The sequence below is a fragment of the Brevibacillus migulae genome (genome assembly GCF_004521915.1).
Taxonomy (GTDB): Bacteria; Bacillota; Bacilli; order Brevibacillales; family Brevibacillaceae; genus Brevibacillus_F; species Brevibacillus_F migulae.
In genome coordinates, this window is record NZ_SDKD01000004.1 from 171,455 (window position 1) to 228,115 (window position 56,661).

60 protein-coding genes and 1 riboswitch (2 of these 61 only partly in view) are annotated in these 56,661 nt (G+C 51.1%); of the genes, 41 read left to right on the forward strand and 19 right to left on the reverse strand.

Going from position 1 to position 56,661, the window contains the following annotated elements; genetic code table 11:
• Both EIZ37_RS06230 and EIZ37_RS06235 read left to right on the forward strand, forming a co-directional pair.
• Positions 1-147: the 3' portion of an HPr family phosphocarrier protein gene (locus EIZ37_RS06230; protein ID WP_134683713.1), read on the forward strand. It extends 87 nt beyond the left edge of the window; 147 of the gene's 234 nt are visible here — the last part of the coding sequence; the start codon falls outside the window, past its left edge; it ends in the stop codon at positions 145-147.
• Positions 148-436: 289 nt separating this feature from the next.
• Positions 437-1,444, forward strand: a complete 1,008-nt coding sequence (locus EIZ37_RS06235) for an LLM class flavin-dependent oxidoreductase (protein ID WP_134683714.1) — start codon at positions 437-439, stop codon at positions 1,442-1,444.
• A gap of 120 nt (positions 1,445-1,564) precedes the next feature.
• On the opposite strand, the gene EIZ37_RS06240 is transcribed toward EIZ37_RS06235, so the two are convergent.
• Positions 1,565-2,374 carry a C39 family peptidase gene (locus EIZ37_RS06240; protein WP_134683715.1) on the reverse strand — a complete coding sequence of 270 codons (810 nt, stop codon included), beginning with the start codon at positions 2,372-2,374 and terminating at the stop codon, positions 1,565-1,567.
• Between the two features lie 198 nt (positions 2,375-2,572).
• Positions 2,573-2,617, forward strand: a riboswitch (PreQ1 riboswitch).
• 115 nt (positions 2,618-2,732) lie between these two features.
• On the opposite strand from EIZ37_RS06240, the gene queC reads away from it, so the two are divergent.
• The 14 genes from queC (at position 2,733) to EIZ37_RS06310 (ending at position 13,983) form a co-directional block, all read left to right on the forward strand.
• A complete protein-coding gene (gene queC, locus EIZ37_RS06245; RefSeq protein ID WP_134683716.1) occupies positions 2,733-3,398 on the forward strand; it encodes a 7-cyano-7-deazaguanine synthase QueC in 666 nt (221 codons plus the stop codon).
• Positions 3,395-3,841, forward strand: a complete 447-nt coding sequence (queD, locus tag EIZ37_RS06250; protein WP_134683717.1) for a 6-carboxytetrahydropterin synthase QueD — start codon at positions 3,395-3,397, stop codon at positions 3,839-3,841. The genes queC and queD overlap by 4 nt, the downstream gene beginning before the upstream one ends.
• Positions 3,831-4,559, forward strand: coding sequence for a 7-carboxy-7-deazaguanine synthase QueE (gene queE, locus EIZ37_RS06255; RefSeq protein WP_134683718.1), 729 nt, complete (start codon positions 3,831-3,833; stop codon positions 4,557-4,559). The genes queD and queE overlap by 11 nt, the downstream gene beginning before the upstream one ends.
• A gap of 100 nt (positions 4,560-4,659) precedes the next feature.
• Positions 4,660-5,418 (forward strand): IclR family transcriptional regulator, encoded by a 759-nt coding sequence (locus tag EIZ37_RS06260; protein WP_134683719.1) that lies wholly within the window; start codon positions 4,660-4,662, stop codon positions 5,416-5,418.
• Between the two features lie 137 nt (positions 5,419-5,555).
• On the forward strand, positions 5,556-6,317 hold the full coding sequence (locus EIZ37_RS06265) for a LamB/YcsF family protein (protein ID WP_134683720.1): 762 nt from the start codon (positions 5,556-5,558) through the stop codon (positions 6,315-6,317).
• 20 nt (positions 6,318-6,337) lie between these two features.
• Positions 6,338-7,036 (forward strand): DUF969 domain-containing protein, encoded by a 699-nt coding sequence (locus EIZ37_RS06270; protein WP_134683721.1) that lies wholly within the window; start codon positions 6,338-6,340, stop codon positions 7,034-7,036.
• Between the two features lie 18 nt (positions 7,037-7,054).
• Positions 7,055-8,005 (forward strand): DUF979 domain-containing protein, encoded by a 951-nt coding sequence (locus EIZ37_RS06275; protein ID WP_134683722.1) that lies wholly within the window; start codon positions 7,055-7,057, stop codon positions 8,003-8,005.
• 22 nt (positions 8,006-8,027) lie between these two features.
• Positions 8,028-8,675, forward strand: coding sequence for a pyroglutamyl-peptidase I (pcp, locus tag EIZ37_RS06280; RefSeq protein WP_134683723.1), 648 nt, complete (start codon positions 8,028-8,030; stop codon positions 8,673-8,675).
• Between the two features lie 57 nt (positions 8,676-8,732).
• Positions 8,733-9,488, forward strand: coding sequence for a 5-oxoprolinase subunit PxpB (gene pxpB / locus EIZ37_RS06285; RefSeq protein ID WP_134683843.1), 756 nt, complete (start codon positions 8,733-8,735; stop codon positions 9,486-9,488).
• A complete protein-coding gene (locus EIZ37_RS06290; RefSeq protein WP_134683724.1) occupies positions 9,485-10,495 on the forward strand; it encodes a 5-oxoprolinase subunit C family protein in 1,011 nt (336 codons plus the stop codon). The genes pxpB and EIZ37_RS06290 overlap by 4 nt, the downstream gene beginning before the upstream one ends.
• A gap of 210 nt (positions 10,496-10,705) precedes the next feature.
• On the forward strand, positions 10,706-11,392 hold the full coding sequence (locus EIZ37_RS06295; protein ID WP_134683844.1) for a response regulator transcription factor: 687 nt from the start codon (positions 10,706-10,708) through the stop codon (positions 11,390-11,392).
• A 6-nt stretch (positions 11,393-11,398) separates the two neighbouring features.
• Entirely contained in the window at positions 11,399-12,742 is a 1,344-nt protein-coding gene (locus EIZ37_RS06300) for a sensor histidine kinase (protein ID WP_134683725.1), read from the forward strand.
• Positions 12,739-13,335: a PepSY domain-containing protein gene (locus EIZ37_RS06305; protein ID WP_134683726.1), complete on the forward strand. Its 597-nt coding sequence runs from the start codon at positions 12,739-12,741 to the stop codon at positions 13,333-13,335. Before EIZ37_RS06300 ends, EIZ37_RS06305 begins: the two co-directional genes overlap by 4 nt.
• 90 nt (positions 13,336-13,425) lie before the next feature.
• Positions 13,426-13,983 (forward strand): PepSY domain-containing protein, encoded by a 558-nt coding sequence (locus EIZ37_RS06310; RefSeq protein ID WP_134683727.1) that lies wholly within the window; start codon positions 13,426-13,428, stop codon positions 13,981-13,983.
• A 57-nt stretch (positions 13,984-14,040) separates the two neighbouring features.
• Here EIZ37_RS06310 and EIZ37_RS06315 read toward each other — a convergent pair whose 3' ends face one another.
• From EIZ37_RS06315 to EIZ37_RS06335, 5 genes are all read right to left on the reverse strand, one after another.
• Entirely contained in the window at positions 14,041-14,439 is a 399-nt protein-coding gene (locus EIZ37_RS06315; RefSeq protein WP_134683728.1) for a cupredoxin domain-containing protein, read from the reverse strand.
• Between the two features lie 66 nt (positions 14,440-14,505).
• Positions 14,506-14,706 carry a twin-arginine translocase TatA/TatE family subunit gene (gene tatA / locus EIZ37_RS06320; protein ID WP_134683729.1) on the reverse strand — a complete coding sequence of 67 codons (201 nt, stop codon included), beginning with the start codon at positions 14,704-14,706 and terminating at the stop codon, positions 14,506-14,508.
• Between the two features lie 17 nt (positions 14,707-14,723).
• Positions 14,724-15,455, reverse strand: coding sequence for a twin-arginine translocase subunit TatC (tatC, locus tag EIZ37_RS06325; RefSeq protein ID WP_134683730.1), 732 nt, complete (start codon positions 15,453-15,455; stop codon positions 14,724-14,726).
• A 74-nt stretch (positions 15,456-15,529) separates the two neighbouring features.
• Complete coding sequence (locus EIZ37_RS06330; protein WP_134683731.1) at positions 15,530-17,251, reverse strand: GMC family oxidoreductase; 1,722 nt, start codon at positions 17,249-17,251, stop codon at positions 15,530-15,532.
• A 23-nt stretch (positions 17,252-17,274) separates the two neighbouring features.
• Positions 17,275-18,021 carry a gluconate 2-dehydrogenase subunit 3 family protein gene (locus EIZ37_RS06335; protein ID WP_134683732.1) on the reverse strand — a complete coding sequence of 249 codons (747 nt, stop codon included), beginning with the start codon at positions 18,019-18,021 and terminating at the stop codon, positions 17,275-17,277.
• A 264-nt stretch (positions 18,022-18,285) separates the two neighbouring features.
• Here EIZ37_RS06335 and EIZ37_RS06340 point away from each other — a divergent pair, with 264 nt between their 5' ends.
• Together EIZ37_RS06340 and EIZ37_RS06345 are read left to right on the forward strand one after the other, a co-directional pair.
• Positions 18,286-18,732: a MarR family winged helix-turn-helix transcriptional regulator gene (locus tag EIZ37_RS06340; protein ID WP_134683733.1), complete on the forward strand. Its 447-nt coding sequence runs from the start codon at positions 18,286-18,288 to the stop codon at positions 18,730-18,732.
• A 147-nt stretch (positions 18,733-18,879) separates the two neighbouring features.
• The gene (locus tag EIZ37_RS06345; RefSeq protein WP_134683734.1) at positions 18,880-19,623 is read left to right on the forward strand and encodes an MBL fold metallo-hydrolase; all 744 of its coding nucleotides are present in this window, start codon (positions 18,880-18,882) and stop codon (positions 19,621-19,623) included.
• A gap of 98 nt (positions 19,624-19,721) precedes the next feature.
• Here EIZ37_RS06345 and EIZ37_RS06350 read toward each other — a convergent pair whose 3' ends face one another.
• The 4 genes from EIZ37_RS06350 to EIZ37_RS06365 all read right to left on the reverse strand — a co-directional run bounded on the left by EIZ37_RS06350 (position 19,722) and on the right by EIZ37_RS06365 (position 24,019).
• Positions 19,722-21,872, reverse strand: a complete 2,151-nt coding sequence (locus tag EIZ37_RS06350) for a YhgE/Pip domain-containing protein (RefSeq protein ID WP_134683735.1) — start codon at positions 21,870-21,872, stop codon at positions 19,722-19,724.
• 164 nt (positions 21,873-22,036) lie between these two features.
• Entirely contained in the window at positions 22,037-22,294 is a 258-nt protein-coding gene (locus EIZ37_RS06355) for a hypothetical protein (protein ID WP_134683736.1), read from the reverse strand.
• A gap of 42 nt (positions 22,295-22,336) precedes the next feature.
• Positions 22,337-22,630, reverse strand: coding sequence for an SAV0927 family protein (locus EIZ37_RS06360; RefSeq protein ID WP_134683737.1), 294 nt, complete (start codon positions 22,628-22,630; stop codon positions 22,337-22,339).
• Positions 22,631-22,663: 33 nt separating this feature from the next.
• Positions 22,664-24,019 carry an APC family permease gene (locus EIZ37_RS06365; RefSeq protein ID WP_134683738.1) on the reverse strand — a complete coding sequence of 452 codons (1,356 nt, stop codon included), beginning with the start codon at positions 24,017-24,019 and terminating at the stop codon, positions 22,664-22,666.
• A 456-nt stretch (positions 24,020-24,475) separates the two neighbouring features.
• Here EIZ37_RS06365 and EIZ37_RS06370 point away from each other — a divergent pair, with 456 nt between their 5' ends.
• The 8 genes from EIZ37_RS06370 to EIZ37_RS06405 all read left to right on the forward strand — a co-directional run bounded on the left by EIZ37_RS06370 (position 24,476) and on the right by EIZ37_RS06405 (position 35,536).
• Complete coding sequence (locus EIZ37_RS06370) at positions 24,476-25,756, forward strand: Glu/Leu/Phe/Val family dehydrogenase (protein WP_134683739.1); 1,281 nt, start codon at positions 24,476-24,478, stop codon at positions 25,754-25,756.
• A gap of 73 nt (positions 25,757-25,829) precedes the next feature.
• Positions 25,830-27,176, forward strand: coding sequence for a 4-aminobutyrate--2-oxoglutarate transaminase (gabT, locus tag EIZ37_RS06375; protein ID WP_134683740.1), 1,347 nt, complete (start codon positions 25,830-25,832; stop codon positions 27,174-27,176).
• 393 nt (positions 27,177-27,569) lie between these two features.
• Positions 27,570-28,991, forward strand: coding sequence for an aldehyde dehydrogenase family protein (locus EIZ37_RS06380; RefSeq protein WP_134683741.1), 1,422 nt, complete (start codon positions 27,570-27,572; stop codon positions 28,989-28,991).
• 36 nt (positions 28,992-29,027) lie between these two features.
• Positions 29,028-29,969 (forward strand): agmatinase, encoded by a 942-nt coding sequence (speB, locus tag EIZ37_RS06385; RefSeq protein WP_134683742.1) that lies wholly within the window; start codon positions 29,028-29,030, stop codon positions 29,967-29,969.
• A 183-nt stretch (positions 29,970-30,152) separates the two neighbouring features.
• Positions 30,153-31,625 carry an aldehyde dehydrogenase family protein gene (locus tag EIZ37_RS06390; protein WP_134683743.1) on the forward strand — a complete coding sequence of 491 codons (1,473 nt, stop codon included), beginning with the start codon at positions 30,153-30,155 and terminating at the stop codon, positions 31,623-31,625.
• Positions 31,626-31,655: 30 nt separating this feature from the next.
• Complete coding sequence (locus tag EIZ37_RS06395; protein ID WP_134683744.1) at positions 31,656-33,044, forward strand: putrescine aminotransferase; 1,389 nt, start codon at positions 31,656-31,658, stop codon at positions 33,042-33,044.
• 112 nt (positions 33,045-33,156) lie between these two features.
• The gene (locus EIZ37_RS06400) at positions 33,157-35,295 is read left to right on the forward strand and encodes a sigma 54-interacting transcriptional regulator (protein ID WP_134683745.1); all 2,139 of its coding nucleotides are present in this window, start codon (positions 33,157-33,159) and stop codon (positions 35,293-35,295) included.
• Positions 35,270-35,536, forward strand: a complete 267-nt coding sequence (locus EIZ37_RS06405; RefSeq protein ID WP_235827904.1) for a biotin/lipoyl-containing protein — start codon at positions 35,270-35,272, stop codon at positions 35,534-35,536. Before EIZ37_RS06400 ends, EIZ37_RS06405 begins: the two co-directional genes overlap by 26 nt.
• On the opposite strand, the gene EIZ37_RS06410 is transcribed toward EIZ37_RS06405, so the two are convergent.
• Positions 35,533-35,994, reverse strand: coding sequence for a hypothetical protein (locus EIZ37_RS06410; RefSeq protein WP_134683746.1), 462 nt, complete (start codon positions 35,992-35,994; stop codon positions 35,533-35,535). The genes EIZ37_RS06405 and EIZ37_RS06410 overlap by 4 nt on opposite strands.
• Positions 35,995-36,009: 15 nt before the next feature.
• The gene (locus EIZ37_RS06415; RefSeq protein ID WP_134683747.1) at positions 36,010-36,771 is read right to left on the reverse strand and encodes a DUF5683 domain-containing protein; all 762 of its coding nucleotides are present in this window, start codon (positions 36,769-36,771) and stop codon (positions 36,010-36,012) included.
• 191 nt (positions 36,772-36,962) lie between these two features.
• Here EIZ37_RS06415 and EIZ37_RS06420 point away from each other — a divergent pair, with 191 nt between their 5' ends.
• The 6 genes from EIZ37_RS06420 to EIZ37_RS06445 all read left to right on the forward strand — a co-directional run bounded on the left by EIZ37_RS06420 (position 36,963) and on the right by EIZ37_RS06445 (position 44,394).
• On the forward strand, positions 36,963-37,205 hold the full coding sequence (locus EIZ37_RS06420; RefSeq protein ID WP_134683748.1) for a helix-turn-helix domain-containing protein: 243 nt from the start codon (positions 36,963-36,965) through the stop codon (positions 37,203-37,205).
• A 3-nt stretch (positions 37,206-37,208) separates the two neighbouring features.
• Positions 37,209-37,727, forward strand: coding sequence for a peptide deformylase (gene def, locus EIZ37_RS06425; RefSeq protein WP_134683749.1), 519 nt, complete (start codon positions 37,209-37,211; stop codon positions 37,725-37,727).
• A 124-nt stretch (positions 37,728-37,851) separates the two neighbouring features.
• Positions 37,852-38,529, forward strand: a complete 678-nt coding sequence (locus tag EIZ37_RS06430; RefSeq protein ID WP_134683750.1) for an MgtC/SapB family protein — start codon at positions 37,852-37,854, stop codon at positions 38,527-38,529.
• A 321-nt stretch (positions 38,530-38,850) separates the two neighbouring features.
• Complete coding sequence (locus EIZ37_RS06435) at positions 38,851-40,197, forward strand: Nramp family divalent metal transporter (protein WP_134683751.1); 1,347 nt, start codon at positions 38,851-38,853, stop codon at positions 40,195-40,197.
• Between the two features lie 356 nt (positions 40,198-40,553).
• A complete protein-coding gene (locus EIZ37_RS06440) occupies positions 40,554-42,305 on the forward strand; it encodes an ABC transporter ATP-binding protein (protein WP_134683752.1) in 1,752 nt (583 codons plus the stop codon).
• A gap of 7 nt (positions 42,306-42,312) precedes the next feature.
• Positions 42,313-44,394: an ABC transporter ATP-binding protein gene (locus EIZ37_RS06445; protein WP_134683753.1), complete on the forward strand. Its 2,082-nt coding sequence runs from the start codon at positions 42,313-42,315 to the stop codon at positions 44,392-44,394.
• Between the two features lie 86 nt (positions 44,395-44,480).
• Here the strand turns inward: EIZ37_RS06445 and EIZ37_RS06450 are convergent, their stop codons facing one another.
• Positions 44,481-44,795: an ArsR/SmtB family transcription factor gene (locus tag EIZ37_RS06450; protein ID WP_134683754.1), complete on the reverse strand. Its 315-nt coding sequence runs from the start codon at positions 44,793-44,795 to the stop codon at positions 44,481-44,483.
• 160 nt (positions 44,796-44,955) lie between these two features.
• On the opposite strand from EIZ37_RS06450, the gene EIZ37_RS06455 reads away from it, so the two are divergent.
• Entirely contained in the window at positions 44,956-45,636 is a 681-nt protein-coding gene (locus tag EIZ37_RS06455) for a nitroreductase family protein (protein WP_134683755.1), read from the forward strand.
• Positions 45,637-45,852: 216 nt separating this feature from the next.
• Here the strand turns inward: EIZ37_RS06455 and EIZ37_RS06460 are convergent, their stop codons facing one another.
• Positions 45,853-46,287, reverse strand: coding sequence for a DoxX family protein (locus EIZ37_RS06460; RefSeq protein ID WP_134683756.1), 435 nt, complete (start codon positions 46,285-46,287; stop codon positions 45,853-45,855).
• A gap of 354 nt (positions 46,288-46,641) precedes the next feature.
• Here EIZ37_RS06460 and cspD point away from each other — a divergent pair, with 354 nt between their 5' ends.
• From cspD to EIZ37_RS06485, 5 genes are all read left to right on the forward strand, one after another.
• Positions 46,642-46,842: a cold-shock protein CspD gene (gene cspD, locus EIZ37_RS06465; RefSeq protein WP_134683757.1), complete on the forward strand. Its 201-nt coding sequence runs from the start codon at positions 46,642-46,644 to the stop codon at positions 46,840-46,842.
• A gap of 75 nt (positions 46,843-46,917) precedes the next feature.
• Positions 46,918-47,163 carry a cold-shock protein gene (locus EIZ37_RS06470; protein ID WP_134683758.1) on the forward strand — a complete coding sequence of 82 codons (246 nt, stop codon included), beginning with the start codon at positions 46,918-46,920 and terminating at the stop codon, positions 47,161-47,163.
• Positions 47,164-47,272: 109 nt separating this feature from the next.
• The gene (locus tag EIZ37_RS06475) at positions 47,273-47,479 is read left to right on the forward strand and encodes a YwbE family protein (protein ID WP_134683846.1); all 207 of its coding nucleotides are present in this window, start codon (positions 47,273-47,275) and stop codon (positions 47,477-47,479) included.
• 25 nt (positions 47,480-47,504) lie between these two features.
• Positions 47,505-48,116 (forward strand): class I SAM-dependent methyltransferase, encoded by a 612-nt coding sequence (locus EIZ37_RS06480; RefSeq protein WP_134683759.1) that lies wholly within the window; start codon positions 47,505-47,507, stop codon positions 48,114-48,116.
• Between the two features lie 37 nt (positions 48,117-48,153).
• Positions 48,154-49,437, forward strand: a complete 1,284-nt coding sequence (locus tag EIZ37_RS06485) for a DEAD/DEAH box helicase (protein WP_134683760.1) — start codon at positions 48,154-48,156, stop codon at positions 49,435-49,437.
• Positions 49,438-49,522: 85 nt separating this feature from the next.
• Here EIZ37_RS06485 and EIZ37_RS06490 read toward each other — a convergent pair whose 3' ends face one another.
• Positions 49,523-50,371: an MBL fold metallo-hydrolase gene (locus EIZ37_RS06490; RefSeq protein WP_134683761.1), complete on the reverse strand. Its 849-nt coding sequence runs from the start codon at positions 50,369-50,371 to the stop codon at positions 49,523-49,525.
• A gap of 129 nt (positions 50,372-50,500) precedes the next feature.
• Between EIZ37_RS06490 and recQ the strand changes: the two genes are divergently transcribed.
• Together recQ and EIZ37_RS06500 are read left to right on the forward strand one after the other, a co-directional pair.
• Positions 50,501-52,297: a DNA helicase RecQ gene (recQ, locus tag EIZ37_RS06495; RefSeq protein ID WP_134683762.1), complete on the forward strand. Its 1,797-nt coding sequence runs from the start codon at positions 50,501-50,503 to the stop codon at positions 52,295-52,297.
• A 9-nt stretch (positions 52,298-52,306) separates the two neighbouring features.
• A complete protein-coding gene (locus EIZ37_RS06500; protein ID WP_134683763.1) occupies positions 52,307-53,065 on the forward strand; it encodes a TrmB family transcriptional regulator in 759 nt (252 codons plus the stop codon).
• 109 nt (positions 53,066-53,174) lie between these two features.
• Here EIZ37_RS06500 and EIZ37_RS06505 read toward each other — a convergent pair whose 3' ends face one another.
• Together EIZ37_RS06505 and EIZ37_RS06510 are read right to left on the reverse strand one after the other, a co-directional pair.
• Positions 53,175-53,363, reverse strand: coding sequence for a CDGSH iron-sulfur domain-containing protein (locus EIZ37_RS06505; protein WP_205683796.1), 189 nt, complete (start codon positions 53,361-53,363; stop codon positions 53,175-53,177).
• Positions 53,364-53,510: 147 nt separating this feature from the next.
• Positions 53,511-54,332, reverse strand: coding sequence for an alpha/beta fold hydrolase (locus EIZ37_RS06510; RefSeq protein ID WP_134683764.1), 822 nt, complete (start codon positions 54,330-54,332; stop codon positions 53,511-53,513).
• 355 nt (positions 54,333-54,687) lie between these two features.
• Between EIZ37_RS06510 and EIZ37_RS26525 the strand changes: the two genes are divergently transcribed.
• Positions 54,688-55,521 (forward strand): methyl-accepting chemotaxis protein, encoded by an 834-nt coding sequence (locus EIZ37_RS26525; protein ID WP_134683765.1) that lies wholly within the window; start codon positions 54,688-54,690, stop codon positions 55,519-55,521.
• Positions 55,522-55,566: 45 nt separating this feature from the next.
• Here EIZ37_RS26525 and EIZ37_RS06520 read toward each other — a convergent pair whose 3' ends face one another.
• A complete protein-coding gene (locus EIZ37_RS06520; protein ID WP_134683766.1) occupies positions 55,567-55,989 on the reverse strand; it encodes a MarR family winged helix-turn-helix transcriptional regulator in 423 nt (140 codons plus the stop codon).
• 83 nt (positions 55,990-56,072) lie between these two features.
• Positions 56,073-56,661, reverse strand: the 3' portion of a protein-coding gene (deoD, locus tag EIZ37_RS06525; protein ID WP_134683767.1) for a purine-nucleoside phosphorylase. 119 nt of this gene lie beyond the right edge of the window; the window shows 589 of its 708 coding nt (coding positions 120-708); its start codon lies off the right edge, out of view; it ends in the stop codon at positions 56,073-56,075.

A 56,661-nucleotide genomic window follows, 5' to 3' on the forward strand; every position in this document is an offset into this window, starting at 1 on the left:
CACGGCAAAAGCGGCATGGCTGATGCGAAATCCATCCTGGGCATGTATGTGCTGAAGCTTAATGAGCCTTTGACGCTTGTGATTCCGGACAATGTGGAATATAAGCAGCTGTTTAAAGAATTGGAAGAATTTCTTGATTTTGCGTAATGGCAAAAGCCCGTCGAGTGCAAAGTGCTCGGCGGGCTTTTTTGGTAGAAAAGAATCTAGTAAAATTCTTATCTACATAAGTGCAACTAAGGCTCCGCCAAAGGCTTGGCGAAACCAAGTTTTCTAATCGAGCCAAAATACGGTACGATCACTCGTGTAAGCCTTTGTTAACCAGATATAACCGCTTTTGCTTGCGCTGCTCTTTCAATACCTGCACGGCCTGCAAACATTCTTATGAAAGATTGGCGGATGCAGCAAAATAATACAAAGGAATGAGGAGGCAAATACAATGAAAAAACTGAGTGATATCCCGTTTTCGGTGCTTGATCTGGCTCCCATCGTCGCAGGGGGTTCCCCTGCCGATTCTTTTCGAAATACCCTTGATCTCGCGCGGCATGTAGAGAAGCTGGGTTATCTGCGGTTCTGGCTTGCCGAGCACCATAACATGCCTTTTATCGCAAGTTCCGCCACTTCTGTCGTGATCGGGCACGTGGCGGCCGGAACGTCAACGATCCGAGTGGGTTCCGGAGGCATCATGCTTCCCAACCATTCGCCTCTGGTCATTGCAGAGCAGTTCGGGACGCTTGAATCTCTGTTTCCGGGACGGATCGATCTGGGGCTCGGACGCGCGCCCGGTACTGATCAGCGAACCGCACAAGCACTTCGCCGCAACAACATGAACAACGGGGAAGATTTCCCGGAGCTGTTGGACGAGCTTCGCACCTATTTCGAGCCTTCGTTGGCAGCAGAGCCTTTGCGTGTGCGGGCGTTCCCAGGGGAAGGATTATCGATTCCGATCTGGCTGCTCGGATCCAGCGGATTCAGTGCCCAGCTAGCCGGCCAGCTCGGTCTGCCGTTTGCCTTTGCCAGCCACTTCTCGCCCGCGTACACTGTGCCGGCTCTCGATTTGTATCGACGATCATTCAAGCCTTCGAAAGTGCTTGAAGAGCCCTATGCGATGGTAGGTGTCAATGTGATTGCCGCAGAGACGGACGAAGAGGCGAATCGTCTGGCAACGACATTGCAGCGGCAATTCTTGAACCTGATCCGGGGTGTGGAAGAGCCGCTTCAGCCGCCTGTGGAGAGCATGGACGGGCTATGGACAGAGTACGAAAAACAAGCATTGCAGCAGCAGCTGGGAGCATCCATTTTCGGCAGCCCGAACACGGTGAAAGAAAAACTGCAAGCCTTCCTGGACGATACGCAGGCTGATGAAATCATGGTCGTCTCGCAAATGTATGACCACAAAGCTCGCCTGCGTTCATATGAGATCGTTGCGGATATCGCCAAGTCATAACGAATGGCACCAAGCTAAATGGCTCCGTGGAAGATGGGAAGTCCATCAGCGGAGCCATTTCAATTCCTGCTCGTATGTGGGCCATGGCGGGGATGGCAGCTGTTGAGTTACGCTTGCTTGCTAGCGATAGGAAAGAGCTTGATGGCCAAGCGCTTTCCAGGACTGGATAAACGTATGCTTGGCGGTCTTTTGCGCCTTTTTCCCGGTTAAGGGGTCATTCAGATAGACGTGTTCCTTGTCATAGCCGACGAGAACGACCGCGTGCAGATCTAGCGGTGCTGTAATCTGTTGATTTCCATGCTTCCATGACTCCCAGCGATCGGGAAGCTTGTATTCATTGGTTGTCCAGACGATCACCGGTTTTCCGTCCTGGATCTGGGATACCAGACGGTCAAAAGGCTGATCCGTCAAATTGACCGTACGATTGGGCAAGTAACGGCGCATCAATTTCTCAAGCGGCCTGGCATAGATGGCGAATCCGGCACGCTGCCCGGTAATATCACCGACAAAGCCATGGTGCGGATTTCCCCAGCGAGTGATGTCCCCGGATGCGCTTTTTTGCATGGGGTCCGGGTCTGTAGGCATCTCTCGGGCCAGCTTCATCTTGTCCGTCTTGATGCCAGCATGCTGCAGGACCATGGCGAGGCTCGTTACTTCACAGCCGAATCTCAGCTCCGGGTTTTGCTTGATCATGGGAATATCCAACATGACCTTTTCATTTTCAGCCTCATTGGCAGGCAGAGGTTGAGCGGGTTCAGGGCGACGGTACGAAGTCGTTTGCGGCAGCGAATGGGCAGATGGAGGCTGGATTTCTTCCGCATCCGGCTGTTCCTTTTGTTGAACATCGATTTTCGGTACCGCATCTTGATTTGAACAGCCGATTACTGCCAAGCAGACAGCAACCATTACGACAGAAGAATAGGCGTTCATGGTCTTGCTCCTTTACACGGGAATGCTGCCGACAAACCTATTCCTTAATTTGCTTCCGGTGCAGCTGGTTATGCATCGTACAGGACCGCATACAATTGCCATGCAAGAAGCGCCGAGTTGTAGTACAATATCGACAAACCCATAAAAATCTGAAGCCATTCGCAAAGGCAGCAGCAGTTGTTGCCGGATGCGGTGATTTCAGGAGAGGTTCTAGAAAAACCCTCTATAAAAAACTAAGGAACGATATCTCCTTAGGTATCGTTTTTTTCTGTGGTCATCGACAAAGAGTGTTGTTCTATGAATCTCTCTACTACCCATGTGCAGGCAACTGCCGGGAGAACAGAGAGGAGATCATGTAATGAAAAACAAAAAAGCGATTGTCGTTTTCAGCGGCGGACAGGACAGTACCACCTGCCTGTTTTGGGCCATAAAGCGGTTTGACGAGGTGGAGGCCGTGACCTTCAATTATGGACAGCGCCACAGCCTGGAGCTGGAATGCGCCGCTCAGATTGCCCAAGAACAGCAGATCAAGCATCATGTACTGGATATGTCGCTCTTGAGTCAGCTTGCTCCCAATGCATTGACCAGACAAGATATCGCCATCGAGGAGAAGGAAGGGCAGCTGCCGACGACCTTTGTGGATGGACGCAATTTATTGTTTCTTTCTTTTGCGGCCGTGCTGGCCAAACAGGTGGGTGCCCACCATATCGTGACTGGTGTATGTGAAACGGACTTCAGCGGCTATCCGGATTGCCGCGATGTCTTCATCAAGTCGCTCAATGTGACGCTGAATCTGGCCATGGATTATCCCTTTGTCATTGATACGCCGCTGATGTGGCTCAACAAAGCGCAAACGTGGGCGCTGGCCGACGAGCTGGGGGCATTTGATTATGTGCGGGAGAAGACGCTGACCTGTTATAACGGCGTGATTGCGGACGGCTGCGGAGAATGCCCATCCTGCCGACTGCGTGCCAACGGGCTGCAGGAGTATCTGAACGTCAGAAACGGAGGAGCTCGCGCATGATTCAGCAAATCTACCCATCTGTCGCCCATCCGTACCGGTACGAGCTGAATAAAGATTTTCAATTCGCGGCAGCCCACTACATCCCCAGCGAACATGCCGGGAAATGCAGCCGAGTGCATGGCCACACGTATTTTGTGAATGTAACGATAGCGGGAAATGAGCTCGATGAGTCTGGATTTTTGGTCAACTTCTCCATGATCAAAAAGCTGATCCATGACCGATTTGACCATTCCCTCTTGAATGAACATACAGACTCTTTTTCCGATGCGGATGCTGACCGGTTTCCCACGACGGAAATCGTAGCCCGGACGATCCATGAAATCATCCAGGCTTATCTGGACCAGTCGGAAAACAAACCGACCTGTGTGCAAGTCTTTTTGCGGGAGACACCGACGAGCTATGTCGTCTATCGACCGCTGGCAGGAGGAACGTATGGCGGCTAACCGACTACCTGTCATGGAGATATTTGGCCCCACCATCCAAGGAGAAGGCATGGTGATCGGGCAAAAAACAATGTTTGTACGTACCGCTGGCTGTGATTATTCGTGTGCATGGTGTGACTCGGCCTTTACCTGGGACGGCTCGGGAAAGGATGAAGTCCGCATGATGACCGCTGAGGAGATTGTAGCTGAGCTATATCGCACAGGCGGGGAGACGTTTTCCCATGTGACGGTTTCGGGAGGCAATCCGGCTTTGCTTGCCCATCTCGGCGAATTGATCGCATTGCTGCATGAGCGGGGAATGACCGTGGCGCTGGAAACGCAGGGCAGCCGCTGGCAGGAGTGGTTTTTGCAGATTGATGATTTGACCCTGTCCCCCAAGCCGCCTAGCTCCACAATGGTGACCAATTGGGGAGTGCTGGATGATATCGTGGAGAGACTGTCCCGGCATGAGCGGAATTTCAGCCTCAAAGTGGTGATCTTCGATGAACGGGATCTGGATTATGCGAAGCAGGTGCGCCGCCGATATCCACAAGCAGCTTTCTTCCTGCAGGCGGGCAATGATGATCTGACGGAAGCTGATCCGCGTGCGTTATTGGATCGGTTGATGAATCGCTATCTGTGGCTGGTAGATACCGTGATGGCATCTGCTGAGCTGAAGGACGTGAGAGTGCTTCCGCAGCTGCATGCATGGCTGTGGGGCAACAAGCGCGGGGTTTAACCAGTATGAATGGGTCGAACCTTTCCGATCCTTTCAAATCGTGGACGTTTATCTTAAAATGAGAGGAAACGACATGTAAGGGACGAGAGAGGAGACCGCTGTGCAACATAAGAACAAGACAGTAGTGAGATCCATGGACATACTCAATCTGTTCATCACTCGACCGGCACTGTCTATTAATGAAATGGTTGAGCTCTCCAAAATTCCAAAAACCTCCGTGCATCGCATGGTCAAATCGCTGGAGGATATGGGCTTTTTGCAAAAGGATGCGCTAGGGCGCTACTCGCTTGGCCTGTTATTTTTGCAATTCGGCCAATTGGTAGCAGACCGGCTGGATATACGGCATCTGGCCTTGCCTTTCATGAACCAGCTGCGCGATGAGGTTGGGGAAGCGGTCAATCTGATCGTAAAGGACGGACAGGATGCCATCTACATTGAAAAGGTCGATACACAGCACCCGGTCCGGATGTATACGAAGATCGGCCGTCGGGCTCCATTGTACGCAGGAGCGTGTGCCCGTGTCATCCTGGCTTTTCTTCCGGATGAGGAAAGAGAGAAATATCTGGGGGAAATCGAGCTCAGACCGATCGGCAAAGGGACGATTACCGAGCATCATACATTGTGTGAAGTGGTAGAGCTGTCGCGGCAGCTCGGGTATACGATCAGCTATTCGGAATTGGAGAATGAAACGGCCGCGGTGGCTGCGCCAATTTTTGACTACACGGGACGACTGTACGCAGGACTGAGCATCGCAGGGCCGGAGAGCCGGTTTCAGCCGGATCGCTTGCCCCTTTTGATCGAAAAAGTGAAAGAGACGGCAATCCTTATTTCGCGACAACTCGGCTGGAATGGACAATAGTAAGTGAGGTTTCCTGACATGAAAAGGTGTCAGGAATTTTTTTTGCTTGTCAAACCGAATTCTGAAAAGTATCATTATTCTATCGACCATTAAACGGAATCACAATTCCGAAATTCGGAATTTTAAGGAGGGGGCATATGTACAGAACAGACCTCAATTGTGACATGGGGGAAAGCTTTGGAGCCTATCAGCTGGGGCGAGACGCAGAAATTTTGGCGCATGTCAGCTCAGCCAATATCGCATGCGGCTTTCACGCCGGCGATCCAGCGACCATGCGCAAGACCGTGCGGCTCGCTTTGCAGCATGGCACGGCCATCGGGGCACATCCCGGTTTGCCTGATCTCGTTGGCTTTGGCCGCCGAAATATGGACATAACGGCACAGGAAGCGTACGACATGGTGGTCTATCAGATCGGCGCCCTCCAAGCTTTCGTCCAAGCGGAAGGCGGCAAGCTGCAGCATGTGAAGCCGCATGGGGCGCTTTATAACATGGCTGCCAAACAGCCCGAGCTGGCCAGAGGGATAGCGGAAGCGGTCTATCGCGTGAACCCGGAGCTGATCTTATTCGGACTGTCCGGCTCCGAGCTGGTGAAGGCAGGACAGTCCATCGGTTTGCGCACTGCCAGCGAGGTATTTGCCGACCGCACGTATCAGCAGGATGGCTCATTGACCCCGAGACGTGACGAAAATGCCCTGATTACCGATCCCGTACAAGCGGCAGATCAGGTGATCGGCATGGTGAAGGACGGAAAGGTACGTAGCCTGCAGGGAGTAGAGGTCCCGCTTGTTGCTGACACGATTTGCATCCACGGCGACGGGGCCCATGCCGTTGAATTTGCCCGGATCATCAGCGAAAAGCTGAAAGAGGCTGGCGTGGCGATTGTTGCTGTTGGTCAATAAAAGGAAGAGGGGGAAAGAAAATGCTTACCTTGATCGGCGTGTTGATAGTCATTGTAGGTTTCGCATTGCGGTTTAATCCTTTGATTGTGGTGACGGTAGCGGGGATTGCGACCGGTTTGGCCGGACAGCTTTCCATGGAAAAAATCCTGACGACGTTTGGGGAGTCATTTGTCAACAATCGGTATTTATCGCTTTTCATTTTAACTCTTCCCATTATCGGACTCCTGGAGCGTTATGGACTGAAGAAGCAGGCGCAGGCATTGATCAGTAAAGTGGCGGTCGCTACCACCGGACGTTTGCTGATGGTATACCTCTTCATCCGGGAAGCCGCCGCTGCAGTTGGTTTGACAGCAATTGGCGGCCATGCCCAAATGGTACGTCCGCTGGTGTCTCCCATGGCCGAAGCGGCAGCAGAAAACAAATACGGTAATTTGACAGAGAAGGTGCGCAACCGGATTAAATCAATGTCGGCAGCCACTGATAACGTCGGCTTGTTTTTCGGGGAAGACATCTTCATTGCGTTTGGGGCGATTTTGCTGATGAAAGGCGTGTATGAGGAAAACGGAATCGTCGTTGAACCGATCCATATGGCTTTGTGGGGCATCCCAACGGCTATCGCAGCCTTTATCATCCATGGGGTAAGGCTCTATTTACTGGATAAAAAGCTGCAGAAGGAAGCCGCGGCTAACGATAACTCCAATCAGAACAAAAGTGCCTAGGAGAGGGAGTGACACAAGATGATCATCAATTTGGAATATGTCTATTATATCGCTGGGCTTTTCATGGGCTTTATCGCCTTTCTATCTTTTCGTGACACAACCAATCCGAAGCGGTTTTTAACGGGTACCTTCTGGGGACTGTTCGCGATCTCCTTTTTATTCGGAAAACTGATTCCGCCGATGATCATGGGCGTACTTGTAATTGCCATGGCATTGATTGCCGGGATCGGCGGGGTACGCATGGGCAAGCATGAGCAAGCATCTGAGGAGCAGCAAGAGGCAAGTGCGCGCAAGATGGGCAACAAGCTATTCATTCCAGCACTCTTGATTCCGGTGGTAACGATCGTGTGCAGCCTCGGTTTGAAAAATGTGCAGATCGGCGGCCTGTACCTGTTGGATAGTAAAAATGTAACGTTGGTTAGCCTTGGCGTCGCATGCGTAGTCGCACTGATCGTAGCGCTCTCGATCACCAAATCCAAGCCAGTACAGTCGGTGAAAGAATCCCGTCGTCTGATCGACGCAATCGGGTGGGCATCGGTACTTCCGCAAATGCTGGCTACGCTTGGCGGATTGTTTGCCGCAGCGGGAGTTGGAAAGGTCATTTCCGAGCTGGTCAGTTCCGCGATTCCGGTGGACAACAAGTTTTTGGTCGTCGTTGCCTATGTCGTTGGGATGGCGTTGTTCACGATGGTGATGGGGAACGCGTTTGCTGCCTTCCCTGTGATGACAGCGGGGATCGGGATCCCGCTTATCCTTCAAATGCATGGTGGTGATGCGGCGGTCATGGCGGCGATTGCGATGTATTCCGGCTATTGCGGTACACTCCTGACTCCAATGGCGGCCAACTTCAATATCGTGCCGGCGGCGCTGTTGGATTTGCCGAAATATGATGTCATCAAGGCACAGGTGCCGACAGCGCTCATCCTCCTGACTGTTAACGTCTTTTTGATGTATTTCTTGGTGTTCTAGTACGTACGAGGGAGGGATATGAATGGCTAAAGTACTGCTCACGGGTTTTGATCCCTTTGGTGGGAGCGATGTCAATCCTGCCTGGGAAGCGGTGAAAAGCTTCGAAAGCAAAGCGGTTGCCGGTGTGGAACTCGTTATTCAAATGATACCGACCGTCTTTCATAAATCGATTCAAACATTGGAAGCAACCATTGCGCGAGAAAAGCCGGACATCGTGATCTGCGTCGGTCAGGCTGGCGGCCGAACCGATATCACGGTGGAGCGGGTCGCGATTAATGTGGATGATGCTCGCATTCCTGACAATGAAGGAAATCAGCCAATCGATGTGCCGATCTATGCGGACGGCCCAGCCGCCTACTGGTCCACGCTGCCGATCAAGGCGATCGTCAACAACCTGAGAAAAGCGGGCATTCCCGCATCGGTCTCGCAAACGGCAGGAACCTTTGTCTGCAATCATCTGTTTTACGGCTTGGCGCACTTGATCGCCACCAAGTATCCGCGAGTGCGGGGCGGCTTCATCCATATCCCCTATTTGCCGCAGCAGGCTGCCCAACTGCCGAATGCACCAAGCATGGGCGTGGCGCAGGTGATCGAGGCATTGGAGGTAGCTGTGACAACTTCCGTCTCCTGCGAGCGGGACATTGTGATGGCGGATGGCCAAATCAGCTGAGAAGATCCAGGAATGAGAACAGCATCCTTGCAAATCGGAGGAAGGCGGGTGACACGCATGACAAACAATAAGTATAACAGGCAGCCTGATGTGACCTGCCATCCTCTGGGGGATGCTGCCGCTACGATAGAATTTGCACGCCGGATCGATCCGGCAGCCCACGAGCAGGTCAGGGCGCTGGTCCGTCATCTGGAAGAATGCCGATTTCCTGGGATGATCGAATACGTGCCCTCTTTTTCGAGTGTGACCGTATTCTACGATCCGAGGGAAGTAAAGCGACAATGGCAAACGGATGAAAACGGGGAGGCGCGCACAGCTTTTCAACTCGTATCTGAATGGCTGATGAGGGCAGTTGCCGCACCTGCGGAAGCAAAGCGACAAGCCCCCCGCATCGTGGAGGTGCCGGTATGCTATGGCGGAGAGTACGGGCCGGATTTGGGCTACGTTGCCGAATCTCATGGCTTGACGGAAAAGGAAGTCATCCAGATTCATAGCGCTGCAGCATACACGGTTTACATGATCGGCTTTGCCCCAGGCTTTCCGTATTTGGGCGGCATGTCGGAGAGGATCGCGACCCCCCGACGTTCCAATCCGCGTCTGACCATACCGGCAGGATCGGTGGGCATTGGCGGGCAGCAGACCGGGATTTATCCCATCGAGACACCGGGCGGCTGGCAAGTGATCGGCAGGACGCCGGTTCGCCTGTTCCAGCCGGAAAAGCATCCGCCCAGCTTGCTGATGGCGGGAGATGTCATCCGGTTTATCCCGATCACTCCAGAGGAGTATCAGGCTTATGAGGAGGAGGGGCAATGAGCATACAAATCATACGCCCTGGACTCCTCACCAGCTTGCAGGATTTGGGGCGAATCGGCTATCAAAAGTACGGAGTGATCGCCAGCGGCGGGATGGACCCATTTGCGCTGCGCTTGGCCAATCTGTTGGTGGGCAATGAAGAGGGCGAGGCTGTGCTGGAAATCACGTTGATGGGTCCGACGCTGCTGGTCGAACAGGATGTGCTGATCGCACTGACAGGCGGGGACACGGCGGCAAGAATAGGAGATGCCGAGTTACCGATGTGGCGGCCTGTTTTTGTGAAAAAGGGCAGCGTGATCACCTTTGGCGGCTGCCGCAACGGATGCCGTACGTATATGGCGGTAGCAGGAGGCTTTGCCGTTCCTCGCGTGCTGGGCAGCAAAAGTACGTATTTGCGCGCCAAAATTGGCGGGTATCAGGGCAGAGCGTTGGCTGTGGACGATGTGCTGGCCATTGGCGAGCCTTCTGATGTAGGCAAGCTTTTTGCGAAACGGCTCAAGGAGCGAGCAAACGATTCCGCGCACGCGGCGCCCCATTGGGGGATCACAGCAGAGCTGCTGCAGTTTTATGGGGAGCGTTCGGTGAGAGTCATTCAGGGACGTCATTTTTCTCTGTTTACGGAAGAAAGCCGGCGTGACTTGTTTCAGCAATCCTTTGTTATTACCCCCCAGTCGGACCGCATGGGCTATCGGCTGACAGGACCCGTTCTTCAGCTTGCCGAGCAAGAGGAGGTGCTGTCTGAAGCCATATCGCCGGGCACGATCCAGGTTCCCTCCGAGGGGAATCCAATCCTGCTGATGGCGGACCGGCAAACGACCGGAGGCTATCCGCGGATTGCGCAGGTTGTCAGTGTCGACATCCCGGTGGTTGCCCAGTGCAAGCCAGGGGATCGCATTCGCTTTCGGGAGATATCGCTTGCCGAAGCGGAAGAGCTGTACTTGGCGAGGGAACAGGAGATCAAGGACTTGAAAGCGGGCATCGAGTTGAAAATGCGGTCTTCCTTATAGCATCGATATGAATCATATCGTCTTACAACTGAGAAAGCGGCCATTCATGTGGCCGCTTTTTTTCGTGGATTTTTCGCAACAGTGCTGCCAAGGCGCACCGTCAAGCTGCTGCGAAGCCAGGTTTTCAAATGAGAAAACTCTCATTTTGCAGCAATTGCCATTTTCCATACAGCATGAAACAATGATCGTATACGCAGAGGAGAGATCATGATGAACCATGCGAACATTTTAATCATCGAGGATGAAAGAAAAATCGCCCGGTTTCTGAAGCTCGAATTGGAATATGAAGGCTATGAAGTGGCGATCGCAGAGGATGGTGTTGCCGGCCTGGAGGCTTATACAGGGGGCAGCTGGGATATCGTCCTTTTAGACGTGATGCTTCCGAGGCTGAATGGGATGGAAGTGCTTCGCCGCATCCGCCTATCCGGCAGTGCAGTGCCTGTCATCCTGTTAACGGCGAGGGATTCGCTTCCAGATAAAGTGAGCGGGCTGGATTCAGGAGCCAATGATTATATTACCAAGCCTTTTGCCATCGAGGAGCTGCTCGCGAGAATTCGCGCTTGCTTGCGGATGTCACAGATGATGAAAGCTGACAATGAGCTTTTGAAAATGGGAGACTTGTTCGTTGACGAAAAAACGAGGGTGGTCAAACGGGGGGAAAGTCAAATCGAATTGACTCCTCGAGAATTCGATTTGCTCGTCTACCTGATGAAGCACGCGAACCAGGTTCTTCATCGGGAACAGCTGCTGTCGCAGGTGTGGGGCTTTGACTATTTCGGCGACACCAATGTGGTCGATGTGTATATTCGTTATTTACGCAAGAAGCTGGACTATCCATTCGATTCCCCTCCGCTCATCCATACGGTGCGGGGAGTCGGCTATGTATTGAAGGAGTAGCGCACCATGAATATTCGCAATAAGATCCATCTGTTTTCGACGGTATGGCTGGTCATGATCGTCTTGGCCATTAACGCCTCTATCTACTGGCTCTTTTACAAACAGACGACGGAACAGGAGCTGGATCGGGTGCAATTGCAGGCGGAAAGCATCGCGGAAAGGCTGCGTCCGGCTGACCATACGATTAACCCAGCGGATATGCTGCGGGCATTTTTGCCGCCAAATGGAATGATCCGCGTGATCGATGAAAAGTCCGGTTCGATCATGACCGCCGCGAAGGAAGCTGATTTTGCTGACTTGCCGCCGCAGTATCACGATGGGCAAGTGGTACGGCTGGATAAAAGGGAAGGCGCCCTTTATGCCATCGCGCAGGTTCCTTTGATTTGGCAGGATGGGAGCGTCGTATCATTGGAAGTCACGGCCAGCCTGCTTGCGGTGCAAGACACGCTAAACATGCTGCAGGTCGTGCTGCTCCTCGCCTCCCTGGTCGTTCTGATTCCCTCCTTTCTGGCAGGGCGCATGCTTGGCAATGTCATGCTTCGTCCGATCACTGCCATGATTCAGACGATGGAGGAGATTCAGAAAAAGGGGACGTTTAAAAAGCTTGTCTTGCAGGACCAGTCCAAGGACGAGTTGTATCATTTGGGAAACGCGTTTAACCGCATGATCGACCGATTGCAGGATAGCTTTGACAAGCAGCAGCAATTCGTCTCGGATGCCTCCCATGAACTGAAAACGCCGCTTACCGTCCTTGAAGGGTATGCCACCATGCTGAAGCGCTGGGGGCTGAAGAAGCCCGAAGTGCTGGAGGAGTCCGTAGAAGCCATCTATGCGGAAGCTGTGCGCATGAAAAACATGACCAGGCAATTGCTAATGCTGGCAAATCCGGATGCACAGACGAGTTTGACGCTTTCGCAGCTTGATCTGGTGTCGCTGTGTGAGGAAACGAGCAAATGGATGAGGCAGACGTATGAAAGGCACATACAGACAGAGACTGCAAGATCGGAAATCATGCTTCAGGCAGACGAGCAAAAGCTGAAGCAGCTGCTGGTGATCCTGCTTGATAATGCACTCAAATACAGCAGCGCACCGGTCATGATTCAGATCTCGGAAACAGCGTATGAAGTCAGCTTTTCCGTCCGGGATGAAGGCATCGGTGTCCCGCAGGAAGACCTGCCTCACATTTTCGATCGGTTTTACCGGGTGGATAAAGCGCGGGCACGAGAGACAGGCGGAAGCGGATTGGGCTTGTCGATTGCGAAGCGGATCGTCGAAGCCCACGGTGGCCGGATCGAGGTTTTCAGCGAGGAAGGAAAAGGTTCACGCTTTACCGTGACATTGCCCAGATGAGCTGGAGCCGACTAGGGGGGATTGTCATCAAAAGAAAATATGTACTGTATAGTCTGGTGATTTTGCTGGTTGGACTGATGGCAGGCATGCAAACCATGGTTCTGGGCAAGGAAGAAAAAGTGATCGAGATGGAAAAGGTCAAGGAGATGATAGAGAGTCGCTATGCCGGCGAGGTAACATCGATTGCCTTGGAGCAGCTGGAGGGACAAGTCGTATATCGAGGCCATCTGAAGGCAAAACCCGGGACCTATCAAATCACGGTTGATGCGTATGAGGGACGTGTCCAGCATATAGAGCCGATCGCATTGGCTTTGCCGGAGCAATCAGCGGATGAGGCAGAAGCTGAGTCAGAGACGGATGGACAGAATGAGCATGCAGCGCCACGAATGGAAACCTCTGCAGGCATCAGTTTGGACCGCGCGCGGGAGATTGCCATGACGGAGGTAGAAGGACGGTTTGACGGGATTGAAGTCGAACAGGAGAACGGTGTGATGGTATTCGAGGTGGAGATTGATACCGCCGCAGAGCAAGAAGTAAAGGTCCAAGTAGATGCCTACACGGGCGCGATCGTTTCGGTTGTGTGGGAAGACTGAAGCTTCTCATCAAATTCTCATGTGGCTCTTTTTTTCCTTTCATGTTTCTTCTGTATTCTGAGAGAAACCGATCAAGAGGAGGAATGAAACATGAAAGCGATCACCACGGCAATGATAGGGGCATTGCTTGCGGGAAGTCTTGGTGCGACCGCTTATGCCGATCACGATGACCGCCATCCCAAGCAAAACGAACAGTGGCCCGTCTTTCTGAAAATTGACGATGATGTGCCCGCTGATGCGATGAAAAAGGTGCTGATCACTGCGGATAAAGCAAAACAGCTTGCGCTAGGCGTACAGCAAGGGCTCATCACTGAGCTGAAGCTGGATGTCGAAGGCGGTATGCTCGTCTATCAAGTAGAGATCTTCCATAACGGTGACGACGAAGATGTGTATGTCGATGCGCAAACCGGCCAAGCGTGGCGAGAAAACGACCAGTTGCGCAAACAACAACTGGTGAAGATCACGGAGGAAGAGGCCAGGAAAATCGCATTGTCCAAAGTCAGCGGCACAATCGTGGACGTTGAACTGGATGAGGAAGACGGACAATACGTGTACAGCATGGAAATACGCACAAAAAAATGGCAGGAAGCCGAGATCGAAATCTCGGCAACCACTGGCGAAGTCCTGGATATGGAATGGGACGATTAACTCCATAAAAAAGCTCCCTTGCGTTTTCACAAGCAAGGGAGTTTTCTATGGAAATGACTATTCCACGATCAGTTTACCAGTCATGGTATCATGACCAGCACCGCACATTACGGAGCAGACAAATTGGAACTCGCCAGTTTTGTCAGCGGTGAATTCAGCGCTGCCATCCCCTTTGATGTCCACGTTAAAATCAGGCAGAGAAATGCCGTGCATGCCTTCTGTATTAGCAAGGGTAAGTTTTACTTTGTCGCCTTTTTTCACGCGAATTTCTTTTTGATCGAATTCAAAGTTTTTCGCGGACAGCTTGATTTCTACAACCCCATCTGCAGATTGAGTCGCAGCAGGTGCGGAGCTGCTTGCAGCGCTATCGGTAGAAGCAGCTTGATTGCTTCCGCAGCCCGCCAAAGCAAGAGCGACAACAGAAGCTAACAAAAATGCACTGATTGATTTTTTCATGACAATTTCCCTCCATAGACCATTCTATCTCTATTTGTGAACTGCTTTAAAAAGCAGGAATCACCATTACTTTTTCTCAGAAGCTGACTCGTTTTCTCCCTTTACATCGGAAGTGATCTCATCCACAACGCCTTTGGTGGAAGAGCGGAATTCGCGAAGGGTATCCCCAAAAGCACGGCCCAATTGAGGCAGCTTGGATGGGCCGAAAATCACGAGAGCAATGATCAAGATAATGATTAATCCAGAAACACCGATATTGTTAAACATGAATGTTCCTCCTTCGTTTATGACTCAGCTGGTGACGATTGAACCGTTTTGCGCAAATACCAACTCGAGAGTATGATGCTAATCTCGAACAGCAGGATCAGAGGAATCAGGACCGATAAGTGCGAAAAGAAATCGGGCGGCGAAATCATGGACCCGACGATGGCCAATCCCAGATACACGTATTTACGGACTTTCTTCAACTGGGCAGGATTGAGGACGCCGATCTTTGTCAAAAAGAGAACAACCGCGGGCATCTCAAACGCTACCGTCAAAGGAAAGATCACGTTAAACATAAACGAAAAGTACCGGTCAATCCCGTAGGTTTCTACAGCGCCGATGCTCTGGTTCACTTTTGACAGGAATGACACCATCATCGGAAAGGCAACAAAATAGCTGAAGGCTACGCCGCAAAGAAACAGGAAGAAGGATAGCGGGACAAACCAGATCGTGCTTCTCGCTTCCTCTTCGGACAAGCCTGGTCTGACAAACGCCCAGATTTGATAGAGAGCGAATGGCAGCGACAAGATGAGCGCGACCAGAAAGGCGCACTTCATATAAATGAACATACCGTCTGTCAGCGAGAACACGTTCCACACGATATCCGCTGCAGCAGGCTGTGATTTGATAAACAACAGAATATCCGGGGACATGTACAAGCCAAAGCAAAGTGACAAGACGAAAAAGACAATCGCCCAAATCAGTCTTTTCCGCAGCTCCGTCAAATGGGAAACAACTTCCTGAGTCTGCATATACACCCCTCGTATAAAAAGGATATAGAAAAGCGGAAAACCCGCTTTTCTATATACCCTAGAACTTCAGAAGATTAAACCAATTGGCCGCCTTGCTTCATGTATTTCAGGATGCCTTCCGCAGCGCGGTAAGCCAGGGCGCCAACGGTTGCAGTCGGGTTGAAGCCACTGTTGTGACCAAATGCAGAAGCGCCAACGACGAACACGTTTTCCGCATCCCACATTTGCAGGTAGTTGTTCACCACAGAAGTGGATGGATCTGCACCCATGATCGCTCCGCCAGTGTTGTGCGTCGATTGGTAAGGAGTGATGTTGTAGGCTTTCAGCTCTTTGTTCGCGTCAACGATCGTCGCGCCCATTTCTTTCATGATTTCTTCGGATTTGCCTACCAAGAACTTGGTCAGTTCACGGTCTTGATCTTCCCAGTCAAAGGTCATGCGGAGCAATGGCTGACCGTATGCATCTTTGTAAGTTGGGTCGAGGTCAAGGAAGTGATGCTTCCAAGGCATGCTTGCCCCTTGTGTTGCGAGCGTAATGGTGGAGTTTGCATATTTGATGGAAGCTTGTTTGAAATCTTTCCCCCAGGACGGTGTACCTTTTGGCACGTTGTTGCTTCCAATTGGACGAGCGCCATATTGGAACACGCGCAGGCCAGCACCATGGATGAAGTTCAGATCGCTGTGGTCAAAGTTGTCCCCGTTGAAATCACTGATTTCCGCACCGAGGGAACCGGCACCCGCATACAGGTTGAACTGTTTATCGTCAAAGAACCCGGTCACTTTTCCGCTTTGCGTTTGGTATGCGTAGTTTTTGCCGACAACGCCAGTGCCGGAAGCTGGATCGTATGGTTTGCCCAGTTTGGAGGTGAGCAGCAGACGTACGTTGTTCAATACGTAGCTGGTCAGGATCACCATATCTGCTGGCTGTTCGAACTCTTCGCCAGTCAGAGTATTTACATACACGACGCCAGTTGCTTTTTTGCCATCATGCAATACGCGAGTGACGTTGGAGTGAGTGCGCAGATCCAGCTTGCCTGTTTTTTGGGCAACCGGGATAACCGTTACGACAGGGTCTGCTTTCGCACCGTACTCACAGCCGAAACGCTCGCAGTATGCACAGTATTGACAGGCTGCGCGCTCGATGCCATCCGGGTTTTTATACATTTCGGACAGGTTCGCGGAAGCAACGACATACGGATGGTACCCCAATTTTTTGCTCGCGTCCATGAACAATTTCATGGTTGGAGTGACCTTCATCGGTGGTGTTGGATATGGCTTGGACTTTTTGCCGAGCATCGGGTTGTCTTCCTGCTCGCCGGAGATACCCGCCATATGCTCGTATTTCACGAAGTAAGGCTCCAACTCGTCGTACTTGATACCCCAGTCTTGGATCGTCATACCGGCTGGAATTTTTTTCGCTCCATAACGTTCAATGGTTTTGGACTTGATTTCAAAGTCATAAGGCAGGAAGCGGCCATATTGACCATTCCAGTGAGAACCGGATCCGCCCACACCGTCGCCCAGCAAGAATGAACCGTACGTACGCATTGGCAGTGCGCGCATTTTCTCGTTGTTGCGGAATGTGACGGTCTCTTTGGACAGGTCTTGCATCATTTCATAACGTTGTGCATAACGCAGCTCGTCATGAGCCATGAAGTAATCGCTGGTATCTCTTCCTTTACCGCGTTCAAGTCCGACTACTTGGATGCCGGCTTTTGTCAGCTCAGCGGCGATGATCCCGCCAGTCCAACCCATACCGACCAGAACAACCGGAACTTTAGGCAATTTTGTACTCATCTATGTCATCCCTTCCTGATGAATTAGTGGCCCATATGGTCATGCAGACTTTTTGGTTCCATTTTCACGAATTCGTCTTTATCGATGATGTTGGCGTAGCTCATCTGCGTACCTGGATAGTTACGCATTTTCCAACCCTGCATGTCTTTGTTGCCGCCATACATCGGGTCTGCATACGCACCTTCAAGAGTCATGCTGCGCAGGAGGGAAAAGAATTCTTTCGTAGTAGTACCGGAAAGTTTGTATTCTTTGCCTTCTTCAAACACTTTCAACACTTCATCTTGTTCGGTTTCGGAGAGCTCGGTGAATTTCTTGCTGTATTTGCTCTTGCTGTAGTCAGTTAGGCCCTGCAAGCCCACAGTAAAGATTTCAACACGTTTCATCGAGGATTGCATCCCTTGGGTTGCTTCCCCTTTAAAGAAAGGGCCAGTCATGTAATCTTTCGCATTGATTCCCCAAGGGCTCGCAAGCTGGTGGTCAATGTAAAAAGCTACACCCAATTCCTTCGCGCCAGGACCCAGTTCATCTTTCGGGAAGATGCGCTCGGTAGCCGCTTCGGTGATCTGGAATTGCTCTTGATTGAAGTACATCAGAGCCTGGTTGTAGTTCACTGGTTTTTCCACTACTTTTTCTACTTCTACTTTCTGTTTGCCGATGAGGGCGCCGCCAAGTACGCCACCCACGACAAGCCCACCGATGGTGAGACCGGAATTCTTCAGGAATTCGCGGCGGGATGTGCTCTTTGGCTGTTTGGAATTGTTGTCTGCCACAGCTTGTTCCTCCTCTTTTTGTACATGTGGATGGAAGATGGTAAAAAAATTGAAAGTTACCTAGATAATAATTACCCAAACATCAAGAATACTAATCCTATTAAATTTGTATGTCAAATGTTTAGTACTGGTATAAAATTACCAGACAATTGCGACATCGATTCTGAGTTCCAGGCATGAATGATGATTTGGAAGCTTTCGGTTTTTTTGGTATGATTTCAGAGGAAGTATGGCGTGCATGCGATACAATTGGAGGCGCTTACAATGCAGACTTACGGTCATAGAATCAATCAGACTGCACGAATTTTTACCAAGAAGTTTAATGAGAAATTGTATGATTTGGGTATTTTCAGTTCTCAATTGGCCATCATTTCCTTCCTGCATCGCAATGGCTGTTCGACGCAGGTTGAGATCAGCAATTACTTGAATGTAGAGGCTCCAACCATTACCAGAACGCTCGCAAGATTGGAAGAGCTGGGGTGGGTCGTGCGCACCGAGGGGAAAAATAAAAGAGAACGGAAAGTGTCTTTGACACAAGAGGCTCAAGAATTGTTCCCGGTCTGGCAGAAAGCAGCGTTTGATGTAGACGCGGTCGCGCTTCGCAATATTTCGGAGAAGGACTTGGAGGTTTTTACGAAAGTGCTAAACCAGATTTATCAAAATCTGGACAGCGAACCTTCGAAAAGTGAAACTGCAGAAAAAGATGCATGATATGGTCATTGACAAATAATTTTATTTATGGTATGATATATATTTTTGTTATTTACACGAAACCTCCTGTGTGTTACATAAAAATAAGACACTCACCACTGGGAATTGGCAACCGTATGTCAGTCGGGAATGGAAAGGGAGGATTTCGTGAAAATTGCAAATGGTGTTGAGATGATTCAGGTGGAAGTAGAGGGAGTGGGGCGGCGCGATGTCTTGAACCCCGTTCTTATGTGGGATGAGAACGCTGCCGTTTTGGTGGATGCAGGTATGCCGGGAACGTGGCCGCAAATTCGCCAGGCCATGTCAGATCTGGGCGTTGCTGTGAGCCATTTGAAAGCAGTGATTGTCACCCATCAGGACTTCGACCACATTGGCAGTCTGCCCGAAATACTCCGTGACTTGGATGGGCGCGTGGAAGTGTATGCCCATGAGCTCGATAAGCCTTATATCGAGGGGAAATTGCCGCTTCTCAAGACGAATCCTGAGCAAATGAGCAAGGTGCTGGCGTTTCTGCCGGAGGAGGAGCGGCGAAAAGCGCTGCAGATGTTTGCCAATCCGCCGAAAGCAAATGTCGATCGGGTCGTAACCGATGGAGAAGTGCTCCCGATGGCCGGAGGAGTCCGCGTCATTCACACGCCTGGACATACGTCCGGACACATCAGTCTGTATGTGGAGCAAAGCAAAACGCTTATCGCAGGCGATGCGATGATTTGTGTGGATGGGCGCCTGCGTGGACCTGTCAGTCAAACTACACCGGATATGGAGACTGCGATGCGCTCGCTGCAGCGATTTTTGGAGCTTGAGGTGGATGCAGTCATTTGCTATCACGGGGGAGTTTGCGATCAGCATGCGAAAGAACAGATTCGGGAGCTTGCAGATAGTTCCTTTTAAAAGAAAGCGGAAGATACCAAGAATTCCGTATAGGTTCGTTCCTGCAAAAAACCGAGGTGCCAGCCTCGGTTTTTTTGCGGTTGCATATTTGAATATCCCTAGTGAATCAGCTTGCTCTCCTTTGCCTTATTGACCAGACGTGCACTGGAACGGTTAATGATTTTTTTCAGAGCAAGACCAATGACCAGAAAGATCGAGGCGAAGAAAGCAAGCATGAACAAATCTCGCTGCACGATATCCCAGAGGACGCCGCCCACTGCCTCTCGCATCATGCTGATCGCATAGGTGAAAGGCAAAAAGGGATTGATCGCTTGAAAAAAGGCGGGGGTAAGCTGGATCGGAAAGGTTCCCCCGGATCCCGCCAGTTGCAGGACAAGCAGGATAATCGCCATCGCTTTTCCGACATTGCCAAAAACAGAGACCAAGGTATAGACAATGAGCATAAAGACGGCGCTGATCACAAGTCCAAACAGAACGAACCAAAGCTTATCCGCCACATAGGTGCCGAGCACATACATATCGCCTGTCGTGACCACCAGAGACTGCAGAAGCGCGATCGTTAGGAAAGTCAAAAAACGCCCGAAGTAGATGTGGAAGCTTTTCAATGGAGCTTCATGTCCATGAAGCTCTACGGTGAGCAATGAGACAAGCAGCAGGGCACCAACCCATAAAGAAAGTGTTGAAAAGAACGGTGACATCGCAGAGCCGTAGTTGGGAATCGGAAAGAATTTGTTTTCTTTCAGGACCACAGGCTCGGCAAAGAAACGGCTTGTTTTTTCATAGTTGTTTTTGAGCAAATCGATCATCTCGTTCAGATTTTCTTGGGCTTGAAACGCACGAATCTTATCAGCCGCTTGGGTAATTTTCGCTTTCATGCCGGGAAGCGCTTCGTGGATTTCCTCAATTTTTTCCGTTCCTGTGACCAGTCCATTCTGTGCATCAGTCAGGATTCGCTCGATTTCGGGCAAGGTACGGTTCACCTCTTGCAGGACAGTCTGGGCATTTTCTGCCGAATGCTTGGCCGTATCAAGCGTTTTGGCCAGTTGTGGCTCGAGGACCGTGTCATAGTAAGGCATGAGTGTATCCAGAAAGGCCGAGGTATCCTGTGAAAGGGTGTGCAGTTGGTTGACTAAATCCTTTGCCGGCTGTTTTCCATCCTTGACGGCTTGTTCAATGGTTTCGATCAGGGCGAGCTGTTTACTCATTCTCTCCCCTAGATTGTCAAATTTAGCAGCGGCCGGGCGAAACGGATGACCGGGTAAGCTTTGATCCAAGTGCCCCAAAAAGTGACTGAGGCTGCTGGCGATCTTTGCCCCGATCATCAAGCGGAGTGAAACCCGATCAACCGTTGATTGGAGGGTAGCGGTATCGATTTTTGCATCCTGCAGGATTCCTGTTAGTTCTTCCGCTGACTGGGCTGCCTCCTGCAAGAGCTGCAGCTCTTGTTTTACAAGAGGCTTTAATGTGGTATAGGCATCCTCGCTATGCTCCAATAATTGGCCAATCCCTACGGTTAACTGTTCCCCGTCTTTGGCAAGCTGCTCGACGATGGGCATGGTGTTTTGGGCCGTTTGTACGATCTCCTGTGCCTTTTGAGCGTCATTCAGGGCCACATTGACAGCCTTCTCCATCTCCGGGAAGTGCTTCTCCAGCAGGAAAATAAGCTCCACTACCTTCTGAATCGTGGGCAGCTCCTTCTCCAGCTCCACTCCTAATTCATTGAAGATGCGAAAGATAACGCCATTGGCGACTTTGACAAAATTGCTGTTCACTTGCTCGATGATCCCGGAAGCCCCTTTTGAGGTGATTTTCGGTGCGATCGCATTCGATTTCTCGTTTACATAATAAAGAATCTCTGCTTTTGTCGGCTCATCGGTGAGGACGGTCGCAATCTTGGCGGAGAAATCTTCCGGGATCGTGATGCTGGCATAATATTCTCCGTGCTGAACGCCTCTGAGAGCCGTGGATTCGTCTACGAAGGTCCAGCCTAGCTGCTTGTTCGTTTTCAAAGAGGCGATGATTTCCTCCCCGACTTGTATCTTTCTGCCTTGTATGGTTGCTCCTTTGTCCTTGTTGGTCACAGCGATGGAAATGCCGGCTGTATTTCCGTAAGGGTCCCAAGAAGCCTTGATATTGAACCAGGCATAGAGAGAGGGAAGAATGATCAGTCCTAGAATAATGATGGCTGCAGCCCAGTTGGTCACGATATTTCTGAGATCTGTCCGGTAAATGGAGAAAATGGTCTTCATGGAGAACTCCTTTTGGGGTTGGTAATGTTTTGGCTTTGTTTCATTGAGCTTATCCTTCTTCTTTTCGCATGTGAATAAAAAAGATCCTTTCTAGCTAGTTTTCCATAAAAAAGCAGGCGCATTTGCAAGCGCCTGCTTTTTTCTTGGTGGAGGTATGCAACTGTCTAATCACTGCTAGCGCATAACTGATGGGAGCTCTCAGTCAGGAGCGCGATGACCATCCCGGGCTGCACGCGGTCTCCTTGTTTGAAAGAAAAAGCCCTCAGGTACCCGCTGAAGGAAGCTGGCACCTCTATCATTTTTCCGCTGCTGCTTTTAATGAGACACAGAGGCTCGTGCTCGCATATATAGGCCCCTTCCGTTTGCAGCAACCGGTCTACAACGCCATGACAGGTGCTTACGATTTCAATGGTAATTTCCACTTTATCCGTTCCTTTCTTTGCTCGTTCCTTTCCGTCTCCCTTTTAGTCCAGATCATCATGCTTGAATACGGAAGAGAGCGTCTTTTTCAAAAAGGCGGTGACAACCTCCACGTCCTCGATGCGGATATCCAGCTTGCCTATCCAATTGGAATCAAGCGCGATCTCGTCTGAGGAGATCAAGACGGCACGCATATTTTGCAGGGAAAGCACAAAGCTTTTTCCGTCAAAGTGCTGGGAGTAGAAAAAGCCCAAGTCATATCGATTATGCTCCGTCGTAAACGTGACAAAGCGGGAAAGCAGCGTTTCGGATTGATCGTACAGATAGTCAAAGGCCATGATAGTCTCCTTTCAAGCTCAAATCACCCAATCTTACAGGGCGTCCTCAAAATCGATAACAGGTGGTTTCTTTCGGAAGAACCGGGTGGTAACCAAGAGGTAGCCAATGCCTGCCAGCGTCCAGACGAAGCCGAGAGTCAGCGCCTGGCTATCCAAATTAAACCAGAGGAAGGCGACAAAGCTGGCTCCGATCAGCGGAGAGAGTAAATAAGCGTACGTATCCCGCAGAGAGCGCTTTTTCAGGCGGATATAGTAGTGGCTGATGACCGATGCGTTTACCGCAGTAAAAGCGGTCAGGGCGCCAAAATTGATGAAGGCAAGCGCCGTCTCCAGATCCAGGAAAAGCGCAGCAAGCGAACATGCCCCGACAAAAAACACATTGCCTACGGGAATTCCTTTGGTCGCGTGCAATTGGCCAAACAGCTTTTGCGGGAGGACGTTTTCCCTGCCCATCGCATACAGCAGGCGGGATGCGCTCGCGTGGGAGGCTATGCCTGACGCCAGTGCGGCTGTGATGCTGCCTGCCACGAAGATGGAGTAAAAGAGATCACTCCCCAAAATCATCGACATTTCCGGAGAAGGCGAGTCCGGATTGTTGAAGTGACTCAGGTCCGGAAAGGCCAACTGGGTGAAATAAGAAGAAGTGATAAAGATAATGCCGCCGATCAATGCCACTAAAAAGATGCCTCGCGGGATGGTTTTCATCGGGTTGACCGCTTCTTCCGTATAGGTGGTCACAGCATCAAAGCCGAGAAAAGAAAAGCAGAGGATGGCTGCCCCCGTCAGCAGAGTAGGAAAGGAGAGCTCTTCCCCATAGAATGGCCTGATCGTAAATGGACTGGCTCCGCTCACGCCGGTTGTCATGTGAGAAATGGCCAAACAGACGAAAACGGAAACGACAACGACCTGGAAAACGACCAGCAGACCGTTGATATTCGCGGTTGAGCGAATCCCGCGAAAGTTGATGGCGGTAGTGACGAGCGCCAGGAGAATGCCAAGAATCCAATCGGGAACCATCGGAAGGGCTGCGGACAGATAGATTTTGCCCAGCAGCACATTGATGATGGGCAGAAAAACGTAGTCTAGGAGAGAAACCCAGCCGACCAAAAAGCCCAAATGGGGATTGATGGTTTGACGGGTATAAGAATAGGCGGAGCCAGCTACCGGAAACTGCCTGACCATTTTTCCGTAGCTGGAAGCGGTAAACAGCATCGCTGCGAGAGCGAGGATATAGGCAGAAGGCACGTGTCCGCTCGTTTCCTGCGAGACGATGCCGTAGGTGTCAAAAACGGTGATCGGGGTGAGATATCCAAGGCCCAATACAATGACTTGCCATAGTTTCAGACTTCGTTGCAGTGCAGGAGCTTTATATTCAACGCTATTTTGCATGACCAATCCCCTTTGCAATGTTTATCTGTAAGCGATTTAATAACTGACATTATAAAATATTCTGTCATTTTTTTGCATCTTTTCAATCCTATCCGGTTCTCCCGATCATAATCGTGCAATTCCTCCAACTGCACGGCTGCGATTCTTTTTTGCCTCAGCCGTTTGTTTCATGCTTCAGCCCCCCTATGCGTCCAATGCCCATGACGCGATGATCGAACATCGACTACTTCTAGCAAATCATGTGCCAACGAAAGGAAGCCCGCTTTTTGAAGTGTGACCGTAAAAGATCGTACAGGCAGAGGTGTGTCTATCTATGCAAAAATTCATACGTTACCCAGTCTTGCATAAATCGATTGGAGGCGCTTCCACAAATATCAGAAGCTTGCGGTTGGCATACCACTTGCTTAGGCATCAAAGGGAGCCACATAAAAATAATTGGTCATGAGGTGTTTAACGATGTCGGTGCAAGCGAAAGAAATCAGCCAGCTTCACGAAGAAAAGAGCAATCCGCTACAGGAATTTCAGCAGCATCTGCGTGAGGTATGCGAGCTTCTGCAATATTCGGAGGCAGTCTATGATCTGCTGAAGGAGCCGCTTCGATTTTTCAAGGTGCGGATTCCTGTGCGCATGGATGATGGGACGACACAGGTGTTTACAGGGTATCGCGCCCAGCATAATGATGCGGTGGGACCGACCAAGGGAGGAATTCGTTTTCACCCTGGGGTCACGGCGGATGAAGTCAAGGCGCTCGCTGGCTGGATGAGTCTGAAGTGCGGCATCGCCGACTTGCCATACGGCGGAGGGAAAGGCGGAGTCATCTGCGATCCGCGTCAAATGAGCACAGGGGAGCTGGAGCGCCTGAGCCGTGGTTACGTGCGGGCGATCAGCCAGATCGTCGGGCCGACAAAGGATATTCCCGCGCCTGATGTGTTCACCAATCCGCAAATTATGGCCTGGATGATGGATGAATACAGTGAGATCAGAGAATTCGAGTCGCCTGGTTTTATTACGGGCAAGCCGCTCGTATTGGGGGGATCGGTCGGACGAGAGACGGCCACCTCGAAAGGTCTTTATCATATATACAATCTGATCACGCGGATGAAGGGGATTCCGGTACGGGAAGCGCGCGTGATCATCCAAGGATTTGGCAATGTGGGCAGCTATCTCGCGAACTTTTTGCACGAGCAGGGTGCGCGGGTGGTCGGAATCGGCGATGCGAATGGTGCGATCTACAAGGAGAGCGGGCTGGATATCCCGAGTCTCTTGGATCGCAGGGATTCCTTTGGTACGGTGACACACTTGTTTACGGACAAAATCAGCAACCAGGAGCTGCTGGAGAAGCCATGCGACATCCTGATTCCGGCAGCCTTGGGCAGACAGATTACCAAGGACAATGCGGCGAGGCTCGGGTGCAAAATCGTCATTGAAGCGGCAAACGGACCGACCACGGCAGAGGCGGAGAGCATCCTGGAGGAGAGAGGAATCGTGGTCGTGCCTGACATTTTGGCGAATTCAGGCGGTGTTATCGTTTCCTATTTTGAATGGGTGCAAAACAATCAAGGATTTTACTGGGACAGCGCGACCATTGATAAGCTGCTGCAGGAGAAAATGGAACAAAGCTTCCGCAAGGCTGTCGAGACCTCGCAGCAATACGGTGTCAGCATGCGCAAGGCCGTGTACATGGTAGCGGTAAAGCGGCTGGCAGAAGCGGCGTATGTACGGGGCTGGGTGCAGTAATCGGAAGGGATGCTGGCTTGGCACGCAATTTGCTGGTGAGAACATGATGACGACGATAGAGGAGGAGATTGTGTTGAAAAGTGCTACCAAAAGCTTTGTCAATATCCAGACGACGATTCCCGGGCCGAACGCACGGGCTCTGCTGGAGAAAAAAGAAAAGAACGTGCCGCGCGGACCATTTACGACAGTCGCCAGCTTTGCCGCAAAAGGAGAAGGCGCGCTTTTGACCGACGTGGACGGAAATACGTTCATCGATTTTGCCGGTGCGATCGGCACGCTGAACGCGGGGCATTGTCCGCCGAAAGTGGTGGAAGCCCTGAAAGCACAGCTGGACAAGTACATCCATCCTTGCTTCCATGTGATGATGTATGAGCCCTATGTGGCGCTGGCGGAAAAGCTCAATCAGATTACGCCTGGCACTCACACGAAAAAGACCTTTTTCCTGAACAGTGGAGCGGAAGCCGTGGAGAATGCCATTAAAATCGCCCGGAAGTATACCGGGAGAAAAGCCGTGATTTCCTTCGAGCGCGGGTTCCACGGGCGTACGCTCCTGGGCATGTCGCTGACAAGCAAGGTAAAGCCTTACAAGTACGGCTTTGGACCGTTTGCCCCGGACGTGTACAAGATGCAGTACCCATATTACTACCGTGCCGAGCATGGGGTTTCTCCTGAGGATGTCGACCGTGAGATTTTGAAGAAGCTGGAGGAGTTTTTCTTGGTCGAAGTAGCCGCAGAGGAAGTGGCTGCCATCATCATGGAGCCGGTACAAGGCGAAGGCGGATTCGTGATCCCGTCCAAGACGTTTGTGCAAGGCGTAAAATCCATCTGTGAAAAGCACGGCATCCTGTTTATCGCCGATGAAATCCAGACAGGTTTTGGCCGTACGGGGAAAATGTTTGCCATGGAGCATTTCGATGTGGCGCCGGATCTGATGACCATGTCCAAATCGATCGCAGCAGGGCTTCCGATCAGTGCGGTGACGGGACGCGCGGAGATCATGGATGCGCCAGATCCTGGTCAGATTGGCGGCACGTATGGGGGCAGCCCGCTTGGATGTGTGGCAGCGCTGCAGGTGATTGAAATGATGGAAGAAGAGCATCTGTGTGAAAGAGCCAACCAGATTGGCGAGGCGGTCATAGCGCGGTTCAAGTCGATGCAGCAAAAGTACGCTGTGATTGGCGATGTGCGCGGGCTGGGAGCGATGGTCGCGGTGGAGCTGGTAAGGGATCAAGCGAGCAAAGCGCCTGCCGACAAGCTGACTGCCAAGATCGTGGCCGCATGCAACGCACGCGGCGTCATTACGTTGAGCGCTGGAATATTCAAAAACGTCATTCGTATCTTGTCGCCGCTGGTGATTACCGATGCGCAGCTGCAGGAAGGATTGGATATTATCGAGGAAGTATTTGAGGATTTGGCATAAAGGGAAGTCTCGGGAGTGCTGTCAGGGCAGACAGCACTCTTTTTTCATATGCAGATCAGTCTTTGTCAAAAGCAGGGGGGTTCTTACGATACATGATGCAAAAATGCATAGATTATGCAAATTTGCATAAAAACGTGACGATACACTGCGTATCTGCCTGCCTCCAAAGCTGGCACAGCTATTGCAAGAATATTCGGTGTACACAAAACGCCTGCATGCAGGGGGAAGGGAACAAGGGGGTGTCAGCTTCAATGAAACGTAAGCTTTTCCTCATTGCAGTCCTGCTTTCCATGATTCTGGCGCCACACAATCGCCTATTCGGAGAGGTGGCCCTGTAAAGAGGTGGAGAGCGCAGGGCGGAAAACCATATCAAAAACAAACAAGGTGATATGCATGAAACAAAAATTGTTAATCAACGGTGAATGGATAGAAGCAAAGCAGTATGTCACGCTGCAATCTCCTTACAGCGGTGAGGCGATCGCGGAAATACCCGCTGCCACGATTGAGGAAGTGGATGCCGCGATCGAAGCAGCTTATCAGGCGAGGCATGTGATGGCAGCGATGCCGGCCCATCGACGGGCAGCCATCCTGGAGAAGCTGGCTATGCTCATGGAGCAGCGATCGGAGGAAGCTGCCCGCCTCATCGCGCTGGAGGCAGCGAAGCCGATCGCGACGGCAAGAGGGGAAGTCGCCCGCACGATCCAAACGTATAAATTCGCCGCCGAGGAAGCCAAGCGGATTCATGGCGAGACACTGCCGCTGGATGCTGCTCCGGGCGGGGAAAATCGTGTGGCCTATACGGTCCGGGAACCATTGGGCGTCATCGGAGCGATTACGCCGTTCAATTTTCCCATGAATCTGGTGGCCCATAAGGTAGGGCCGGCCATCGCAGCCGGCAATACGATCGTTTTGAAGCCGGCTGCCCAGACGCCTCTTTCCGCCTTTTTTGTGGCTGAGCTGCTGCTGGAAGCAGGCTTGCCGGCTGGTGCGCTGAACGTCGTGACGGGCAGCGGCAGTGTAGTGGGTGACCGCATCGTTACGGATGAGCGGGTGCAGAAGGTGACCTTTACCGGAAGCCCGGCGGTCGGGATCGGTATCCGCAACAAGGCAGGCTTGAAACGGGTGACGCTGGAGCTCGGCTCCAACGCTGCACTGATCGTGGATAAAGGCGTTTCCCTCGAGAAAATCATCGCGCGCTGTGTGCAGGGGGCATTTGCCTATCAGGGGCAGGTATGTATCTCCTTACAGCGGGTGTATGTGCATGAAGACGTCTACGAACCGTTTGTGAATGCCTTCATCGAAGCAACCAACCGCCTCATCGTTGGTGACCCGCTCGATTCCCAAACAGACGTATCCGCATTGATTTCCCCAGCCGATGTGAAACGCACGCTGTCTTGGATCGAGGAGGCACGTCAGCATGGAGCGCAGGTGGCCACTGGCGGAGAGGCACAAGGGAATATCTTGCTGCCAACCGTCTTGCTGGGCGTAGACCCGGCACAAAAAGTATCCTGCCAGGAAGTATTCGCTCCGATCGTACTGATCAACAAAATCAGCTCGGTGGAAGAGGGCATCGCCTTGGTGAACGAGTCCCGATACGGCCTGCAGGCGGGCATCTACACAGACAATATCCATACCGCATTGACAGCGGCGGAAAAGCTGCATGTGGGCGGTGTGATCATTAATGATATTCCGACATTCCGTGTGGATCACATGCCATACGGCGGTGTGAAGGAGAGCGGCGTCGGACGGGAAGGCGTGAAATACGCCATCGAAGAGATGACAGAAATGAAGCTGGTTGTCTTCAACCGGAATTAATCCATAGCACATGTAACGAACGGAGGATGTAACAGCATGCAGTACCCACTTTCACCAGACGTAAAGCCGGAATTTTGCACGACAGGCACGTTTATGCGTCTGCCGTCTGCCAGAGAAAAGGCCAGGGTGGCGATCCTGGGACAGCCGTTCGATACGGCGGCTTCCTTCCGCGTAGGAGCCCGGTTTGCCCCACAGGCGATACGGCAGGCTTCCATGACATTGTTTCCGTATCATCCGACGCATCAGGTCTATCCTTTTGAAGATACCCAGGCCATTGATATCGGGGATGTACCCGTCATTCCGCACAATATCCACCGCAGCTACGAGCTGATGGAAGCGGCCATGCTGGATCTGATGCAAAAAGGCATCGTCCCGATCGGCTTGGGAGGAGACCACTCTGTCACACTGGCTTCGCTGCGGGCGGCGAAAAAAGTATACGGACAAGTAGCGTTGATCCAGTTTGATTCGCATACGGACACGTGGGACACGTACTATGACGAGAAATATTGGCATGGCTCGCCGTTCATCCGGGCGCATGAAGAACAGCTGCTCCAAGCGGATAAAGTGTTCCAGGTGGGCATTCGCGGCACGCTCAACCACCCTGGCGACCTAGAAGCGAGCTATGAGCTGGGCTACAACGTCATCACGACACAGGAGCTGCGCAGCCGCGGCTTTGACGATGTGATCCAGCAAATCAAAGCGACAATCGGGGATACTCCCTGCTTCTTGACCTTTGACATCGATTTTGTCGATCCGGCTTTTGCGCCGGGCACGGGCACGCTCGAAGTGGGCGGCTTGACCAGCCATGAAGCGCTGCAAATGATCCGGTCCCTGACGGATCTCAACTACGTCGGCTTTGATTTGGTGGAGGTGCTGCCTCCGTACGATCCGACGCAGATTACGTCGCTTCTGGCGGCGACACTCATTCATGACTTTGCCGCGTTGGTCGCTTTGAGGGAAAAGCAGGGCAAGAGATAGTCTGTGGTCGTCCGATGCAAATATGCATCATCAATGAATGATTGCATGCATGCGTACGATTGCATCATTACACAAAACCATATGCGTATTCACGACTTTGCGGTTGGCACAAGTGTTGCTACAGGGAATCGATAGTGCCGTGTTGTCGTAGAGGAGCGCAGCGAAAGGGAGAGGATTCTGAGCATGATGCACCTGAAAATGTACATCAACGGCGAGTGGGTCGATGCCGCAAGCAAAAAGACCCGTGAGATTGTGAATCCCGCAAATGGAGAGATCATCGCGTTGGCGGCGGAAGGGGATGTGGAAGACGCGCGGCACGCCATCCAAGTCGCCCGCCAAGCTTTTGACAGCGGAGTCTGGTCGGAGCAGCCGCCAGCTGAACGGGCACGCTATCTGTTTGCCATCGCTGACAAGCTGGAAGAGCGGGCGGAAGAGATCGGCCGGCTGGAGACTTTGGACAACGGAAAGCCGCTCCGCGAAACCGCTTTTGACGTCGCGGATGCTGTCGCTTGCTTCCGTTACTATGCAGGGCTGGTGACCAAGCCGGACGGACAGACCTACCATGTGGCAGACCCGATGCAAGCTTTGGTCATCCGCGAACCGGTCGGTGTCTGCGGCTTGATCGTACCGTGGAATTACCCGCTCTTGATGGGGGTGTGGAAGATCGCTCCAGCGCTGGCGGCAGGCAATACGATCGTATTCAAACCGTCGGAGATCACACCGGTCACGACCATCAAGCTGTTTGAGATCATTGACGAGGTAGGCATCCCCAAAGGAGTCGCCAACATGGTGCTGGGAGCAGGTGCTACCGTAGGCAACGAGCTGGCCGAAAGCCATCTCGTAGACAAAATCTCTTTTACGGGCGGCACGGTCACGGGACGCAGCATCATGAAAGCCGCTGCCGGCAACATCAAAAAGATTTCCCTGGAGCTGGGCGGCAAATCGCCTAACATCGTATTCGCTGATGCGGACTTTGAAACAGCGGTGGATTACGCCCTGTTCGCTATTTTTGCCAATCAGGGGCAGGTGTGTGCCGCGGGTTCCCGCCTTCTGCTGGAAGACAGCATTCACGACCGCTTCGTAGAACGGCTCGTGGAGCGGGCGAAAAACATCCGTGTCGGCGCCGGTGACGATCCCTCCACAGAAATGGGGCCGCTGGTCAGTCAGGCGCATATGGAAAAAGTCCTGCATTACATTGAGCTGGGGAAGGCCGAGGGCGCTCGCCTTATGTGCGGCGGCAACCGGATCACGGACAACGGGCGGGAGAAAGGCTACTATGTGGAGCCGACCATTTTTACAGATACCACCCCTTCCATGAAAATCGTTCAAGAGGAAATATTCGGTCCGGTACTGGCCATTCAGCGTTTTCAGGATGAAGCGGATGCCATCCGCATCGCCAATGACACGGTGTACGGCTTGGCAGGCGGTGTCTTCACCCAGGACGGCGCCAAAGCGATGCGCGTCGTCAAAAAGCTGCGCGCCGGCATTACCTGGATCAACTGCTACCATCCGACTTACAACGAAGCGCCGTGGGGCGGTTACAAGCAAAGCGGGATCGGGCGCGGACTCGGCACGTTTGGCTTCGATGAATTTACAGAAGTGAAGCAAATCAACATCAATTTGCAGGTGCAGCCAACAGGTTGGTTTGAGAATTAGACAATTGCCTATACACAGGAGGGAAACCAAATGAGCAAAGCATTGGAGAACAAGCAGGAAACCACGAAGATCAATGAACGGTACCAGGAAGTATATGCCTATACGCAGCAGGTGCTCGACCTGATTGCCAAAGAGGATGTCACCGAGGAAGAAGCGGCGTGGGTCACCCGCCAGACGGTTGATAATTTCCGCGATCACGTCAATCCGGGCTTCCTCGGCTACCGCAAGTCGGTTACCAAAGACGGGCAATTCGCCGCCGTGGAATGGAAGGATGCGGGCCCGAACTCGTTTATGGATGTAAATGGCAAGGTGTACATCGACTGCTTGGGCGGATTTGGCATTTATAACGTCGGACACCGTCATCCAAAGGTGGTGGAGGCGGTGATCAACCAGCTCAACCGTCAGCCGCTGCACAGCCAGGACCTTCTCGATCCGCTGCGTGCGATGCTTGCCAAGATTTTGGCAGATGTGACACCGGGTGATTTGAAGTACGCCTACTTTGCCAACAGTGGCACGGAAACGGTGGAGGCGGCGATCAAGCTGGCCAAAATGCACACCGGGCGCACTACCTTTATTGCGACAACCAAAGCGTTCCACGGAAAGAGTCTGGGTGCGCTGTCCGCTACTGCCAAGGGAGTATTCCGCAAACCGTTTTTGCCGATGATCCCCGGCTTCCGCCATGTTCATTTCGGCGATATCGACATGCTGCGCAAAACGTTTGAAGCGTGCGCACTGGTCGGCGAAGAGATTGCCGGCGTCATTTTGGAACCGATTCAGGGAGAGGGCGGCGTGAATCTTCCGCCGGATGGCTATCTGAAGCAGGTCCGGGAGCTGTGCGATCAGTACGGGGCACTCCTCATTCTTGACGAAGTGCAAACCGGGATGGGACGCACGGGCAAAATGTTCTGCTGCGAGCATTACGATGTCGTGCCGGACATTCTGTGCTTGGCCAAAGCGTTCGGCGGCGGGATCATGCCTGCGGGAGCTGTCGTAGCGACCGAAGAAGTGTTCAAGAGCTTTTTCCCCAATCCGTTTGTGCAAACCACCACATTCGGAGGCAACCCGCTCGCATGTGCGGCAGCGATCGCGACGTTCAACGTGCTGATCGAGGAAAATCTGCTCGATCGCTGCGTGGAGATGGGCGAGTACTTGCTGAAAGGTCTTCGCGAGGCGGCAACCGCCCACAGCGACAAGGTTCAGGAGGTACGTGGAAAAGGCCTCTTGATCGGGGTCGAGTTCCATAGTGACGAGATCGGCTATGAAGTGTCCAAGGGTCTGTTCGACAACGGCGTGCTTGTCGCCGGAACACTGATCAATGCGAAAACCATCCGCATCGAGCCGCCGCTCACTATCACGTATGAAGAGGCAGACCAAGTGATCGCCACCTTCAAAAAAGTATTGCCACAGGTGAACATATAAGCGGGAAACCTGGAAAAGAAGACTGAATGCCGGTCTTCTTTTTCGCCTTTCCCGTCCCTGGCAATCCTAGATTATAATGGAAGGGACAAGACATACACCCCAGGGAGGACCTATGGCTTCAAAATGGTTCGTCAGAAATGCCCACACCGTATCGTTTGAATCTTCTGCCAATGATGTTTGGGACATCATGTCGCGATTCAATGAACGCTATGTGTTTGTTACGGACTCCGAGGAAATGGGAAAGATCGTTGCCTACATACGGGACACGGACATCATGCCGTCCCTCAATGATCCCGCCTGGAAGAATCATGCGGTTCGTCAGCTGCCATACCATACGAATATCACCTTCTTTCAGCGGGAAGCGGATGTGCTCGACTTTTTCAAAGTGTTCGGGGAAGAAGTGGTCGTCATCCTGAATCGGGAAGGACAGCTGGAGGGCTATTTGAATCGTGAAGACATTCTTTACTATTTGCTGACCAATCAATCGGCCCATACGGACTGGATTCGCTCCCTGTTGAATTCCATACCAATGGGCATCATTATAGCGGACATCCATGGACGGATCGAAAACTTCAGCTCCGAGGCGCTGCGGATGATGCGGGTGACTGCTGATGAGCTCCGCAGCCAACGGGTAGGAGAGCTGCTCGACCAAAACGTTTTTCTCAAGGTCGTGGAGAACGGAGAAGCGGTCTTAAACCATATCATTGTCAATGACCGCATGGGAGTGCTTGCTGATTTCGGCCCCATCCGCAACCGGCATGGCAATGTCACGGGCGCCATCATCGTCCTGCAGGATTTGCCTTTCATCGAAAAGATGGCGATGGAGATGGAATATGTCAAAAATCTCAATACCGATCTGCAAGGCATCCTCTCCTCCATTTACGACGAGATTCTGGTTCTCGATGCAAAGGGTGTCTTGCTACGATACAGCGGCAATTTGATCAAGGATTTCTGGGAGATCAACAAGGAACAGCTGATCGGCTTGAATTTGATGGAGCTGGAGCACGAGGGCACGTTTTTCTCCGCCATCGTCAAAATGGTGATCGAGCGAAAACGCAAGGTGTCCGTGACACAGGAGAGCCGATCCGGCAAAAATGTGCTGGCTGTCGGCAATCCGATTTTCGACGAAAAAGGAAAGCTGGAGCGGATCGTGATCGCGCTGCGGGATGTGACAGAGACGGTGATGCTGAAGGAAGAGCTGCTCCAGGCCAAAAAAATGTCAGAGAAATACAAGAAGGAGCTTGAGCATCTGCGCGACCAGAAGCAGTATGCCAAAAACCGCCAGCTGATCTATGCCAGCGAGCAGATCGAACAGGTCATGAAATACATCCAAAAAATCGCCAATACCTCCTCGACAGTCCTGTTGACCGGGGAGTCCGGGGTCGGAAAAGAAGTGTTTGCCCGCACGATCTATGAGCTGGGGCCGCGCTGCAGCAAGCCGTTTGTAAAAGTAAACTGCGGGGCTATTCCGGAGACGCTGCTGGAGAGCGAATTGTTCGGCTATGAAAAAGGGGCTTTTACCGGTGCGAATGCGAGTGGAAAGCCAGGCTATTTCCGCATGGCGCACAAAGGTGTCCTGTTTCTGGACGAGGTCGGGGAAATGCCGCTCAATCTCCAGGTAAAGCTGCTGCGGGTATTGCAGGAGCGGGAAATCATCCCGGTAGGCGGTTCTGAAGTGGTAGAGGTTGACGTGCAGATCATCGCAGCGACGAATAAGAATCTCGAAAAAATGGTAGAGGAAGGCACCTTCCGCGAAGATCTGTACTACAGGTTGAACGTCATCCCGGTTGTGATTCCGCCATTGCGCGATAGGCCGGAGGATATTCCGTTGATCAGCCTGCATTTTCTGCAATTGTTCAATGAAAAGTACGATCGTACCACGCAGCTTTCCCAGGATGCGCTTGATTTGCTGGAGTCATATCCTTGGCCAGGCAATGTGCGTGAATTGCAAAATATCGTGGAACGGCTGGTTGTCACGGCCGATGAGGATCTGATCGAGGCTCACCATATCACCCCGCTGTTGAAAAAAGGGAAAAAGCAGTATGTGAAGCAGCGCATGAACAAAATCATGCCGCTGAAAGAAGCGACGAGAGCGATGGAGGAGCAATTGATCAAGCTGGCCATGGACGAATTCAAGACGACCTCCCTGGCAGCAAAAATGCTGGGTGTGAGTCAATCCACCATCAGCCGCAAGTATCAGGAAATCCAAGAAAAGATAAGGCGGGGTGAGCAGATTGGGTTTAAAGTATGATGTGATATCGCCATTCGAGGGGACCATCGAGCGAACCTGGTTTCAATCAGGCGACTGGGTGGAAGAGGGAGAAGTGTTTTGCACGCTGACAGTCACAGGCAAAAGAATTGATATCCTGTCGCCTGTGACGGGTTACGTGAATGAAATCGAGATCGAGCAAGGGGAGCTGGTGATTGTAGGCATGATTTTGGCTTCCATCATGATGAGCGATGTTGAGGGAGGAAACCCTACATCGATTTAGCTCGGCTCCGGAGTTCGTCCCACCGTCAAGGCACGGTAGCTCCACAAAATCTCCCGGATGTTGTGGGATTTTTCCTCCGCACATTGGATGATAACCGTGATTTCCGGAAGCTTCTGTGACTGTTTTTGTGGAGAGCGGTTCTTTTCAACGATACTGTAAACGCCATATCCCAGAAAAAAGCCGATGATGGCGGCGAACAAACCGCAAAGGATAGGCCCCCAGGCCAGAATAAATCCAAAGCTCGTCCCGATTACCGTGCTTGCAGTCGCTGTAGCAAAGCCTACTTCCACGGCTTTCGAATACGGATCGTGGGATTTGGTCATGAGCTGAAAGGGGGCATCAGGCTTGGCATCCATCGCGACCACCATGATATGATCCCGTGGGATACCGCTTTTCTCAATCACAGATAAGGCTTGCTCCAACTCAATGGATTGTTGAAACGTTCCGATGATCAACATAGAGTGGACACCTGCTTACGAAAAAATGCGAACCTTGGAGTGGCGGTACCGTTCCGCGAGATGCTGACGCTGCTCCAGGCGAAAGAGACGGTTATGCTCAATGGCTGTGACGTACGAATGGTAGACAGAACCGCCAATCACGGAGGGCATAAATAACAGCCAGTGTGGATGGAGGATGGCGGTCGATTCATGAAGACGGCCGATGATCAAATAAAAAAGTGCCTCATGGGCGCGCGAGAGGGTAAGGTAAATCCACCACCATACAATCGCGTAAAATGCCAGCCCAAAACGATGGTTGTAGAACTGGCCAAGACCCGGAAAGAACAGGGAGTACATGGCTGCAATCAACGGACTTTTCTGTTCCATATACTGAACCTCTAACGCGAAAAGCCGCGTGCTGGGCAGCCGTTCATTCTCAAGCTCGGCAAGATGACAGAGCTTGTTTTGGAGCAAGGCGATCCGGTAGCTGTCCCAAATCGCAAATAAATACACAATGATGTAGGCAATGACCCATCGCGGCTGCAATATCGACCTCGCCAAATCGAATTTTCCGCAAAACGTAAACACCATCGCTTCATTCAGGTGCGACATCGTATTGGACATCACTTCAAACAAGGTTAAAAATGTCGCCCGCAAATAATGATTCAGCAAGAAATGACCAAAGCCGGGAAAAGCGGCTGACCACCAGGCAACCATGAGTGGATGTTGCCGCTGCAAATGAGTGATGCCGAATACAGAAATGGTGGCGAGGCGGTGGCGAGCATGTGAATTGATCATGGCGATACCTTCTTGCTTGAGAAATAAAAACAAATACTGCCCATATTTTCCTAATGGGTAGTTTGCTTTGAGGAACGGGTTTTCATTCGTTTTTGGGAAATTCTTGGTAGCTTTTTTCGGCCAAGTAACGTATATTAGGTAATGCCTAACAAAATAAGGCAACAACTAATATTCGTCAGTGAGGGATATACATGCTTGAATGGATGCTGCGAAAAGTGATGGCCGAACGTGGAATCTGGTCAGGTGCGGCGCTGGCAAGAGTGCTGCAGGAAAAAGCAAACTATCGGTTGTCCGCACCATCGATCAGCGCACTGATCACGGGTCAGCCGAAGCAGATGAAGGCGGAAACGTTGGATGCTTTATGCACGGCATTGGAATGCTCGCCAAGTGATCTCTGGGTGCACACCGCACCGAAGGATATGAAGGGGGCATAGCGCATGTCGCAAAAACAAATCGTTCCATTCGGAGATCCGATTTTGCGAAAAGTGGCCAAACCGGTAGAGCAAGTCACTCCCAAAATCATCAAGCTGCTCGATGATATGGCTGCGACGTTGTATGCCGATGAGGGCCGGGCAGGCCTGGCTGCTCCACAGGTCGGTTTTTTGAAAAGAGTGGTTGTCATGGATTGCGGAGACGGGCTGATCGAACTGATCAATCCGGAGATCCTGGAAATGAGCGGGGAACAGGTTGGACCAGAGGCGTGCTTGTCTTTCCCGGGGTATGCCGGCAATGTGAAGCGGGCCAAGTATGTAAAGGTCAAAAGCCTCAACAGGCAAGGAAAGCCGTTCATTCTCGAAGGAGAGGATTTCCTTGCCCGTTGCATACAGCACGAGGTAGATCATCTGGATGGCATCCTGTTCGTCGATCATGTGCAAGACAAGTGGCTCTTTCATGAAAAGACCAAAAGGAAGCTAGATTTGCTGGAAGTCATCAAGCTGACCAATCAAGGGATCTGACCGTCTTGAAGGATTGGTCTTGCATTTCTGGTTTGATTCGCTGAATCCCGGCTGCGCAAACATACATACATCAAGAGCAAGCTGATTATACTGAAAACAACTGTGAATGGACGGGAGAGAGCGTATGGCCTATGAGTTATTTCTAAAGCTAGGAGTGGCTTTATTATTAGGATTATTGATCGGGATCGACCGACAATTGAAGAGCAAGCCATTAGGTGTAAAAACAAGCATGGTCATTTCTGTAGCCAGCTGTCTGGTGACGATCGTGTCCATTGAATCCGTACACAGGTATTCGTTGTCAGGGCACACCAATATGGATCCGATGCGCTTGGCTGCACAGGTAGTCAGCGGAGTAGGTTTCCTCGGTGCAGGGGTGATCCTGCGCAGGAGCAATGATGTCATATCCGGATTGACTACGGCATCCATGGTATGGGCAGCATCCGGTCTGGGCATATCAGTCGGAGCTGGTTTCTTCATAGAGGCTGTCACTGCTAGCGTGCTTATCCTCATCGCGATCAATGTATTTCCATTTTTGATCCGATTTATCGGCCCTGATTCACTGCGAAAAAGAGATTTAAACATTGTGATGATGTTGGAGGACGTTCAGGAATTGGACGCTATCTTTAAGCAGATCAAGCATCTCGAGATGAAAGTAAAACGGGTGAAGGTAAAGGATATAGACAAGGGGTACAGAAAACTGGAAATGACGATTGTAGCCGCCGAAAATATTTACACATCGGAAGTCTATACTTCATTAAAACGATTGCCGCATGTCGTCTCTGTGGAAGTGGAAAGCCGATAGTCGTATGCTGAAAGATGCTTCGACAGTCTAACCCTTGATACACAAGGGTTATTTGTTATGCTCCAATGACATAACCATTGCAGCCTAAGTCGAGTTAGGCAAATTGTCCAAGAAATCATGTATTTACAATTTTAAAAAAACGGATTATCATAAAACAAAAGTTGCGCATGGGCAAAAAAATGTCCTGTGTACAAAAAATAGGTGGGTGCATATAAGATTGTAGCGGCAGAAATTTTTTTGCTCAAAAAGTTGCCCTTGCGCAACATATTTTGTCCTCTCCACATTCGGTTGCTATAAAAGACATGAAAAGGAGGTATACGTATGGCAAGCGAAAATGCTTCGATGGATAAAGGGAAAGGTTGGCGTAGATCATCCGAACAGCCAACTTTACAGGAAGTGTACCGTACGATGAAAGTGCCAAAGACAGGTTCGTGGTTTCGGAAGTTCCTGGCTTTTGCCGGTCCTGGCTATCTGGTGGCAGTTGGATATATGGACCCTGGAAACTGGGCTACAGACCTTGCAGGCGGCTCTGCATTCGGATATACATTGCTCTCTGTCATCTTATTGTCAAACTTGATGGCTATCCTGTTACAGGCGTTGGCAGGAAAGCTGGGTATTGTGACAGGAAGAGATTTGGCTCAAGCGTGTCGAGACCATTACAGCAGGCCGGTTGCAATGGGACTTTGGTTTCTTTGTGAGTTGGCCATTGCAGCTTGTGACCTGGCAGAAGTGATTGGGGCAGCGATTGCATTAAATCTATTGTTTGGGATTCCTCTCTTGTATGGCGTGATGATCACCGTATTCGATGTCATGCTGATCCTTTTTCTTCAAAATAAAGGGTTTCGATACATTGAGGCATTCGTCATTGCGCTGATTGCAACCATTGGGGTGTGCTTCGGAGTGGAAATGTACCTTTCTCAGCCAGGTGTAGGTGAAATCCTCGGGGGTTTTGTCCCGAGCGCCGAAATCGTCAAGAACCCCGAAATGCTGTACATCGCAATTGGGATTTTAGGGGCGACCGTCATGCCGCACAATCTCTATTTGCATTCATCCATTGTTCAAACCCGACAATTTGAACAGACAAGCAAAGGGAAAAGGGAAGCCATCCGGTTTGCAACGTTGGATTCGACCATCGCGTTGTTTTTCGCGCTCTTTATCAATGCAGCTATTCTCATTTTGTCAGCTGCTGCATTTCACAAATCCGGCATTACAAATGTAGCTGAAATTGGCGATGCTTATCAGCTATTAACGCCAGTTCTTGGTACCACGATCGGAAGTATTCTTTTTGGAGTCGCCCTTCTTGCTTCGGGACAGAATTCAACCCTCACTGGTACATTGGCGGGTCAGATCGTGATGGAGGGCTTTTTAAATATCCGGTTACAGCCTTGGTTGCGTCGCCTCATTACACGCCTTATCGCCATTATTCCAGCCGTGATTGTGACGGCGATCTATGGAGAGAGTGGCACAGCAAAGCTGCTGATATTAAGCCAGGTCATCCTTTCTCTGCAGCTTTCTTTTGCAGTCGTTCCACTGGTTCAGTTCACAAGCGACAAATTAAAAATGGGTGAATTCGCAAATCCACTATGGGTAAAAGTGTTAGCTTGGTTCGTAGCGGTTGTTATTATGGGCTTAAATGCGTATCTTTTGTATCGAACCTTTTTCGGGTAAAACTGATCATGGAAAGGCAGTGGGAAATGCGGTCGTTCACGTCAACAGACAATGGTTGACACGATTTTCCTTCCATGATACCTTTACCAGTGTAGCCAAAAAATTCTAATTAATGGAAAAGGGGTGCCTATCATGATTGAAGTTCGTATGGATAAAGCAGCGTACAACTTCATAGATCATGATGTGACCTCTCTTTTGAGATAAAGATTCGGGCAAATTGTCGTTTGCTTGGCTTCTTCATCAGACGCAGGTCACGAATACTCGTGGCGTGCGTTTTTACTTTCATTTGCGACGGAAAGCACATCGCCTGGAGTGGTGTGCTTTTTTCTTTTTGTAAAAAGGGGAGGAGGAAATCGATGCTAGCGGTCATGCAAAAGCTTGGATGGTTTTTTAAGGAGGAGTGGAAACGGTACAGCATCGCCGTGGCTCTGCTCATATTTGTCGGCATTCTCGAGGTGATTCCGCCGATGCTGGTAGGCCAGTCGATCGATGCGATCCAGCTTGGCACGCTGACCTGGGAATCCATGATGCAGACCGTGCTCATGCTGGTCGGGCTCTCTCTTTCTGCCTACCTGATCACGTATGTGTGGATGTATCAGCTGTTTGGAGGGGCCATTTTGGTGGAGAGAAAGATGCGCTCGCGCTTGATGCGCCACTTTCTGAGCATGACCCCGACCTTTTTTGAACGCAACCGGACCGGGGATCTGATGGCCCGTGCGACCAATGATCTGCAGGCCCTCTCGCAAACGGCGGGGTTCGGCATTTTGACACTGATTGACTCTACCGTCTGGATGCTGACGCTGCTCGTTACGATGGTTTCCTTTATTTCCTGGAAGCTGACGCTGGCCGCCATTCTTCCGTTGCCGATCATGGCTGTACTGATGAATCTGTATGGCAAGTGGCTTCATGTGCGCTTTATGGCTGCGCAGGATGCATTTGGCGATATGAATGATGGAGTGCTGGAGACCGTTTCCGGCATCCGGGTAATCCGAGCCTATGTGCAGGAACGGGTGGCAGAAAAGGATTTTGCGGCCGTCACCCAAGACGTGCTGGATAAAAATCTAGCGGTCGTCCGGATCGATGCCCTGTTTGAGCCAACCATCAAGATTCTCGTGGGCGCCAGCTATCTCATTGGTCTCGGCTATGGGGCCTATCTCGTCTTTCACAATGAGCTGACGATTGGCGGACTGGTCTCGTTTAATGTGTACTTGGGAATGCTTATTTGGCCCATGTTTGCGATCGGGGAATTGATCAATATCATGCAGCGGGGAAATGCCTCCCTGGATCGGGTGAACGAGACGCTCGGGTATCGCCCGGATGTACCGGAAGTGGCCAGTCCGGCAGCGGTTGGGCAACCGACGGATATCGAGTTCAAGCAGGTCACATTTCAATATCCGTCTTCCGCGGTTCCGAACCTGTGCGATATCTCCTTTACCCTGAAAAAAGGGGAGACGCTCGGAGTTGTCGGGCGGACGGGGAGCGGGAAAACGACACTCGTCAAACAGCTGCTGCGTGAATATCCGTTGGGACAGGGAGCCATTACGGTTTCGGGCATCCCGTTGGAACGGATCGATATGGATGTGCTGAAGTCGTGGTATGGCTATGTGCCACAGGAGCAGTTTTTGTTTTCGCGGACGATTCAGAGCAACATTCGTTTCGGCAAGCAGGAGGCAACGGATGGAGAACTGGAAGAGGCCATGCGGGCATCCGCGTTTTACAAGGATTTGCAGCATTTGCCGCAAGGGCTGGAAACATTGGTCGGGGAAAAGGGAGTGGCGCTCTCGGGTGGGCAAAAGCAGCGGGTATCGATCGCCCGGGCACTGATCGCCGATCCTGCCATTTTGATCCTCGATGATGCCATGTCAGCGGTGGATGCCCGGACGGAGGCTGAAATCATCGCCAATATCAGACGAACGCGAACAGGAAAAACGACCATAATGACAGCTCACCGCCTCTCAGCCATTTCCCACGCCGATCAGATTATCGTGCTCGATGAAGGGCGGATTGTAGAAAGAGGGACGCATGAAGAGCTCATGGAAGCGGGCGGCTGGTACAAAGAGCAGTATGAGCGTCAGCAAGTGGAAATCAGTTTAACGGAAAGCAGGTGACATGCTCATGAGCACAGAACAGGAACAGCTGGACCTGACGTTTGACCAGCCGGCGGGAAACTACGTCGATACGGGCAAGCGGCTTGTCAAATACGCTTTGCATTTCAAAAAACCTTTGCTATTGGCGCTCTTGATGCTGGCGGTAGCCGTTGTCACCGATTTGGCCGGACCGCTGATTGCCAAGCGCATGATTGATGTCCATATCTCCGGCATCGAAATGCCGTGGTACGAGACAAAGGCAGAGGATCCGTACACGGTGGCGTACGGAAATACCCGGTATAAACGGGCCGATCATTTTGCCCCGGATGAGCCGCGTGGCGCGGAAGCCAGAGTGCTGCAAGTGCAGCGGGAGTATTATTTTGTGGACGCGCCGATCGCATTTGATGGGGAACGTACCGTCTCTGCAGAGGGGGCGGTCAGCATTACAAAGGCTGGGCAAACCAAGACCTATCCGGCGAAGCTTCTCACCGCCCAGGAGCTCTTTCCGTTTTTCCGCCCTGAAATGGGGGGAATCCTGCAATTATGCTGGATATACTTTGGCCTGATCGTGGTTTCGGCCATTTTCACCTATGGGGAGCGGTATTTCCTCCAAGCCTCCGCCAATCGGATCATACGGAAAATGCGGAATGATGTATTTGCCCATATTCATCGGTTGCCCATTCAATATTTTGACAACCTGCCAGCAGGGAAAGTGGTATCGCGCATTACGAACGATACCGAATCGACCCGGGAGCTGTACGTAAACGTGTTGGCCAATTTTTTCTCCGGGGCCATCCACATGCTCGGGATTTTCGCCGCGCTTTTTTTGCTGGACGTCCGGCTGGCGGCCATCAGCTTGTTCATCATCCCGATGCTGGTGGCATGGATTATCCTGTACCGCAAGTACGCCAAGCGGTTCAATCACGTCATCCGTTCGACGATCAGCGAAATCAACGGCATGATCAATGAGACGATTCAAGGCATCTCGATCATCAAGGCGTTCCGCAGGGAAAAGAAGACCGAGGAAGAGTTCGAAGCTTTCAACATGAAGTATTTTACGTATCGCAACAAACTGCTCAGCCTGAATGCGCTGACCGGGCATAATCTGGTGGGTGTGATTCGCAATATCGCCTTTGTCGCATTGATTTTGTATTTTGGCGGCGTTTCGATCTCGGGGGTGGAGGGCGCGATTTCACTTGGGGTCTTGTATGCGTTCGTCGATTACTTGAACCGCTTGTTTCAACCGATTGTCAATATCGTGAACCAGCTGCCCAATCTGGAGACGGCGCTTGTATCCGCGGAACGGGTATTTGTCCTGCTCGATGAAAAAGGCGAGGAGGTAGCGGATGAAAAAATGCCGCGCTATCAGGGAAGGGTCGCCTTCGAGGATGTATGGTTTGCCTACAAAGAGGATGAGCAAGTGCTGAAAGGAATCTCGTTTGAGGCGAAGCAAGGACAGACGGTGGCGCTCGTCGGGCATACTGGCTCCGGGAAAAGCTCGATTCTGAATCTGCTTTTCCGCTTTTATGACGTGGGGAGGGGCAGGATCACGATCGATGGCGTCGATATCCGGGAGATGCCGCGCCAGACGATGCGCGACCATATGGGGATTGTCCTGCAGGATCCGTTTTTGTTTACCGGTACGATCGCGTCCAATGTCTCGCTGAATGATCCGTCCATATCACGTGAACGTGTGGAGCAGGTGCTAGCCGAAATCGGCGCGGACCGGTTGCTGAAGCATCTGCCCAAAGGGATTGACGAACCTGTGATTGAAAAAGGCAGCACATTGTCGGCCGGTCAGCGGCAGCTGATCTCATTTGCCCGGGCGCTGGCCTTTGACCCGGCTATCTTGATCCTGGATGAAGCGACCTCGAATATCGATACGGAAACGGAAGCGCTCATCCAAGAGGCGTTGGAAGTGGTGAAGCGGGGCAGGACGACATTCATCATCGCCCATCGGCTCTCGACCATCAAAAATGCCGATCTCATCCTGGTACTGGATCATGGGGAGATTGTCGAGCGGGGGAATCATGACAGCTTGATGCAGCAGGGTGGACGGTACTATCAGATGTATCAGCTGCAGCAAGGGGAGCAGGTGTTGGCGATGTAAACGGCGGGTTTCCGACGTGGCTGCGGTATCCGTTCTATCATGCAAAAAGACCTGGGAGCATGCCCCGGGTCTTTTTGCATGATGAATCAGATCAAATTTTCGTCTGTTTGAAAAATGGCTTCCAGTAAACCTGGAAAGAGAGCGTCCAAGTCTTCTTTGCGAAGGGAATAAAAATGCTGCTTGCATTCAATTCGTACCTTTAGCACGCCAGATTCTCGAAGAACCTTCAAATGGTGGGATAAGGTAGACTTGGCAATATTCATTTCCTGATACGTTGAAGGGCATTGCTCATGATCGTTGTACAGACTGCGAGCAATCTTCAAGCGAGTGGGATCACTCAAGGCGTGAAGGACCGAAGTGAGTCTGATACATTCAATTGTTGGCTGATACGGTGTTCTCATACAAAAATAGTAGCACAGCTTTTTGCAAACATCAATGTTCTACGGATATAGAACAATAAAACATTGCATTTAATTGGATGATGAAATATTATAGTACCATGTTTATCGAACTATAGAACAAAAAGAGAAAAATAAAGTAAGCAATTGGAGGGTAAGGAAGATGGAGAATACGGATAAGCAACCAATCGATTTTTTTAAGGTGATTCATGAGCGTCGTTCTGTACGCCATTACAAACCGGAGTGGAGTATTCCCAGAGAAGAAATAAGGGAAATGCTGGTGGAGGCGACTTCGGCACCCTCGAGTTCGAATCTTCAGCCATGGCGATTTCTTGTGATCGACAACCAGGAATTGAAAGAAAAGCTGTTACCCATTGCACGAAACCAAAAGCAAGTTGTTGAAGCATCTGCCATTATTGCTGTGTTAGGTGATCTTGAGGGCTACCTGAAATCAGAGCAAATTTATCAACAGTCGGTGGATCGTGGTTTCATGACGGAAGAAGTCAAGCAAACGCTGGTGAACAATATCACGAAAGCATATGCGAGCAGAGATCACGAGATCATGAAACGGGTCGTGTTAGTTGATGGGGGGCTGGTCTCCATGCAGCTTATGCTGGTCGCGAAAGCAAAAGGCTATGACACGGTCCCGATGGGAGGATACGATGAAGCGCAATTCAAGGAAGCTTTTGAGATTCCACAACGCTATCTTCCAATCATGTTAATTGCCTTGGGCAAAGCGTCTGAACCTGGACATCCGACAACACGTTTGCCCGTCGATGAAATTACATTTTGGAACCAGATCTCGAATCGTGACGATGCATCATTGCAAAACGCTACCAAATAAACATGGCGGTCACCATTGCGAAAAACCATCTTGGAAGTCCCCTGATCGATTACGATAGGGAGAAAAAGAGAAGCAAGTGGCTGTAACGAATGAACCGAAGCTCACAAAAAAAGTATGCCCGCAAATGGGGCATACCTCATTCTGAAGGAAGCCTCAACTTTTTGTTGGGGTTTTTCTTCATTTTCATCAAACGAACTGCTTGCACCATGATCTGCATTACCCGGCAAGCAATATCACGACGATAAAAAAGATCTGCAGCAAGGTCCGCAGCAAAAGCGGGGTAGGTGGTTTCCCGCCAAGCGCGATGCCTTCCCGTGCCGCTCGAATATTGGCAGGAAACATGGCGATCAGCAAGACCACTAGCAATAGCGAAGTGATTTTGGAGAGGGAAGGGAGCATAATCCCGATCGCGCCAGCAATCTCGAGCAGACCCGTCACAGTAACGATATGGGCCGGCCACGGAAAAGGGGGTGGAACCATTTTGATCAAATCGGGGCGGCGCTTTCCCCAATGCGCGGAAGCCGTGAGCAATAACATAGCGGCTACAGCTGCTTGCAGCGAGGTGTGCCAATGGTCGAAATAGGAGAAGCCGAACCAACCTGCCAGCCGAAACAGAACAAATGAGAACAAAAGAGCAATCAGCGGTATCATCACAATTCCTCCATTCGGGAAAAGAGTTGGGTTTCACACCTTTTACAGTACGCGGCAGCATCTATCTACATCAATTATAAATACCGACCATCGGTTTGTAAATTAAAAATTTGGTAAGTATGTCCACGCCTTGCTTTTTGCCTTCGAACTTGGTAAACTTAAGAAGTTGATAAATTTGAACCGGAATTCACATGTTGAAAAGGGTATCATTTTTATGATGGAACTTTTTTCAATGTGTGAATTTTTTTGTTAAGGGAAACACTGACTAGCAACCGCAAGGCTTACGAAGTCACGTTTCCTGTAAAAGCGAAAAAGGATCATGTTACATTTTTCCGTTAACGGAGGTAATCGATTATGCAAACAGGTACAGTAAAATGGTTTAACGCAGAGAAAGGCTTTGGCTTTATCGAGGTAGAAGGCGGCAGCGACGTGTTCGTTCACTTCAGCGCAATCACTGGCGATGGTTTCAAATCTTTGGACGAAGGTCAACGCGTTTCCTTCAATGTAGTGCAAGGCAACCGCGGCCCACAAGCTGAGAACGTAGTCAAGCTGTAAGCAAGGTGTACAAAAACTGCTCTGGACTTGTTGTTTGGAGCAGTTTTTCTTTTACTATGGGTAGGAGGGAATAGAATGAATCATCGCAGAAAGCCGAATGAGGAAGTTCCGATGGAAACCACTGTCATTTGGGCATGCACCAATGATGGCTGCAAGGGATGGATGCGTGACAATTTTGCCTTTGATCATGAGCCAACCTGCCGGCTATGCTCATCCCCGATGGTAAAAGATACAAAGATGCTGCCATCACTCGTGAACACAAATGGCGATCTGAAAGCAATCAAGAAGGGTGTCCTGATTGAGAGGAAATCTGCCACCTAGAAGAGACGCGATCCGTACAGTGCGGATCAGCGCTTTTTTTTTGCCCGGAAATTCACTACAATCTGCGTATGACATCAAACCGTTCGATAGGAGTATGATACCAACCATGATGAATAACGGACAAACACGCAAACATATTTACCCCGGTCTGGAAGTGGACATCGTGCTGAAGCAGGATCAACGTACCGGCAAAACCACGCGCGGGATCGTGAAGGACATCTTGACCAATTCCCCCAATCATCCGCACGGGATCAAAGTGCGCTTGCAGGATGGACAAGTCGGCCGAGTAAAAACCATCCTGGGCAACCAACAATAGAGATGAGTGAAGAGTAGGTGATCGCTTGATTCAGTGGACAGGGGAACGCATTATCCCGAAGCTGTTAAAACCGACAAATGGCATGCTGCTGGAGCACATCGCCCGTTATTATTTCGCCACGCCGTACATCCAGGGAAGAGTGCTGGACATCGCGTGCGGGACCGGCTATGGGTGCCATATGGTCGCCAAGGAGCGCAAGCGGGAGGTAACGGAAATCATCGGGGTCGATAATGACCGGGATACGCTGGCGTACGCCAATGTGGAATACAATCATCAAAAAGTGACCTATGTGCAAGGGAATGCGGTAGATCCAGAGCTGCCGACACAATTGGGGATGTTTGACACCATCCTCAGCTTTGAGACGATCGAGCATGTGGAAGATGATCAGCAATTTATGGACAATCTATATGACATGCTGAAGCCGGGTGGGACGCTCGTGCTCTCCAGTCCGTTCGGCAGAGGAAGAGGCATGCCGACCAGCGAGCCGTTTCATGTGCATCAGCTGACGCCCGATGAATTTGCCCAGCTGTTTGAACGATTCGCTCAGGTGGACATCTACTACCAGCGTGGCGTGACCTTCGAAAAGCCGAGAGATGGGGTGCGGTATTTTATCGGAGTGGCTGTCTGTGTGAAATGATCAACGTTATGGCAAGGAAATGAAAGAGGTGGCCATTATGGCAGATTTTTTGTCGCTCGGCATTCGTCCGAAAATCAATGAAGTGCTGCGGGAAAACGGGATCGCCTCGCCGACCCCGATTCAGGAAAAAGCAATTCCTGTGGCGATGGGCAGGAAAGATCTGATTGCCCAAGCGCAAACCGGTACTGGGAAAACATTGGCCTTTCTCCTGCCCATTCTGGAAAAGGCCGATCCGCTGCGCCCCGATGTGCAGGCGTTAATTGTAACCCCCACTCGAGAGCTGGCTTTGCAGATTACAAGCGAAGCGGAGAAGCTGGTGCGTCATCTGGAAGGACTCCATGTCCTGGCTGTTTATGGCGGGCAGGATGTGGAACGGCAAATGCGCAAGCTGAAAGGCGGCAGACAGATCGTCATCGCGACACCAGGTAGGCTTTTGGATCATCTGCGCCGTGGCACCATCCAGCTTGGCGATGTGTCGATGCTGGTGCTAGACGAGGCGGATCAGATGCTGCATATGGGCTTTCTGCCGGAAGTGGAGGAGATTTTGAAACAAGTTCCGGCTGACCGGCAGACAATGCTGTTTTCGGCGACGATGCCGCAGTCTATCCGCAGGCTGGCCGTCACTTATATGCGATCGCCGGAGGATATTCGTGTCAAAAGCACGACCATTACCGTAGAGAAAATCAAGCAGCTGGTGGTGGAGACGACGGACCGGGCCAAGCAGGCAACCCTGCGGAGTTTGCTGGATCGCTATCAACCGTTTCTCGCCATCATTTTTTGCCGGACCAAGCGCAGAGCCAGCACCCTGAACGAAGCGCTGCTGCAGCACGGCTACCTGTCGGAGGAGCTGCATGGCGATCTCTCGCAAGCAAAAAGGGAAGATGTAATGAAGCGTTTCCGGGAAGCGAAAATCCAGTATCTCGTCGCGACGGATGTGGCCGCACGGGGTCTGGACGTAGAGGGTGTCACCCATGTATTCAACTACGACATCCCGCATGATGCGGAAAGCTATATTCACCGGATCGGCCGGACGGGGCGAGCGGGGGAACAGGGGCTTGCTGTGACCCTTGTGGCGCCAAAGGACCGGATGTATCTCGACTTGATTGAAAAAGGGATCAATCTGACCATCAAGCGGGAAAAGATCGAGGGGGAGCACCCGCCGGCTGCGCCTGAAAAAACGCATGCCCAACGTACAAGAGAACAGCCGCATGGAAAGAACCGGAAGCAGGTGCCGTCGGCCAGGGACAAGAAACGACCTACCCCAAAGCCTGGCCGTGCCAACAGGCAGAAAGCCAACCAGCGCGGCGGCCGCTCGAGATAGCAAAGATTTCGTACATAAGATACCTGATCAACTTTCGCCCTGCTGGAGCCGGATCATCCTTCAGGGCAATTTGTCTTGTTAATTATCAAGGATGGATGCTTTCATCCGCAGCCAACTCTCCCATGTACTCTCTTCGCATGATTCTGATATTTTCCTCGTGACACTCTTTGGTGAAACTGGAGGGAAAAGCGTGTTCCTCTCCCAGTTTTTCCAACGCGGCTTCATCGCCGTGGATTACGGCCTCTTTTAAACGGCGGAGATGATCCGTGGCCAAATGGATTCTACGGAACATTTCCGAGCGGTTTGTGGTATGCTGCCCGTGCCCGGGAATCAGCAGACGGATATCATGATTTTGCAAAATCTCAGCGGCTCTTTGCATGGTGCTTTCATAGGCAGCCGCACTGTGGTAAATGAAGGGTAGCTCGAAGTCGGACAAATAATCACCGGCTATGAATACACCCAATGAATCGATAATCGTGAAGAGGCTGTCCTCGCTATGTCCTGGCGCTTTGTAGAAGGTCAATGACGTATTTCCGATGGCTAGCTGTTGTCCGTCTTGTGCAATGACGAAATCGAGCTGGGGGAATTCAATCGGGTAATCACGTGTAATATAGTAATTCGCATCGAACTCACGGATCAGATTTACCTTGCGTTCCTTTTGAGGGTGGCGCTGCAACTCCAGGCTGCCAATCGTTTTTGCCCCGGGGAAAGCCTGGTAGCCAATCACATGATCGTAGTCCCCATGCGTGAATAACAGGTAGCAATCTCTGCTGCCTTTGATCGAGTCAACATGGGCCTGTATCTCACGGATCTCACTCGGCAGCCATGTCGGATCCACGATCAGGATCGCTTCATCCAACGCAATGACAGTAGAAGTGGTCTGAAACAAAGCGCTTTGGTAAACCGTAATGTGCCCTTGGGAAAATTGAATCACGAGAACAACCTCCTTTTATGGTGTATTCTGACATCAGTGAAGAAACCTTTGCAAGGCATATTTCTCTTTTGTTATTAATGGTAGTATGAGAGGAAAAGCTCGCGTTACTGGAATGAAGGTGAATGAATCATGCTGCAACAAGCCAAGCAAATCTTAGCGCAATACTTCGGATATACATCTTTTCGCAAAGGACAGGAGCAGATTGTAGAAAGCTTGCTTTCCGGGCAGGATACGGTTGGCATCATGCCGACTGGCGGCGGAAAGTCGATTTGCTACCAAGTCCCAGCGATGCTCTTTCAAGGAATCACGATCGTCATTTCACCGCTGATCTCACTGATGAAGGATCAGGTGGATGCCTTGGTAAACATGGGGATTCCGGCGACGCAGATCAATAGCTCGCTGGGGGCGAAAGAAGCATGGGACAGGCTGCGGAAGGCCCGTGACGGCGAATACAAGCTGCTCTACATAGCGCCGGAAAGGCTGGAGTCGGAAAGCTTTCTCGCTATGGTGCAGGAGCTGCCGATCTCCATGGTAGCAATCGACGAGGCTCATTGCGTGTCTCAGTGGGGGCATGATTTCCGGCCCAGTTATCTGATGATTGCCAGCTTTCTGCAAGCGTTGCCGCAAAGGCCTGTCGTCGCCGCATTGACTGCGACGGCAACGCCGGAAGTGACCGAGGATATTCGCCGGCTGCTCATGATGTCAGACGAGCGGTTGGTCATGACCGGATTTGGCCGGGACAACCTCATCTTGTCCGTCCGCAAAGGGGAAGACAGACGAAGTTTCGTCTATGACTATCTGCAAGCCAATCGCGGACAAGCCGGGATTGTGTATGCGGCGACCCGAAAAGATGTGGATGAGCTGCAAGCGTATCTGCATAAGCGCGGTCTCTCGGTCACCAAGTACCACGCGGGTCTTGCCGAAGAGGAACGGGCACGCAATCAAGAAGCGTTTCTGTATGATGACGTCATGACGATGGTGGCGACCAATGCCTTTGGGATGGGAATTGACAAGTCCAACGTCCGCTACGTCATTCATTACAATATGCCGAAGAATCTGGAGGCCTACTACCAAGAAGCGGGAAGGGCAGGCCGGGATGGCGAGACAAGCGAGTGCATTCTGCTGTTTCACCCGCAGGATATCCAGACGCAGACGTTCTTTATCGAGCAGGGGCAGGTCAGCGAGGAGCGTAAAGAGCACGAGTATAAGAAGCTCTACGCCATGATCGACTACTGTCGGACACCGCGGTGTCTGCAGCAGCACATTGTCCAGTATTTCGGCGAGACCTCCGCAGAAGAGTGCGGCCGATGCGGCAATTGCACCAATGACTTGGAGCTGACGGATATCACCGTGGAAGCGCAGAAGATATTTTCTTGCGTAAAACGGATGAAAGAGCGCTTTGGGGCTTCTCTGGTCGCCCAGGTATTGAAAGCCTCGAAAAATAAAAAAGTGCTGCAATTCGGCTTTGACAAGCTGCCCACCTACGGTCTGATGAAGGAATATGGAGAAAAGGAAATTCAGGACCTGATCCAGCTGTTGATCGCGGAAGACTACCTCAAGGTAACGGAAAGCAAATACCCGGTCGTCATGCTCGGAGAAAAGGCAATCCCGGTGCTCAAGGGCGAAGAGAAGGTATGGCAAAAAATCGCGATGCGCCCGATGAAGCAAGAAGAAAGCGACGACGGCCTGTTCGAGCAGCTCCGACAGCTGCGCAAGGAATTGTCCCAGAAGGAAGGCGTGCCTCCTTTTGTCATTTTCCATGACAGCACACTCAGAGAGATGAGCAGCGTGTGTCCGCTCGATCGGCAATCGATGCTGACCATCAAAGGCGTAGGATCTGCGAAATACGATAAGTATGGAGAGCGCTTTTTGGAGCAGATCAGGGCTTTTGCAGCAGAGAAAGAGACTGTGGCCAGTGAGGGGTAAGGAGGCAGCATGCTAGAGAAATTCGGATTTACACAGTATGAGAGCAAAGTATATGAAAATCTGTTAGCGAGTGAAGAGCCGCTGGATGCCACGCTGATCGTCAAACATTCCGGCGTACCGAAGGCCAAGGTATACGAAGTGATCTCGCGGCTTATTGAAAAAGGATACATTTTGGATTCCGTATCCGAAAAGAAAAAGCTGTACACAGCTTTGCCGCTGGAGCTGGTCATCGACAAATTGACCACCGAATTTCAGGAAAGCATCGACCAATTAAAAAACAACCGGCCGAAAAAAGTGGTTGCCGATGATCGCGTCTGGAGCCTGAAGGTGGATTCGTCCATACGGGTGCAGTGCAGGCAGCTTCTTCAGGAGGCAAAAGAATCGATTCGCCTTTCCGTCTGGAAGGAAGACTTTGAGGAATACCTACCGATCCTCTTGGAAAAAGAGCGTAGTGGGGTAAGGGTGGAAGCGCTGGTCGTGGGTGAAGTTCAAGCAGATCTGGCCCATCTGCATATTTTGACCCCGAATGCTGAGCATCGCACTTTGGAACGGTCACGTTTGCTCATTATTGATGACGAGGAAATTCTGTTTGCCGGTGTGGAGAACGACTCCTGGCAAGCGATGAAAACCAAGTCGAAGCCGTTTGTGAAGTTTTTTACGGAGTTTTACTATCATGATGTCACGCTGACGAGAGTTACTGCAAAATACGAAGAGATTCTCATGGGTGATGAGGAAGTAAGGAACTTGTTGATGCAGCTTCGTTATTAAGCAGAGGTATCAGAATAATACTACGGCTCCGCCAAGTCTTTGGCGGAGCCTTTTGTTGCAGCTACCTAGAAAAAGAAACCTTCTTACAAAGTGAGCGTTATTTCTTCGATCATGCCCGTACGGAGCTCTCGAAATTACCTTTATGAGCGCCGTTACAGAAAGGTTTATTATCCGAGAGCCCGCATCGACAGAGGGAGACTTGTTCTTTTTTCTCAAAAGGTTTGCCCTCACCATCCATCAAAGTAAAGTCTCCACTCACACGCAAGGGACCATTATCGGCCACTCTGATTTCTGCCATTATTATCACCTCCAGTTAGTAATCATTTTGATCTCAGATCGTTATTTTCATAGCTGGAGGTGTCAGCAAAAAGGCAAATATTTGTGCAGGGGGCGGCGCAGGCTCAGCACATAAACAGGTGCAGCCAAGTGATCCACGGACCTTGGCTTATCGGAGTGAACGATGCTCTTCCACCCGATTCAGCCATTCGTTGACCAGCACGTTGAACAGCTGATTTTGTTCAATCTGCAGGTTATGGCCAGCACGATCCAGTACGGCATAGCTGGCACGGCTGTAAGTCTTCATGAGCTTCCACTGATCCTGATAGCCCACGATGTGGTCTTGTCTGCCAGTCAGGATCAATACGGGTTTCTCGTAGATGGCTATCAGCTCCTCCGGAATAAAGCTGAGACCATAGCGCTGCCGAATCCGATCCAAAACCCGTTGATCCGCGATAGAAACACCCGAGAGGATCTCCGCTGCAAAGCGTTCCCAATTGTAACGGTCCTGAACGACATGCATGGTAGTAAACTCCTCGATTTGAGGATGTTGGAGATCGGCGAGGAACGCTTCGTCCTTGACCAGGACGGTAAAGGGCGGAAGGTCACGGCTATCCGGATTCCCAACCGGGCAGATCAGCAGCATGCCTTCGACTTGTTCCGGCCGTCTGGCTAAAAGCCCTCTGGATAGATAGCCGCCGTAGGATTCGCCTGCCACGGCAAATGGCTGTCCAGGCAGGACCTTATCGACAAATTGCTCCACGACGGACAGCATATCATCCGAGCAGTCGAGCCAGTCTTCTCCTTTTGACTGTCCCATCCCCGGCAGATCCAGATAGATGCGCTGCCATCCCTCACGCTCCGCAAAAATTGGTTCCATGCATCCTGTCATCAGGCGAAGATCGCAGCTGAATCCGTGCAGCAACAGCATCGGTGTTCCTGTACCGTAAACCTCAAAATGGACAGTGATTTGATTCAATTTGCATTCCATTGCATGACCTCCCCATCATGTTCCGAAGTGTATACATAGATATCTATGCAAATGATCATAGCTAAATTTTACATAGATGTCTATATGTTTTTGTGGAAACAGCGACTGATTATTATTGACAAATTTTTCTGAAATAAGTACATTTTTAATAGGACATAAGACTCATATGTTATGGAAATAGTTTGGTGTGATGAAAATATACCCTTACTTTGGGCGCTTGGGTGTATGGGAGCAAGTAGCGCAACCGACCAATGATATTGGTCTTTTTTTGTGCAACGAAGGCTCCGTCTAAAAGATTGGTCCAGACAAGTTTTCTGGTTCTGAGACAGCAAACATTTGAAAGCGAGGGCAATCCATGACGAATTCTGCAATTTCACGACCAGCCATTTTAGACGCATTTCTTCAGGTAATTCCCATCATCCATGCGATGCTCCCGGATATGTCGATCGGACTGGCAAACAAAGAAGAATGGCTTGTTTATTTACCTGGCAGAAAAATAAACATCGGTGTAAAGGCAGGGATGAAAATAAATCCGAGTGAACCATTGGCAGAATGTCTACGGAATAAGGTCCAGATTGAGGCGGATGTGACTGAGGAATTTTTCGGTATCGCCTTTAAAGGGTTGGCTGCCCCTATTTTTGAAGGCGACGAGGTGGTAGGCGCCCTCGCAATCCAACTGCAGGAGCATAGCGAGAAGGAGCTGCGCAGAATCAGCGATCAGATCGTCGGCTCGATCACCCAAGCGAACCAAGGGATTACAAGCATCGCATCCAGTGCAGAAGGTTTGGCTCATATCAGTTCAACACTGCTGGAACAGTCTAAGCAAGCAGCGCACGAGATGAAGCAAACCGACGAAGTCATCACATTCATCAAGCGGATTGCTGATCAGACCAATCTGCTCGGACTAAATGCTTCGATTGAGGCAGCTCGGGCGGGGGATATGGGACGGGGCTTTGGCGTCGTTGCCCAAGAAATCCGCAAGCTGTCCAATGAGACGGTGTCATCGACGGAGAAAATCCGCCATACGTTGTTGACCATGCAGCAATCGATCAGTGAGATCGCTGCATCGATTGAAAAGGTCGTTTCCGTCGGGCGAGATCAGGCGGAAGCAACCGAGGAAATCTCGAGTTTCATCAAAGAAATCGAACAAATGAGCAAGGAATTGAATAAATACGCAGCGGATCTGTAGGCTGATCGCCAAAAACGAAAACCACCTCTTGAAAAGAAGGTGGTTTTACAATCTCCGGAAAATGCGCTCAAGCAACGCTTCAAGCTGTTCCTTTTCCGCTTCGTTCAGGTCCCCATAGATACGCTCATTCAGCTGTGTGGAAATCTGCTGAAAGATCGGCTGCAAGCTCCGTCCTTTTTCGGTGAGCCGCACCAGTGTTACTCGGCTATCCTCCTCGCTATGCGTTCTTTCCACATAACCCAGTTTCTCCAGCTTGTTGACCAGAACCGTGATGGTGGGTTGTGTCCGCCGGATTTTTTCAGCCAGGGTCTTCACCGGCAGTCCGTCTTGGTGATAGAGCACGGAAAGGACATCGCCGTGCGAGGAGACGATGTCGGTCACCCCGTTCTTCTCCAGCTCTGTGTTAATCATTTTATTTACGGAATCGCGAATTTTACTGATCATGGAAGCAGCATGGTATCGTAGCATACCCACATCGTAAATAGATATCTATCCAAATGCAAGTCCGGAAACGAAAAAAGAGAGCGCAGAGGCTCTCTTTCAATCCATCATTATTCTTCGATCAACGCATCCAGTGCCATGACAATCATATCGTTAAAGGTCGTTTGCCGCTCTTCCGCAGTGGTCTCTTCCCCGGTAAAGATGTGGTCGCTGACGGTCAGAATGGAGAGGGCGTTGACGCCGTATTTCGCCGCGAGCGTATAGAGCGCGGTGGTTTCCATTTCGACAGCCAGTACACCATGGTCGCCCAGCTTTTTGACCATGTCCATGCTGTCCCGGTAGAACACATCTGCAGACAAGACATTCCCTACGCGAATCTCCAAGCCTTTTTGCTTTCCTGCTTGATAAGCCTTTTGCAGCAGCTCGAAGTTGGCGCATGGGGCGTAATCAAAGCCTGGGAATGCCAAGCGGTTGACGTTGGAATCGGTGGAGGAGGTCATCGCCAAAATGACGTCGCGCACTTTGATGTCCTTTTGGATCGCGCCGCAAGAGCCTACACGCACCAGATTTTTCACGCCATACTCGCGGATCAGTTCATTCACATAGATGGAGATCGACGGAATCCCCATGCCTGTACCTTGCACAGACACGCGTTTTCCTTTGTAGGTGCCGGTAAAGCCGAGCATGCCGCGCACTTCG

Bases quoted from the DNA above. Each gene is read 5' to 3' on its own strand.
- EIZ37_RS06235 (WP_134683714.1), top strand. From the start codon at position 437: ATGAAAAAACTGAGTGATATCCCGTTTTCGGTGCTTGATCTGGCTCCC.
- EIZ37_RS06240 (WP_134683715.1), bottom strand. From the start codon at position 2,374: ATGAACGCCTATTCTTCTGTCGTAATGGTTGCTGTCTGCTTGGCAGTA.
- queC (WP_134683716.1), top strand. From the start codon at position 2,733: ATGAAAAACAAAAAAGCGATTGTCGTTTTCAGCGGCGGACAGGACAGT.
- queD (WP_134683717.1), top strand. From the start codon at position 3,395: ATGATTCAGCAAATCTACCCATCTGTCGCCCATCCGTACCGGTACGAG.
- queE (WP_134683718.1), top strand. From the start codon at position 3,831: ATGGCGGCTAACCGACTACCTGTCATGGAGATATTTGGCCCCACCATC.
- EIZ37_RS06265 (WP_134683720.1), top strand. From the start codon at position 5,556: ATGTACAGAACAGACCTCAATTGTGACATGGGGGAAAGCTTTGGAGCC.
- EIZ37_RS06270 (WP_134683721.1), top strand. From the start codon at position 6,338: ATGCTTACCTTGATCGGCGTGTTGATAGTCATTGTAGGTTTCGCATTG.
- EIZ37_RS06275 (WP_134683722.1), top strand. From the start codon at position 7,055: ATGATCATCAATTTGGAATATGTCTATTATATCGCTGGGCTTTTCATG.
- pcp (WP_134683723.1), top strand. From the start codon at position 8,028: ATGGCTAAAGTACTGCTCACGGGTTTTGATCCCTTTGGTGGGAGCGAT.
- pxpB (WP_134683843.1), top strand. From the start codon at position 8,733: ATGACAAACAATAAGTATAACAGGCAGCCTGATGTGACCTGCCATCCT.
- EIZ37_RS06290 (WP_134683724.1), top strand. From the start codon at position 9,485: ATGAGCATACAAATCATACGCCCTGGACTCCTCACCAGCTTGCAGGAT.
- EIZ37_RS06295 (WP_134683844.1), top strand. From the start codon at position 10,706: ATGAACCATGCGAACATTTTAATCATCGAGGATGAAAGAAAAATCGCC.
- EIZ37_RS06300 (WP_134683725.1), top strand. From the start codon at position 11,399: ATGAATATTCGCAATAAGATCCATCTGTTTTCGACGGTATGGCTGGTC.
- EIZ37_RS06305 (WP_134683726.1), top strand. From the start codon at position 12,739: ATGAGCTGGAGCCGACTAGGGGGGATTGTCATCAAAAGAAAATATGTA.
- EIZ37_RS06310 (WP_134683727.1), top strand. From the start codon at position 13,426: ATGAAAGCGATCACCACGGCAATGATAGGGGCATTGCTTGCGGGAAGT.
- EIZ37_RS06315 (WP_134683728.1), bottom strand. From the start codon at position 14,439: ATGAAAAAATCAATCAGTGCATTTTTGTTAGCTTCTGTTGTCGCTCTT.
- tatA (WP_134683729.1), bottom strand. From the start codon at position 14,706: ATGTTTAACAATATCGGTGTTTCTGGATTAATCATTATCTTGATCATT.
- tatC (WP_134683730.1), bottom strand. From the start codon at position 15,455: ATGCAGACTCAGGAAGTTGTTTCCCATTTGACGGAGCTGCGGAAAAGA.
- EIZ37_RS06330 (WP_134683731.1), bottom strand. From the start codon at position 17,251: ATGAGTACAAAATTGCCTAAAGTTCCGGTTGTTCTGGTCGGTATGGGT.
- EIZ37_RS06340 (WP_134683733.1), top strand. From the start codon at position 18,286: ATGCAGACTTACGGTCATAGAATCAATCAGACTGCACGAATTTTTACC.
- EIZ37_RS06350 (WP_134683735.1), bottom strand. From the start codon at position 21,872: ATGAAGACCATTTTCTCCATTTACCGGACAGATCTCAGAAATATCGTG.
- EIZ37_RS06360 (WP_134683737.1), bottom strand. From the start codon at position 22,630: ATGGCCTTTGACTATCTGTACGATCAATCCGAAACGCTGCTTTCCCGC.
- EIZ37_RS06365 (WP_134683738.1), bottom strand. From the start codon at position 24,019: ATGCAAAATAGCGTTGAATATAAAGCTCCTGCACTGCAACGAAGTCTG.
- EIZ37_RS06370 (WP_134683739.1), top strand. From the start codon at position 24,476: ATGTCGGTGCAAGCGAAAGAAATCAGCCAGCTTCACGAAGAAAAGAGC.
- EIZ37_RS06380 (WP_134683741.1), top strand. From the start codon at position 27,570: ATGAAACAAAAATTGTTAATCAACGGTGAATGGATAGAAGCAAAGCAG.
- speB (WP_134683742.1), top strand. From the start codon at position 29,028: ATGCAGTACCCACTTTCACCAGACGTAAAGCCGGAATTTTGCACGACA.
- EIZ37_RS06390 (WP_134683743.1), top strand. From the start codon at position 30,153: ATGATGCACCTGAAAATGTACATCAACGGCGAGTGGGTCGATGCCGCA.
- EIZ37_RS06395 (WP_134683744.1), top strand. From the start codon at position 31,656: ATGAGCAAAGCATTGGAGAACAAGCAGGAAACCACGAAGATCAATGAA.
- EIZ37_RS06400 (WP_134683745.1), top strand. From the start codon at position 33,157: ATGGCTTCAAAATGGTTCGTCAGAAATGCCCACACCGTATCGTTTGAA.
- EIZ37_RS06410 (WP_134683746.1), bottom strand. From the start codon at position 35,994: ATGTTGATCATCGGAACGTTTCAACAATCCATTGAGTTGGAGCAAGCC.
- EIZ37_RS06415 (WP_134683747.1), bottom strand. From the start codon at position 36,771: ATGATCAATTCACATGCTCGCCACCGCCTCGCCACCATTTCTGTATTC.
- EIZ37_RS06420 (WP_134683748.1), top strand. From the start codon at position 36,963: ATGCTTGAATGGATGCTGCGAAAAGTGATGGCCGAACGTGGAATCTGG.
- def (WP_134683749.1), top strand. From the start codon at position 37,209: ATGTCGCAAAAACAAATCGTTCCATTCGGAGATCCGATTTTGCGAAAA.
- EIZ37_RS06430 (WP_134683750.1), top strand. From the start codon at position 37,852: ATGGCCTATGAGTTATTTCTAAAGCTAGGAGTGGCTTTATTATTAGGA.
- EIZ37_RS06435 (WP_134683751.1), top strand. From the start codon at position 38,851: ATGGCAAGCGAAAATGCTTCGATGGATAAAGGGAAAGGTTGGCGTAGA.
- EIZ37_RS06440 (WP_134683752.1), top strand. From the start codon at position 40,554: ATGCTAGCGGTCATGCAAAAGCTTGGATGGTTTTTTAAGGAGGAGTGG.
- EIZ37_RS06445 (WP_134683753.1), top strand. From the start codon at position 42,313: ATGAGCACAGAACAGGAACAGCTGGACCTGACGTTTGACCAGCCGGCG.
- EIZ37_RS06450 (WP_134683754.1), bottom strand. From the start codon at position 44,795: ATGAGAACACCGTATCAGCCAACAATTGAATGTATCAGACTCACTTCG.
- EIZ37_RS06455 (WP_134683755.1), top strand. From the start codon at position 44,956: ATGGAGAATACGGATAAGCAACCAATCGATTTTTTTAAGGTGATTCAT.
- EIZ37_RS06460 (WP_134683756.1), bottom strand. From the start codon at position 46,287: ATGATACCGCTGATTGCTCTTTTGTTCTCATTTGTTCTGTTTCGGCTG.
- cspD (WP_134683757.1), top strand. From the start codon at position 46,642: ATGCAAACAGGTACAGTAAAATGGTTTAACGCAGAGAAAGGCTTTGGC.
- EIZ37_RS06470 (WP_134683758.1), top strand. From the start codon at position 46,918: ATGAATCATCGCAGAAAGCCGAATGAGGAAGTTCCGATGGAAACCACT.
- EIZ37_RS06475 (WP_134683846.1), top strand. From the start codon at position 47,273: ATGAATAACGGACAAACACGCAAACATATTTACCCCGGTCTGGAAGTG.
- EIZ37_RS06485 (WP_134683760.1), top strand. From the start codon at position 48,154: ATGGCAGATTTTTTGTCGCTCGGCATTCGTCCGAAAATCAATGAAGTG.
- recQ (WP_134683762.1), top strand. From the start codon at position 50,501: ATGCTGCAACAAGCCAAGCAAATCTTAGCGCAATACTTCGGATATACA.
- EIZ37_RS06500 (WP_134683763.1), top strand. From the start codon at position 52,307: ATGCTAGAGAAATTCGGATTTACACAGTATGAGAGCAAAGTATATGAA.
- EIZ37_RS06505 (WP_205683796.1), bottom strand. From the start codon at position 53,363: ATGGCAGAAATCAGAGTGGCCGATAATGGTCCCTTGCGTGTGAGTGGA.
- EIZ37_RS06510 (WP_134683764.1), bottom strand. From the start codon at position 54,332: ATGGAATGCAAATTGAATCAAATCACTGTCCATTTTGAGGTTTACGGT.
- EIZ37_RS26525 (WP_134683765.1), top strand. From the start codon at position 54,688: ATGACGAATTCTGCAATTTCACGACCAGCCATTTTAGACGCATTTCTT.
- EIZ37_RS06520 (WP_134683766.1), bottom strand. From the start codon at position 55,989: ATGCTACGATACCATGCTGCTTCCATGATCAGTAAAATTCGCGATTCC.